Below are 56,171 nucleotides of genomic sequence, written 5' to 3'. Positions count from 1 at the left end.
CTGGAGCGACATCGCCTGCCCGTGGTGCTACATCGGCAAGGCGCGCTTCGAGAAGGGGCTCGCGGACTTCGCCCACCGTGACCAGGTCGAGGTCGTGCACCGGTCCTTCGAGCTCGACCCGGGCCGCGCCAAGGGGGACACCGCGCCCGTCGTCGACATGCTGGCCCTGAAGTACGGGCGCAGCCGCGAGGAGGCGCAGGCCATGGAGGAGCACGTCGCCTCCAACGCCCGCTCCGAGGGCCTCGGCTACCGCACCGAGGGCCGCGACCACGGCAGCACCTTCGACATCCACCGCCTGCTGCACCTCGCCAAGGCCCGCGGCCGCCACGACGCACTGCTCGACCTCGCCTACCGCGCCAACTTCGCCGAGGAGCGCTCGGTCTTCGACGCCGAGGTGCTGGTGGAGCTCGCGGTCGAGGCGGGGCTGGACGCGGACGAGGCCCGTGCGGTGCTCACCGATGAGGACGCGTACGCCGACGACGTACGGACCGACGAGCGCGAGGCCGCGGAGCTCGGCGCGAACGGCGTGCCCTTCTTCGTCCTCGACCGGCGCTACGGGATCTCCGGCGGTCAGCCGGCCGAGCTGTTCACCCAGGCGCTGGAGCAGGCCTGGCAGGGCCGGACGCTCACACCCGTCGCCGTGGACGGCGCGGACGCGCCCACGTGCGACACCGACGGCTCGTGCGAGGTCCCGCAGCACTGATGGTGCGGGGGCGGGTCCGGCGCGCCCGACGATGAAGCACCGCTGACGGGTACCCCTCAACGATTCGCGGTTGACCTGCGGTTGGCCGCACCGCAGGGTGATCTCATGGAGACCCTGGGCGGTGCCGCGTTCGCGCCGGACAAGACGTATCTGAACACCTGTAGCGCCGGGCTGCTGCCCCGCAGCGCGGCCGATGCCATCACGGCACTGGTCGAGGAGCTCGCGGCCGGCCGGCCCGGCGGGGCGGGCGACTGGCCGCGAGTGGGTGCGGTCCGCCGGTCCTTCGCCCGGCTGACCGGTACGGACGAGGCGCGGGTGGCCGTCGGCGGTTCGGTGGCGGTGCACGTCGGGCTCGTCGCGCAGTCCTTCCCGCCCGGCTCCGAGATCCTCTTCCCGGAGGGGGACTACTCCTCGGTGATCACCCCGTTCGCGGTGCGCGGCGACCTCAAGCTCCGCTTCGTGCCGCTGGACGGCCTCGCGGAGGCGGTGCGCCCCGGGACGGCGCTGGTGGCCCTCTCCTCGGTGCAGTCCTCGGACGGCCGGATCGCCGATCTGCCGGCGGTCCGGGCCGCGGCGGCGGCGCACGGCGCCCGCACCCTCCTCGACGCCAGCCAGTCGGCGGGCTGGCTGCCGCTGGACGCGGACGCGTGGGACTTCACGGTCACCGGCGCCTTCAAGTTCCTGATGTGCCCCCGCGGGGTCTCGTTCCTGACCGTGGGCGAGGAGGCGCAGCGGTCGGTGGTGCCGATCCACGCGGGGCCGTTCGCCGCCGAGGACGAGAACGGGTCGATCTACGGCCCGGTCGAGGAGCTCGCCCGCTCGGCCCGCCGCTTCGACGAGCCGCCGGCCTTTCCCTCGTACCACGCGGCGGAGCAGTCGCTCGCGCTGCTGGAGGAGATCGGCATCGACGCCGTGCACGCCCATGACACCGCGCTGGCCCGGCGGTTCCGTGACGGGGTGGCGCGGCTGGGGTACGAGGCCGTGCCGGGCGAGTCGGTCGTCGTCGCCGTGCCGGGGCTCGACGGCCGGGTGGCCGACCTCGCCCGCGCGGGTGTCGTGGTGTCGGCCCGGGCGGGGAACCTCCGGGCCGCGTTCCACCTCTACAACTCGGCCGCCGACGTGGACCGGGCGCTGGACGTGCTCGCGGGCTGAGCGGCGGGGGACTGCTCGGCCGCGCCCTCGGTCCGGGCGGCGGACTCCTCGGCAGCCGCACCGTCCGTCCGGTCGGGACAGTCCCCGGCCTGCACGCAGAGGTTCTCCTCGACCTTCGCCAGCAGCCGGACCAGTTCGGTCCGCTCGTCGGGGCCGAGCCCGTGGAGCGTGTGCTCCTCCAGGTTCGTCCAGGCCTCCGCCACCGCGGAGTGCAGCGCGCAGCTGTCGGCGGTGGCCTCGATGAGGACCGCGCGCCGGTCGGCGGGGTCGGGACAGCGGCGGACGTGCCCGGCCTGCTCCAGCCGCTGGAGCATCTTGGTGACGGTGGACGGGTCGAGCTCCACGGCCTTGATCAGCTCGGACTGACGCACCGGCCCGGCGTCCCACAGGTGCATCATCACGAACTCCTGCCCCGGGTAGAGGCCCGCGCCCTTGAGGAGCTTGCCCGCGGCCATGCGGTGCAGCCGGGCGACCCGGGAGACGGCATGGCTGACGGGACCGCCGAGCGCGGAGCCCGGCAGCGGGGCCGTACAGGCGGGGTCGGCCGCGGTCTCGGACATCATCGGCCCTCCTTCTCGGGCGAGGCGCTGTCGTCGGGGACAGTCTTGCGGACAACTTTACCTTGGTCGGCCAATTAATGAGTTACAGTGGCTCTCGGCACGGATACTTGGCCGACCACATAACTCTCCGGGAGCCTTTCATGACCACCGTTTTCGACCCGATCGACCTGTCCGGTACCCAGCTCGGCAACCGCATCGCCATGGCGCCGATGACCCGCAGCAGGGCGTTCGGCGACGGCCTCACCGTCACCGACTCCACGGTGGAGTACTACAGCCAGCGCGCCGGCGCGGGCCTGATCATCACCGAGGGCATCCAGCCGTCCGTGACCGGACAGGGCTACCCCGACACCCCCGGGCTGCACAGCGACGAGCAGGTCGCCGCCTGGCGCAAGGTCACCGATGCGGTGCACGCCGAGGGCGGCACGATCTTCGCCCAGATCATGCACGCCGGACGCATCGGCCACCCGGTGCTCTTCCCCGACGGCCGGAGCAGCGTGGCCCCGTCCGCCGTGGCGGCCGCCGGTCAGCTCTTCACGCACGAGGGCCCGAAGGACTTCCTCGCCCCGCGCGAGCTGACCGCCGAGGAGATCCGCTCGGTCGTGGACGACTTCGCCGCCGCCGCGCGCAATGCGATCGAGGCCGGCTTCGACGGCGTCGAACTGCACGGTGCCAACGGCTACCTCATCCACCAGTTCCTCGCGCCCAACACCAATCTGCGCACCGACGAGTGGGGCGGTCCGGTGGAGAACCGTATCCGCTTCGCGGTGGAGGTGACCCGGGCCGTCGCCGCGGCCATCGGCGCCGAGCGCACCGGACTGCGGCTCTCGCCCGGCAACGTGTACAACGACATCGCGGAGACCGACACCGAAGCCCTCTACCCGGCGCTGGTCGAGCAGTTGGAGCCGCTGGGTCTCGGATATCTGCACATCACCGAGACCGGCGCGGGCGCCCGGGACGTGACCATCGCCGTGCGCAAGCAGTTCAGTGGCACGCTCATCCTGAACCCCGTGACGGAGGGTCCCACCGATCACCGTGTCCTGCCGCTGGTCGAGGACGGGATCGCCGACATCCTCGCCTTCGGCGCGCTGTTCCTCGCCAACCCGGACCTGCCCGTCCGGCTGCGGAGCGAGGGCCCCTACAACACGCCGGACACCGCGTCCTTCTTCGGCGGCGGCGACCAGGGGTACACCGACTACCCGGCCCTGTAAGTACTCGACTCCGTAAGGCAGTTGTACGGCCCAGGGCCCGGCTCCCCTCCTCGCGAGGAGGGGAGCCGGGCCCTGGGCCGCAGAAGCGTGTCAGCGCACGACGTGTCAGCGCACGGGGGTGAAGTCCCGTGCCCCGATGAAGTCCGGACGCGGCACCGGAGCGGCGAACGGCTCCTCGGCGGCGTTGTCCACGCTGTTGAAGACGATGAAGACGTTGCTGCGGGCGTACGGCGTGATGTTGTCACCGGAGCCGTGCATGCAGTTGCAGTCGAACCAGGTCGCCGACCCGGCCCGGCCGGTGAACAGCCGGATGCCGTGCCGGTCCGCGAACCGGGTCAGCGCGGCGTCCGACGGTGTGCCCGCGTCCTGCATCTGCAGCGACTTCTTGTAGTTGTCCTTCGGCGTCTCGCCCGCACAGCCCAGGAACGACTTGTGCGAACCGGGCATGATCATCAGCCCGCCGTTGGTGTCACGGTTCTCGGTCAGCGCGATCGAGACCGAGACGGTGCGCATGTTCGGCAGTCCGTCCTCGGCGTGCCAGGTCTCGAAGTCGGAGTGCCAGTAGAAGCCCGAGGCGCCGAAGCCCGGCTTCACATTGATCCGTGACTGGTGGACGTACACGTCCGAGCCGAGGATCTGGCGGGCCCGGCCCACCACCCGCTCGTCGCGCACCAGCGACGCGAAGATCTCGCTCAGCTTGTGGACCTCGAAGACCGAGCGCACGTCCTGCGACGTCGGCTCGATGATCGAGCGCTCGTCGGCGCGTACGGCCGGGTCGGCGATCAGCCGGTCCAGCTCCGCACGGTAGAGCGCGACCTCGTCGTCCGAGATCAGCTCCTCGACCGTGAGGAATCCGTCGCGCTCGAAGCCCGTCAGCTCGTTCTGGCCGATCGGCCCCGGAGCACCCGGCGGCGACCAGACGACCGGGTCCTGGCGGGGGGTCACCACTTCGCCAACGCCTCGGGTCGGGTAGAGATCGGTGCGTACAGCGGCGGTGGTCATTCTTCAGCCCTCCTCGGTGAGCAGTGGGTAGACGCCGTTCTCGTCGTGGTCCTCCCGTCCGGTGACGGGCGGGTTGAAGACGCAGACACAGCGGAAATCGGTTTTCGGACGGAGTGTGTGGCGCTCGTGCCCGTCCAGCAGGTACATCGTGCCGGGCTCGATCCAGTGGGTCTCGCCGGTCTCGTCGTCGGTGAGTTCGGCCTCACCCTCCACGCAGAGCACGGCCTCGATGTGGTTCGCGTACCACATCGACGTCTCCGTACCCGCGTACAGCACGGTCTCGTGGAGCGAGAACCCGACCTTCTCCTTGGCGAGCACGATGCGCTTGCTCTCCCAGGTGCCGGATGCGGACCGCACATGGCGATCGGTGTTCTCGATGTCCTTGAACGATCGGACTAGCACGGTGAGTTGATGCCTTTCCTTCAGGTACGGGTGTCAGGCGGTCTCGCGGACCGAGCGGGCCAGGATGCGCAGGCCCTCGTCGAGCTCGTCGGGCGTGACGGTGAGCGCGGGAAGCAGCTTCACCACCTCGCTCTCCGGGCCGGAGGTCTCCAGCAGCAGCCCCAGCTCGAACGCGCGGGCGCAGACGGCCGATGCGCGCGGCTTGTCGGTGAACTCCAGGCCCCAGACCAGTCCGCGGCCGCGGAAGCTGAGCCCGGTGTCGCCGCTCTCGGCGACGATGGCCAGCAGCGCCTGCTCGACCTGCTCGCCGCGGGCGAGGGTCTGCTTCTCCATCTGGCCGTCGGCCCAGTAGGTGTCGAGCGCGGCGGCGGCGGTGACGAACGCGGGGTTGTTGCCGCGGAACGTGCCGTTGTGCTCGCCGGGCTCCCAGATGTCCAGCTCCGGCTTGAACAGGCAGAGCGACATGGGCAGTCCGTAGCCGCTGATCGACTTCGACAGCGTCACGATGTCCGGCGTGATGCCGGCCTCCTCGAAGGAGAAGAAGCCACCGGTACGGCCGCAGCCCATCTGGATGTCGTCGACGATCAGCAGCATGTCCTGGCGGTGGCACAGGTCCTGGAGCGCACGCAGCCACTCGGCGCGGGCGACGTTGATGCCGCCCTCGCCCTGCACGGTCTCGACGATCACGGCGGCGGGCTTGTTGAGCCCGGAGCCCTGGTCCTCCAGCAGTCGCTCGAACCACAGGAAGTCGGGGACCTGGCCGTCGAAGTAGTTGTCGAACGGCATGGGCGTGCCGTGCACCAGCGGTATGCCGGCGCCGGCCCGCTTGAAGGCGTTGCCGGTGACGGCCAGGGAGCCGAGCGACATGCCGTGGAAGGCGTTGGTGAACGAGACGACCGACTCGCGGCCCTTGACCTTGCGGGCCAGTTTCAGGGCCGCTTCGACCGCGTTGGTGCCGGTCGGGCCGGGGAACATGACCTTGTACGGCAGATCGCGCGGCCGCAGGATCACGTTCTGGAACGACTCCAGGAACGCTCGTTTGGCCACGGTCGCCATGTCCAGGCCGTGGGTGATGCCGTCACGCTCGATGTAGTCGATCAGTGCGCGTTTCAGCACCGGGTTGTTGTGTCCGTAGTTGAGCGAGCCTGCTCCGGCGAAGAAGTCCAGGTAGGTGTGGCCGTCTTCGTCGTGGAGGTAGCTGCCCTGCGCACGGTCGAACACTGCGGGCCAACCGCGGCAGTAGCTGCGCACCTCCGACTCCAGGGTCTCGAAGACACTCAGGGCGGGCGGGGTGATGGTCACAGCAGTCTCCAGAAGTGTGGGGGGATCAGGCGGAGATGGGGCCGATGCGGTACAGAACTTCCGGCAGATGGGTTCCCTCGGGGAACAGATCGCCGTCGAAGAGGACTTCGCGTTCGAGCTGAGCGCCGTGGCGCTTGGCGTACGAGGTGAACAACCGGTCGGACGCCGTGTTGTCCGGCGTGATGGTCGTCTCCATCTGCGTCACGCCGCGATCGCCGGTGACCTTGACGGTCAGCGCGTCCAGCAGCACACCGGCGAGTCCCTGCCCCTGGTGCTCCCGGTCGACGGCGACCTGCCAGACGACCAGGGTCTCGGGGCGGTCGGGGCGTGCGTAGCCGGTGACGAAGGCGATCGGCTCGCCGCCTGCGTCACGCGCCACCAGGGATGTGGCCGCGAAGTCGCGACACCACAGCAGGTAGCTGTACGAGGAGTTGAGGTCCAGGACCTCGGAGTCGCGGGCAATGCGCCAGATCGCGGCTCCGTCCTCCACTCGTGGGGTGTCGATCTCCGTGAATTCGCTCGGGGAAGTGGCTCGTACAAGGTCTTCTTGTGCGGCGGTCATGTCGATGCAATTTACCGAGCAAATTCAAAAAATGCATTGTCGGGAGGGGTTGGCTGGAGTCCCCTCATGTGTTATCGCGCGTGCGTGAGTCTTAGGGTGCCGAGGGGGCGATATGGGCGGTTCCGCCCCGCAAATAAGGGGCGAATCGGGCGCCCTGTGGGGTCGGTCACACGTCCGTAACGACTCCGAGATCTACTCGAATCACCCGTCGGATTCTTGATGGATCTCTGACGTTTAGGGTCGCCGAACCGGGGCAGAAGAAGCCGGGAAGCTGCCAGCAGTAAAACAATTCACGGAATTGGTTTATTAACGCGGACTTCGACGCAGCGAGAAATGCCGTTCACTCTCCGGAAGAATTCCCGGAAACGCAGGGCCCGACCCCGGGACGAGATCCCGGCGCCGGGCCCCGGTGGCCTCAGCGCCAGGTCTCGGTGACCGCGCGGCGAGCGGCATCCAGGTCCACCCGCACGCCCGTCTCCGCGAGCGCGGCACCCAGCGCCGCGAGGGAGGACTGCACCACGCCGCGCGTGGCGTCCACGCCGTAGTGGTTGACCCGGATCATCTCCTTGGACAGCGCACCGCCACCGGCGATGAGCGGCAGGGAGGGGTCCGCGGCCAGCGCCCGGGCCACCAGCTCGGAGGCGTCCACGCCGGGCGGGGTGCGCAGCGTCGTCGCCACCGGGGCGGCGTCCCTCGCCTCGTGCACATACGGTTCGAGGCCGCCGCCGAGAGCCGTGACACCCGCGCGCGTGGCCGCCGCGGCCGAGGCGTGGCGCGCTGTCACCACGTCGAGACCCTCCGTCTCGATCCGCTCCACGCAGGCGTCCAGCGCCAGCATCTCCAGCTGTGCCGGAGCGTGCAGCAGTGCGGTGCGGCCGCCGTCGATCCACCGTTCCTTCCAGTCCAGCAGCGAGAGGTAGGAGCGCCGCGGCGCCGCAGGATTGGCCGAAATCCGCTCCCAGGCGCGCTCGCTCACCGACACCGCCGAGACCCCTGCGGGGCCGCCCATGGCCTTCTGGGCGCCGATCACGCACAGATCCACGCCCCAGGCGTCCGGCAGCAGCGGCTCGGCCGCCACCGACGCCACCGCGTCGAGCATGAAGAGCGCACCGTGAGCGCGGACGACCTCACCGATCGGGGCGACCGGGTTGGTGTTGCCCGTGGCCGCCTCCGCGTGCACCAGCGAGACGAAGTCGATCTCCGGGTGCGCGGCCAGCGCCTGCTCCACCTGGTCCGCGGTGACCGCCGTGTGGAAGGGGATCTCGAGGTCGACGACATGGGCGCCGCAGTCGCGCAGCCAGTTCCCGAAGGTCTGTCCGTACGGCCCGGTCACCACGTTCAGCGCGGTGGAGCCCGGCCGCGCGCCGCCGCGGATGCACCCCTCCAGCGGGAGCAGGGCCTCGCCCTGCATGATCACCACATCCTGCTCGGTGCCGAGCAGTGCGGCGACCCTCCGTTCGATGCCGGCGAACTGCGCGGCGGTGAGCGGGGCCAGGTCGAGCAGCGGGTGCGTCACGGTGGTGCCTTCTTCGTCGCGGTGTTCCGGGTCCTCCCGGCCGAGCCTACCCACGCCCTCGTACAGTGCTGGGCATGAGGGATCACGTGACGCTGCATGTGAAGGGGCGGGTGCTCGTCGGCCCGGAGGACGTCCGCGACGAGCTCTGGGTCGTCGACGGACGCGTCAGCTACGACCGGCCGTCCGGGGAGACGACGACCGTTGAGGGATGGGTGCTCCCGGGCCTCGTCGACGCGCACTGCCACGTCGGGCTGGACCACCACGGCGCGGTGGACGAGGCGACCAGTGAGAAGCAGGCGCTCACCGACCGTGAGGCGGGCACGCTGCTCATCCGGGACGCCGGATCGCCCTCCGACACCCGCTGGATCGACGACCGCGACGATCTGCCGAAGATCATCAGGGCGGGCCGGCACATCGCCCGTACCCGCCGCTACATCCGCAACTTCGCCCATGAGATCGAGCCCGAGGACCTCGTGGCGTACGTCGCCGCGGAGGCCCGGCGCAGCGACGGCTGGGTCAAGCTCGTCGGCGACTGGATCGACCGGGAGGCCGGCGATCTGACCGCCTGCTGGCCGCGCGGCGCCGTCGAGGCCGCCATCGCCGAAGCGCACCGGCTGGGCGCGCGGGTGACCGCGCACTGCTTCGCCGAGGACGCGCTGCGTGACCTGGTCGAGGCCGGCATCGACTGCATCGAGCACGCGACCGGACTCACCGAGGACACCATCCCGCTGTTCGCGGAGCGCGGGGTCGCCATCGTGCCGACCCTCGTCAACATCGGCACGTTCCCGGCGCTCGCGGACGGCGGCGAGTCCAGGTTCCCCGTCTGGTCGGCCCATATGCGGCGGCTGTACGAGCGCCGCTACGACACCGTGCGCGCGGCCTACGACGCGGGCGTCCCGGTCTTCGTCGGTACGGACGCGGGCGGTTCGCTGGCCCACGGCCTGGTGGCGGCGGAGGTGGCCGAGCTCGTACGGGCCGGTATCCCGCCCGTGGAGGCCCTGTCGGCGACCGCGTGGGGTGCACGCGAGTGGCTGGGCCGGCCGGCCCTCCAGGAGGGCGCTCCGGCGGACCTCGTCGTGTACGACACCGATCCGCGGGCGGACGTGCGGGCGCTGGCGGCACCGCGGCGGGTGGTCCTGAGCGGGCAGGTCGTCGGCTGACGGCAGCCGCGTCACCCTGTCGGCCGTGGCGTCATCACCGGGCCGACCGCGCCCGCGTCACCGTGTTGACCGAGCGTTACCCGGCGCCCCGGCCGTTCGTTGAAGCACTTCCGTGCGCGACTCGTTCGCGACCCCGGGGCGGACCGGCGCACCTCCCTCACCGGGGTGTCCACGGCGCGTCGGGGGAACGTGCGTGCATCAAGAATCGAATGCAGTCACGGAAACCCCCCTTTGGGGTGAACTGACGGCAGGTGTCTGTCAGTTCACTCTCCGTGCGTAAAGATTCCGGTGTCTCGGTCGCCGCCGCCCACGTGTCCCCGTGGGCGGCGGGCGACGCCGTGTCTTCTGTGGGGGTTCCACCACCGTGAACAGCAACGCCTTCCGCATGCCCGCACGCCGCTGCGCAGCCGCCACCGCCGCCGTCGCCCTGATGGCGGTGCCGGTCGCCCTGGCCGGTCCGGCGCACGCCACCGGCGGCGGCGAGGGACGGGCGAGTGCGGTCGTGCTCCGTACCGGGCTCGACGTGTCCCTGCTCAACAAGACCGTCAACGTCCCGCTCCGCGCCTCGCTCAACGAGGTGCAGGCCCCGGCCGGTGCCGACAAGACCGCGCTCACCGTCGAGTTGGACGGGGTCGACGGCGGCAGGCCCTTCCAGGTGCTGCGCGCGGACGTCGCCACCGCGAAGGCCACCGCCGACCGCGAGAAGGCCGAGGGGTACGCCTCACTCGCGCGGGCCAAGGTGCATGTCCCCGGCCTGCCGCTGCTGTCCCTCATCGAGATCCAGCAGGTCACCTCGAAGGCGGTGTGCGAGGCCGGCCGCAAGCCGGTGGCCGAGTCGAACCTTCTCGGGCATGTGCGCGTGCTCGGCAAGAAGGTCACCCTCACGGCCGGCGGTCCGACGCGGATCGAGGTGCCCGGGGTCGGCGAGGTCACGCTCGACCTCTCCTCGACCCGCATCACGTCCCGTACGGCCGCGGCCACCGCCCTCGAACTCGAGATCGCGGTGAACCCTCTCAAGCTGAACGTCGCCGAGGTGAACGGTTCCGTCACGCTCGCCGAGGCGACCTGTCAAACGCCCACCGTCCGGGAGCCGGAGAAGGAGGAACCGTCGAAGGCGCCGACGGAGGAGCCGACCACCGGCGTCCAGGCGCAGTCCGGCGGTGAGCCCACGCAGGCCCCGAAGGAGAACCTCGCCGAGACCGGCGGCAGCGCCACCACGATCTACCTCGCAGGAGGTTCGGCGGTCCTGCTGGGGCTCGGCGGCGCCGCGGTCGTCGTCGCCCGCAGCCGCGCGCGCGGCTGACCGGAGCAGCCCGCGCCGGGGGGCGGGCGAGGGGGAGCGCGGGCCCGGGGGCGGGCGTGCGGGCCCGGGGGTGGGGGAGCAGGGGTTCGGGGCCCGGGGGGACCCCGGGCCCCTGCCCGGCCGTTCGCCCCTACCCGACCATCGTCAACGCCTGGTCCAGCGCCTGGAGAAAACGGTTGGTCGTCGTCCGGTCCCGCACCGCGAGCCGCAGCCAGCCCGGCCCGAGCCCGGGGAACGTGTCGCCCCGCCGGGCCGCGAAGCCCAGCCTGCGCAGCTGCTCGCGCACCTCGGCGCCGCGCCGCACATGGACGAGGACGAAGGGGGCCTCGGCCGCCTCCACCACCCGTACCTCGTCGAACTCCGCCAGGCCCGCCAGCAGATGGGCACGCTCCACGGCGATCAGCGCGGCCGCCTGCGCCGCCTCCTTCAGCGCCGCCGGATCCATGCACGCCTCCGCCGCGGCCAGGGCCGGCGTCGACACCGGCCACAGCGGCTGTGCCCGCTCCAGCGCCGCGATCGTCCCCGGCTCGGCCAGCACATAGCCGATCCGCAGGCCCGCGAGCCCCCAGGTCTTGGTGAGGCTGCGCAGCACGACCAGCCCGGGGACGTCCGTACGGTCCGCCAGGCTCTCGGACTCGTCCGGCACGGCGTCCATGAACGCCTCGTCCACCACCAGCAGCCGGCCCGGGCGCGCCAGCCGCTCGACGGCGGCGGCCGGGTGGAGGACGGAGGTGGGATTGGTCGGATTGCCGACCATCACCAGATCCGCCGCGTCCGGCACCGCGGCGGGATCGAGCCGGAAGCCGTCCTCCTCCCGCAGCAGCAGCCGCGCCACCCGGTGGCCCGCGTCCCGCAGCGCCGCCTCGGGCTCCGTGAACTGCGGGTGCACCACCAGCGGATGACGCAGCGTCAGGGCACGGGCCAGCAGCACGAACGCCTCGGCCGCGCCCGCCGTCAGCAACACCCGCTCCACCGGAAGACCGTGCCGGGCGGCCACGGCGGCGCGTGCCGCGCGGCCGTCCGGGTAGGCCGCGAGGCCCGTCAGCGAGCCGGCTATGCGCTCGCGCAGCCACGGCGGCGGAGTGCCCGTCCGCACATTGACCGCGAGATCGGTCAGAGCCGACGCCGCGTCCCGCACCTCCGCGTCACCGTGGTGACGCAGGTCGTGTCCGTCAGTGTGCGTGTGCATGGCTGCTGTGGTGATGGCCGTGGTGATGTCCGTCGTCGTCCGGATGGAAGTGCGGCTGCTGCGGCATCCCCACCTTGTCCTCGAACCCCGGCAGCGCGATGCGGTACACGCAGGTGTCGCAGTTCATCCGGATGTCGCCGGCGACCGCCTCGCGGTAGCGCTCCATCACCAGGTCGAGCAACTCCTCGGTGGGGCCCACGACATCGGCCGAGAACACCTCCACCTCCGGGTGCGCCTCCGCCCAGCCCTGCGTCTGCGCGCGCACCCGCTCGGGAAGGATGCCGGTGAACAGGAAGTACGGCAGCACGACGATGCGGCGCGCGCCCAGCAGCACACAGCGGTCGAGCCCGCTCGGCACGTCCGGCGCGGCGAGCGAGACGAAGGCCGTCTCCACGCCGGCGTAACCGCGGCCCTCCCACAGCAGCCGGGCCGCCTTCAGCACCTCGGCGTTGGCGTCCGGGTCGGTCGAACCCCGGCCCACCAGCAGGACGGTGACATCGGCGCGGTCGCCCGGGGTGCGGGAAGCCCCGCCGAGCGCCTCGTCGAGCCGCCGCTCCAGTACCCGCAGCAGCGACGGGTGCGGGCCGAGGGGGCGGCCGTAGGTGTACGAGATGCCGGGGTGCCGCTCCTTCTCGCGGGCCAGCGCGGCCGGGATGTCGCCCTTGGCGTGCCCGGCGGACACCAGCATGAGCGGCACCGCCGCGAAGCGTTTCACGCCCCGCTCCACCAGCTCGGTGACGGCTTCGCCGAGCGGCGGCGGGGACAGCTCGATGAAGCCGCCGGCGACGGGGAGTTCGGGGTGCCGGCGGCCCAGCTCCCGTACGAAGTCCCGGAATGCCTCGGCCCCCGCTTCGTCACGGGTGCCGTGGCCGGCGATCAGCAGTGCGGGCGGGGTGGTCACGCGTTCTCCTCGGTGTGGGGGTGGTACAGCAGGGCGTTCAGCGCCGCCGCGGCGACGGCGCTGCCGCCTTTCTCGGACACATTGCTCACGGCCGGCAGCCCGCTCTCGCGCAGCGCGGCCTTGGATTCGACGGCCCCGACGAAGCCGACGGGCAGACCGATGACGAGCGCCGGCTCGGCGTCGAGCACCAGCAACTCCTCCAGGGCGGTGGGAGCGCACCCGACGACCCAGACGGCGCCCGGTCCGACCTGCTCGTACGCGAGACGTACGGCGTGGGCGGAGCGGGTGAGCCCGGGGCCGGCGGTGGCGTCCCTCAGCCGGCAGACGGTCTCGCGGCGGGTGATCCCGGCGGCGACCATCTCCACATCGGTGACGACGGGGGCGCCCGCGTGCAGGGCGGCGTGCGCCGCCGTCAACGCGGCCTCGTCGCAGACGAGATCGGCCGCGTAGTCCAGATCGGCGGCCGAGTGGACGACGCGCTCCACGACGGCACGGGTCAGCGGCGGGAAGCCGCTCGTGTCCAGACGCGCCCGGAGCCGCCGGAACGACTCCTGCTCGATGGGGTGAACGACGCGGTTCACAGGGCGGCTCCGGGATGCGGCGTGGGACGTGGGGAAGGGGCGGTGCGCGGGGTCATGACTGCCACCGGTAGCCACGGGGGGTCACCATGCGGCCCGCGATGTCCCGGGTGGCCGTGTTGCCGACCGTCACGACCGTCATCATGTCCACCGTCGCCGGATCCACTCCGGCGAGGGTCGTCATGCGGCTGGATTCGTCCGGCCGGGACGCGTTGCGCACCACCCCCACCGGCGTGTCCGGCGCCCGGTGCTCGGCGAGGATGGCCAGTGCCTTCGGCAACTGCCAGTCGCGGCCGCGGCTGCGCGGGTTGTAGAAGGTCACGATGATGTCCGCCTCGGCGGCCGCGCGCACACGCCGCTCGATGACCTCCCACGGCGTGTGCAGGTCCGACAGGCTGATCGACACATGGTCGTGGCCCAGCGGTGCGCCCAGGATCGAGGCCGCGGCCAGCGCCGCCGTCACCCCGGGCACACCGACGACGTCGATGTCGTCCGACGCCTCGGCGAGCGCGGGGGAGGCCATCGCGTACACCCCGGCGTCGCCGCTGCCGATGAGGGCGACCGCATGACCGGCGCAGGCCTCGGCGACGGCGGTGCGCGCCCGTTCCTCCTCCGCGCCCAGACCCGATGCGAGGATGCGGGTGCCGGGCCGGAGCAGGTCGCGGATCTGGTCGACGTACTGGTCGAGACCGACGAGCACGGAGGAGCGCCGCAGTTCGGCGGCCGCCCGCGGGGTGAGCAGATCGCGGGCGCCGGGGCCGAGTCCGACCACGGCGAGGCGGCCGCGCGGTCGCCTGCGGACCACCGCGCAGGTCGCCATCGCGGCCCGCCCCTTCGGGCTCGACTTCCGCTTGGGCACCAGGAGTTGGCCGCCGCCCGCGAGCGCGGAGGCCTCCGCCACCGACGGCGTGCCCACCGCGGCGAGCGGCGCCTCGGACGGGTTCGGCACATCGATGTCGGCGAGGCGTTCGGCCGCGTGGGTCACCAGCGGTACGCCGAAGTGCCCGGCGGCGGCCACGATGCCCGGCTCCGACGCCTTCGCGTCCACCGTCGCCAGTTCGCCGACGCTCAGCGCGGACAGGCCGACATCGCGCAGTGTCTCCTCGATCAGCCCGACGATCTCGTCCGCGGGCGCACCGGAGGACGCGCCGACCCCGACGGTCAGCGACGGCGGCCGCAGCACGGCGTCGCCGGCGCCGATGTCGACGATCCGGTCCGTGACATGCAGTACCGCGCCGCCGTCGGCGGCGGGCCCCACGTGCGCGGGCAGCGGCGGCAGCGGCCACACCACGTCCGCCCGCAGCTCCACCGGGTCGCCGTCCAGCACCGCCCGGGTCACGGACGCCACCGCGCCCTCGACGGGCCAGCCGAGCGTGTCGAGGCCCGGCATCCCCGTCGCGTCCGTCGCGGTCGTCACCACCGGCTCGCAGCCGAGGACGTCCGCCACCTGCTCCGCCAGCAGGTTCGCGCCGCCGCCGTGCCCGCCCAGCAGGGACACCGCGTACCGCTGCCCCTCGTCGACGCACACCACGCCCGGATCCGCCGCCTTGCCCGCGAGCAGCGGGGCCACCAGCCGGACCACCGCGCCCGTCGCGAGGAAGCACACCAGCTGCCCGCACTCCGCGAACGCGCGCTCCACGGCGTCGCGCACCGGGCCTTCGTACACCCGGGTGCGGCCGGGCCAGGCGGCGGCGAGCCGGTCGCGGGCGACGGCGCCCGCCGCCGTCGCGGAGATCAGGCCGATCACTGAACTGCTCCTTCGGTAGGCGCTTGTACGGGGCGGTCGCCCCACAGCAGGAAGACCGGGTTGGCGGCCGCCAGCCGCGTCACGTCACCCGGCAGCGGCGCCAGCCGTGCCGAGTTCAGCAGAACACCGTCCGCGGTGAAACCCGCCGCGGTCAGGGCGCCGCGCACCGCGGGCACCCGGTCCAGCGCCGCCAGCGCGACCACGACGGTGCGCCGGGCCCGCCGGGCCGAGGCCGCGACGACGGCGGGCAGGTCGGTGCCGCCACCGCCGATGAACACCGCGTCCGGGTCCGGAAGCTGGGAGAGGACGGTAGGCGCCGACCCGTGCACGGCGTGGACGTCCACGCCGTGCGAGAGCGCGTTGGCCCGGATCCGTCCGACCCCGTCCGCGGTCTTCTCCACCGCGACCACCGCCGCGCCGAACCGGGCGCACTCCACGGCCACCGAGCCCGAGCCGGCGCCGATGTCCCAGAGAAGATCGCCGGTACGCGGCCCGAGCCGGGCCAGCGCGAGGGCCCGCACCTCGAACTTGGTGATCATCGAGTCGCGGTGCGCGAACGCGCTCTCGTCCAGCGCCCATCGGGACGGCCCGAGGTGCCGCCCGGCGACCGTCCGCTGACCGGCGGCGACCGACCGCGACTCGTCCAGGCACAGCACCACGCTCACCGCGTCCCACTCGCGCTCCGCGGCCTGCGCGGGAGTGAGCCGCTCGACGCGCTCGCGCTCCGGGTCGCCGAGCGCCGACGCCACCACGAGCACACGGTCGGCGGACCGGTACGCCAGCTCGGCGCCCAGCTCCGCCGGCCCGGCTCCCGGCCCGGTCAGCACCGCCGTCTTGGGATACGCACGGCACACGTTGACCGCGGTCCGCAGATCACGGCCGTGCGCGCTGACGACGACCGCGTCGTCCCACGGCAGCCCGATCCTGGCGAACGCGACCGCCACCGACGCGGCCCCGGGCCGCACGTCCAGGGCGTCCGCGCCGAAGCGTTCGGTCAGCACCCGGACGATCCCGAAGAACCCCGGGTCGCCGGAGGCGAGCACCACGACGCGCGCCGCACCGTCCGCCCGGGCCTTCTCGATCGCGTCGAGCGCCGGCCCGAGCGGCCCCATCGCCACCTGCCCGGCCGCGGCCGGCACCCGGGCCGCCGCCAGATGCCGGCGCGCACCGACCACCAGGGTCGCCGCGTCGAGCGCCTCGGCGTCCCGGGTGGAGGGCGGCGCACCGGTCCCGGTGCCGATGACCGTGATCACGGCGTCGCGCCCTGGGCGCGCAGCGCCTTGCGGGCGGCAGGGTCGGCCTTGCGGAAGCCGTGGAAGTGGCCCGGGTGGTACAGATGCGAGCGGGTGCCCGAGGCGGAGAGCGCCGGACCCACCAGGAACAGCGTGTGCTTCCAGAGCTTGTGCTCCTTGACCGTCTCCTCCAGCGTGCCGATCGTGCAGCGCAGGATCAGCTCCTCGGGCCAGGTCGCCTGGTACGCGATCACCACCGGCGTACTCGTCGGGTAGCCGCCTTCGAGGAGCTCCTGCGTCAACTGGCCCGAACGGGCCGCGGACAGGAACAGCGCCATCGTCGTGCCGTGCCGGGCGAACTCCCGTACCTCCTCGCCCTCCGGCATCGGCGTCTTCCCGCCCCCGAGCCGCGTCAGGATCACGGACTGCGCCACCTCCGGGATCGTCAGCTCGCGCTGCGCGATCGCCGCGACCGCCGAGAACGAGGAGACGCCCGGCACGATCTCCACCTCGATGCCCAGCTCCACACAGCGGTCGAGCTGCTCCTGGGTACCGCCCCACAGGGCGGGGTCGCCGGAGTGGATACGGGCGACCCTCAGGTCCTCGTCGTGCGCCCGCCGGTAGACCGCCACGACGTCCTCCAGGGACAGCGCCGCGGAGTCGAGGATCTCGGCGCCCTCGCGTGCGTGGTCGAGCACCTCGGCCTGTACGAGGCTCGCGGCCCAGATCACGATGTCGGCGTCGGCGATGGCGCGCGCGGCGCGGAACGTCAGCAGATCGGCGGCACCGGGGCCGGCGCCGACGAAGGTCACCTTGCCGTGGAGGGCGGCATCGGCCATGAGCGGGGGTCCTCTCGGGTCAATCGGGTGATTGCGACGGATCGCAATCCGGGATGTGCGAAGAAGGCGGTCAATCCGCTAGCAAGGGCGCATGGCGGTGTTCGTCGCGCTCGGCGCGTTCCTGATGACGCTGTTCGGCGGCTGGACGGCGCAACGCGTCACCGACCGCCGCCACCTCGTGCTGGGCCTCGCCGGAGGGCTGATGCTCGGCGTGGTCGGACTGGACCTGCTGCCGGAGGCCCTGGAGGCGGCGGGGCAGGAGGTGTTCGGCGTACCGCAGGCGCTGCTGCTGTTCGTCGGCGGCTTCCTCACGGCCCACCTGGTGGAGCGTCTGCTGGCGAGCCGGCAGGCGGCGCACGGGGCGGACGAGCGGGAGAAGGTGCCGCAGGTCGGGCTGACGGCCGCGGCGGCGCTGGTGGGCCACAGCCTGCTCGACGGTGTCGCGATCGGCGCGGCGTTCCAGGTCGGCGGGGCGATGGGCACCACCGTGGCGCTCGCCGTCATCGCCCACGACTTCGCGGACGGCTTCAACACGTACACGATCACCAGCCTGTACGGGAACACCCGGGCCAAGGCGGTGGCGATGCTCTTCGCCGGCGCGCTCGCGCCCGTCGTCGGCGCGGCGTCGACCTTGCTGTTCACCCTTCCGGTGGAAATCCTCGGCAGCTATCTCGGGTTCTTCGGCGGCGCCCTGCTCTATCTCGCCGCCGCCGAGATCCTCCCCGAGGCACACCACACCCACCCGGCCAGGTCGACCCTGCTGTGCACGGCCGCGGGGGTCGGCTTCATCTGGCTGGTGGTGGGCATCGCCGAGTGAAGAGGCGCGCGTACGCGTCACGGGCGGGGTCACAACTTGCCGCCCCGGGCGCCGTCCCGCGGTGCGGGGGCGATGAGCGTCGACAGGTACGGCAGCGGTCCCTCCGTCAGCTCGGACGCCTGCCGGATCGACTCCTCCGGCAGCCCGAGCGCCGACCCCCACACCGCTCCCTCGGTCCGGCCCGTCTCCCGCAACGCGGTCGCCACCTCCGCGGCGAGCCGCCCGAACTTGTAGGCCACGACCGTCCCCGGCCCGTCCAGCGCGTCCTTGAGCACGGCGGCGCCCGCGGTCACCGGCACCAGCGTCAGCGGCTCCGTGCCCTCGGTCAGCACCGCGCCACTGCGGGCCGCCAGATCCTGCATCGCCGTGATGCCGGGCACCGTCTCCACGGCCGTACCGGGGACGAGTTCGCCGATGGTGTGCGCGAGATAGGTGAACGTCGAGTACACGTTGGGGTCACCGATGGTCGCGAACGCCACGCTGCCGCCGTCCCGCAGCAGTTCGGCGACGCGCGCGCCGGCCGCGTCCCACGCGGCCTCGCGCCGGGCCCGGTCGGTGCGCTCGTTGAGCGCGAAGACGATACGGACGACCTTGGCGGCGTCGACGTAGTGCAACACGGTCGCCTCGGCCCGTCCCCGCTCGCCCGTCTCCATGACGGGCACGACGACGACATCGGCCTCGCGCAGCACGCGCACGCCCTTGACGGTCACCAACTCCGGGTCACCGGGCCCGACTCCGACCCCGATCAGCCTGCTCATCGTGTACACCTCTCGACAAATCGACGGGCGATCCCGGGCTCGGCGGCCCAGTGCGTGTGCAGATAGCTCGCGTGCACGCCCTGTTGGACGAATCCTTCGAGCCGCCGCTCCGGCCGGTGCATCCCCCAGGCGGCGGCCGGCCCGGCGCCCGGTTCGACGACGGTGCGGTGGAACTCGTGCCCGCGCAGCCGTGTCCCTGCGACGGCCAGAGCGCTGTCGCTCACGGCGACGGCGTCGCGGTACCCGAGGGTCAGCGCCGCGCCCATCCGCGCCTCCGCGTCCAGGACACCGCACATCTTCTGTCCGTCAAGGGAGCGCGCGAGATACAACAGCCCGGCGCATTCGGCGGCGACGGGCGCACCGGAGCGCGCCAGTTCGCCGACGGCCTGGCGCAGCGGCTCGTTGGCGCTGAGCTCGGGCGCGTACACCTCGGGGAACCCGCCGCCGATGACGAGCCCGTCGGTCCCGTCGGGGAGCTGTGTGTCCCGCAGCGGGTCGAAGGTGACGACGTCGGCGCCGGCGGCGGTGAGGAGTTCGGCGTGCTCGGCGTACGAGAACGTGAACGCCGGGCCGCCGGCGACGGCGACGACGGGTCGCCTGCGCCGGGGCTCTTCCCCGACCCGCCCCGTCCCGTAACCGAGGGCTCCGCCCCCGGACCCCCGCGCCTCGATCGCCGGCGGGGCTGGAGAATTCAGCCCGTCCGGCGATGGAGGACACGGCCGGAGGCCGTGCGCGGTCCACGGCTCACCCCCCAGGTCCGACGCACCGCGTGCCAGCGCGAGCAGCGCGGCCAGGTCACAGCCGCGCCGTACCAGTTCACCCATCGCCGCCACCGCGGCCACCGCGTCCCCGCGCCGCTCGGCCACCGGCACCAGACCCAGATGCCGGGACGGCGTCTCCACGGGAGCCGCCCGCCGCAGTACGCCGAGCACCGGCACCCCCACGTCGTCGACGGCCTCCCGCAGCAGCGCCTCGTGCCGGTCCGAGCCGACCTTGTTGAGGATCACGCCCCCGATCCGCACCTTCGGGTCCCAGCTCACGAACCCGTGCACCAGCGCGGCCACCGACCGCGACTGCGAGGAGGCGTCGACCACGAGCACCACGGGCGCCCGCAGCAGCTTGGCGATCTGCGCCGTCGAGGCCAGTTCGCCGGCGCCCGCGGCACCGTCGTACAGGCCCATCACGCCCTCGACGACGGCCACGTCCGCCCCCGCCGCGCCGTGCGCGAACAGCGGTGCCATCAGCTCCGGGCCGCACAGGTAGGCGTCCAGATTGCGGCCCGGGCGGCCCGTCGCGAGCGCGTGGTAGCCCGGGTCGATGTAGTCGGGGCCCACCTTGTGTCCGGACACGGCGAGGCCCGTCGCCGCGAGGGCCGCCATCAGGCCCGTCGCGACGGTGGTCTTGCCGCTGCCCGACGAGGGGGCCGCGACGACGAGACGTGCTACCACTCGATGCCCCGCTGCCCCTTCTGACCGGCGTCCATCGGGTGCTTCACCTTCGACATGTCGGTCACCAGATCGGCGAAGTCCACCAGCCCGGCGGGGGCGTTGCGACCGGTGATCACCACATGCTGACCGCCGGGACGGTCCCGCAGCACCGAGATCACCTCGTCGGTGTCCACCCAGCCCCAGTGCATCGGGTACGCGAACTCGTCGAGGACGTACAGCCGGTACGTCTCGGCCGCCAGGTCGCGCTTGACCTGCTCCCAGCCCTCGCGCGCCGCCTCCTCGTTGTTGAGCTGTCTGTCGCGCTGCACCCACGACCAGCCCTCGCCCATCTTGTGCCAGTCCACGCTGCCGCCCTCGCCGGACGCCCCCAGCACCTTCAGCGCGTTCTCCTCGCCGACCTTCCACTTCGCCGACTTGACGAACTGGAACACCCCGATGGGCCACCCCTGGTTCCAGGCGCGCAGCGCGAGCCCGAAGGCGGCCGTCGACTTGCCCTTGCCGATGCCCGTGTGGACGACGACGAGGGGACGGTTGCGGCGCTGGCGGGTGGTGAGCCCGTCGTCCGGTACGACGGACGGTTGTCCCTGCGGCATTACGCGGCCCTCCTGGCGGTCTGGACGTCCTTCACGAGCCCGGCGATGGCGTCGGCCCGCAGCTCGTCGAGCGTGACGGCGGTGCCGCCGAGGTCACCGGCGAGCGAGCGGGCGAGTCCGAGCCGCACGGGACCCGACTCGCAGTCCACGACGATCGCCGCCGTCCCCTCGGCCGCGTGCAGCCGCGCGGCCCGCGCGGCGAGCGCCACCGGCTCCACCCCGCCCGTCGCCCGGCCGTCGGTCACCACGACCAGCAGCGGCCGGCGCGACGGATCGCGCAGCCGCTCCACCCGCAGCACGTGCTGGGCCTTGAGCAGTCCGGCCGCCAGCGGCGTCCGGCCGCCCGTCGGCAGCAGATCGAGCCGGGCTGCGGCCGCGTCCACCGACGAGGTCGGCGGCAGGGCCACCTCCGCGTCCTTGCCGCGGAAGGTCACCAGACCCACCTTGTCCCGCCGCTGGTAGGCGTCCAGCAGCAGCGACAGCACCGCGCCCTTGACCGCGGTCATCCGCTGCCGCGCCGCCATCGACCCCGAGGCGTCGACCACGAACAGGACGAGGTTGCCCTCGCGTCCCTCCCGGGTCGCCTGCCGCAGATCGTCGCGGCGGACCACCAGACCACGGCCGCTGCGCCCGCGTGCCCGCTGGTGCGGGGCCGCGGCCTGCACGGTCGCCGCCAGATGCAGCTTGGTGAGGGCGCCCCGGGGCCGCCGGGCGCCGGTCGTACGGCCTTGCTCGGTCCGGGCGCGCGACCGGCGGCCCGCCGCGCCCTCGCCGATGCCGGGCACGCTCAACGCCTTGGTACGGAACGGCTCCCCGGCGCGAACCGGCTGCTGCTCGCCGCCGCCCGCCGACCGGGGCCGGCCCTCCTCGGACTGCTCCTCGCGGGCGGGTGAGTCCTCCGCCGATGCGTCCCCCGGCGACGGCGCGTCGTCGGGCCCGTCCTGCGGAGGCCGGCCACCGCCCCCTCCGTCCGGGTCGGGGTCGGGGTCGTCGTCCTCGCCCCGCTCGGACTCGCTCCGGTCGTCGTCGCCGCCGAACTCCTGGAGTGTGTCGTCGAGTTTGTCCTCGTCGAGACCGGGCGCGTCGAACGGGTTGCGCCGCCGCCGGTGGGGGAGTGCCAGCAGAGCGGCCTGCCGCACGTCCTCCGCCAGGACGTCGGTGCGCCCGGCCCAGGCGGCCAGCGCGGTCGCCGTACGGGCCATCACGATGTCGGCGCGCATACCGTCCACCTCGAACGCCGCGCAGGTGGCCGCGATCTGCCGCAGCGCCGCGTCACCGAGACGGACCGAGGGCAGGAGCGCCCGCGCGGCCACGATCCGGGCCCGCAGCGAGGTCTCCTCGTCGGCCCACCGCGCCGCGAAGCCGGCCGGATCGTCGTCGTACGCCAGGCGCCGCCGCACCACCTCGACGCGCTGGTCCGGCTCGCGCGACGCGGCGACCTCGACGGTGAGCCCGAAGCGGTCCAGCAACTGCGGGCGCAGCTCGCCCTCTTCGGGGTTCATGGTGCCGACGAGCAGGAAGCGCGCGGCGTGCCGCACCGAGACGCCCTCGCGCTCGACGTACGAGGCACCCATCGCCGCCGCGTCCAGCAGCAGATCGACCAAGTGGTCGTGCAGCAGGTTGACTTCGTCGACGTAGAGAATGCCGCGGTGCGCGTCCGCGAGGAGGCCGGGCTCGAAGGCCTTCACGCCCTCGGCCAGCGCCCGCTCGATGTCGAGGGCGCCGACGAGCCGGTCCTCGGACGCCCCGACGGGCAGTTCGACCATCCTGGCCGGCCGGGATCCGGCGCCGCCCACCTCGTGCGGCCCGTCCGGACAGGCCGGGTCGGGGGCGGCCGGGTCGCAGGAGAACCGGCACCCGGAGACGATGTCCACCTCGGGCATCAGGGCGGACAGGGCGCGTACCGCGGTGGACTTGGCGGTGCCCTTCTCGCCCCGCACCAGCACGCCGCCGACCTGCGGGGACACCGCGTTGAGCAGCAGTGCCAGACGCAGGTCGTCCTGCCCGACCACGGCGGTGAAGGGGAACGGGGTACTCATACGGGCTCCTCGGTGGTCTTCGGCCTCGACGGAGGTGCGGTGTCAGGGGCGGTGGCGCAGCCGTTCACTCGTCGCCCTCCAACTGGCCCTCGAGCTCCAGATACGTCGCGCGCAGCCGCTCCAGCGTCTCCGCGTCCGGCTCCGCCCACAGTCCGCGCTCGGCCGCCTCCAGCAGCCGCTCCGAGATCCCGCGCAGTGCCCAGGGGTTGGACTTCTGCATGAACTCCCGGTTCTCCGGGTCGAAGACGTACTCCGCCGACAACTTCTCGTACATCCAGTCGTCGACGACCCCGGCCGTGGCGTCGTACCCGAACAGGTAGTCCACCGTCGCGGCCATCTCGAACGCGCCCTTGTAGCCGTGGCGCCGCATCGCCGCCATCCAGCGCGGGTTGACCACCCGCGCACGGAACACGCGGTGCGTCTCCTCGCCCAGCGTCCGGGTCTTCACCTGGTCCGGGGTGGCCGAGTCGCCGACGTACGCCTCGGGCGAGGTGCCCGTCAGATGGCGCACCATCGCCACCATGCCGCCGTGGTACTGGAAGTAGTCGTCCGCGTCGACGAGATCGTGCTCGCGGGTGTCGACGTTCTTCGCGGCGACCGCGATCCGGCGGAACGCGGTCTCCATGTCGCCACGCGCCGCACGGCCGTCGAGCTCCCGCCCGTACGCGTAGCCGCCCCACACCGCGTACACCTCGGCCAGGTCGGCGTCGCTGCGCCAGTTGCGCGCGTCGATCAGCGGCAGCAGACCCGCTCCGTACGCGCCCGGCTTCGAGCCGAAGATACGGGCGGTCGCGCGCCGCCGGTCGCCGTGCGCGGCCGTGTCCTCGTCGGCGTGCGCCCGTACGAAGTTGGCCTCGGCCGGCTCGTCGAGCTCGGCCACCGTCCGCACCGCGTCGTCGATGAGCCCCACCACGTGCGGGAACGCGTCCCGGAAGAACCCGGAGATGCGCACGGTCACATCGATGCGCGGCCGCCCCAGCTCCTCGAGCGGCACGACGTCGAAGCCGGTCACCCGGCGCGAGGCGTCGTCCCAGACCGGGCGGCAGCCCAGCAGCGCGAGGATCTCGGCGATGTCGTCGCCCTGGGTGCGCATCGCGGAGGTGCCCCAGACCGTGAGGCCGACGGATCGCGGGTAGCCGCCGGTGTCCGCCAGATAGCGGGCCACCAGCGAGTCGGCGAGGGACTGGCCGACCTCCCAGGAGAGCCGCGAGGGGATGGCCTTGGGGTCGACCGAGTAGAAGTTCCGTCCGGTCGGCAGCACGTTGACCAGGCCGCGCGTCGGGGAGCCCGACGGGCCCGCCGGGACATAGCCGCCGTCCAGGGCCCGCAGGATGTTGCCGATCTCGTCCGTCGTGCGGGCGAGCCGCGGCACGACCTCCGAACAGGCGAACCCCAGTACGGCCACCGCCTCGGGCAGTTCGGTGCCCAGCACCTCGCGCACCAGCCCGGCGGCGTCCGCCGTCGCCCAGCCGCGCGCCTCCATGCCCTCCGCGAGCCGCCGGCACAGCTGCTCCAGCAGGTCGATCGCGTCCGCGCCCGTCCGCGCCGGTCCCTCGACCAGCTCGGTGAGCTCGACGGGCACCTTCACCGGCGCGCCGGGCTCGCCCAGCAGCTCCTTCTCCACCAGCCCGAAGTGCTCGGCGAGGGCGGCCCGCAGCCCCGGCAGCGCGTTGGCGTTGCCGCCCCACACCTGGGAGGCGCGCAGCACGGCCAGGACGAGGTTGACCCGCGCCTCCGCCTCGGGGCCGCCGCCCAGGATGTGCAGTCCGTCGCGGATCTGCACGTCCTTGATCTCGCAGAGATAGCCGTCGATGTGCATGACGAACGAGTCGAAGTCGTCGTCCCCGGGCTGCTCGGCGACATGCAGGTCGTGGTGCAGCTCGGCGGCCTTCACCAGCGTCCAGATCTGCGCCCGTACCGCCGGGGCCTTCGTCGGGTCGAGATCGCTGACGAGCGCGTACTCGTCGAGCAGCTGCTCCAGTTTGGCCAGGTCGCCGTAGGTGTCGGCGCGCGCCATCGGCGGCACCAGATGGTCCACGACGGTCGCGTGGCCGCGGCGCTTGGCCTGGGTGCCCTCGCCGGGGTCGTTGACGATGAAGGGGTAGACGAGCGGCAGTTCACCGAGCACCGCGTCGGGGCCGCAGCCCGCGGAGAGCCCCAGCCCCTTGCCCGGCAGCCACTCCATGGTGCCGTGCTTGCCCATGTGGACGACCGCGTCGGCGCCGAACGACTCCTCCAGCCACCGGTAGGCCGCCACGTAGTGGTGCGAGGGCGGCATGTCCGGGTCGTGGTAGATCGCGATCGGGTTCTCCCCGAAGCCGCGCGGCGGCTGGATCATCACGACGATGTTCCCGAACTGGAGGGACGCCAGCACGATCTCGTCGCCGTCCACGTAGAGCGAGCCCGGCGGCTCGCCCCAGTGCTCCAGCATGCTCTCGCGCAGCGAGGGCTCCAGCTTGTCGAACCAGGCGCGGTAGTCCGCGAGCGGCACCCGCGCCGGGGCGGCGGCCAGCTGCTCCTCGGTCAGCCACTCCACGTCGTGGCCACCGGCGTTGATGAGCCGGTGGATCAGCTCGTCCCCGTTGTCCGGGTGGCCCTCCACCTGGTAGCCCGCGTCCTTGAGGGCGTCCAGGACCCGCACCGCGGAGGCGGGCGTGTCCAGGCCGACGGCGTTGCCGACCCGGGAGTGCTTCGTCGGATAGGCGGTGAAGACGACCGCGAGCTTCTTCTCGGCGTTCGGCTTGTGCTTCAACCGCGCGTGGCGCACGGCGATTCCGGCGACCCGCGCGGCCCGCTCGGGATCGGCGACGTACACCGGTACGTCGTCGGGCCCCTGCTCCTTGAACGAGAACGGCACGGTGATGAGCCGGCCGTCGAACTCGGGGATCGCCACCTGCATCGCGGCGTCCATCGGGGACAGGGCCGCGTCCGACTCCTCCCATGCGGCGCGGGACGAGGTCAGGCACAGTCCCTGGAGCACGGGAACGTCGAGGTCGGCGAGCGCCCCGATGTCCCAGGCCTCGTCGTCCCCGCCCGCACTGGCGTCGCTGGCACGCGTGCCGCCGGCCGCCAGCACGGTCGCGACCAGGGCGTCCGCGCGGCCGAGCAGCTCGTACAGCTCCGCGTCGGCTCCCCGCAGTGAACCGCAGTACACGGGCAGCGCGTTGGCGCCGCGCGCCTCGATCCGGTCGCAGAGCGTGTCGACGAATCCGGTGTTCCCGGACAGTTCGTGGGCGCGGTAGAAGAGCACGCCGACCGTCGGCCTGCCCTCGACGACAGCGCGGTCGCCGTGCAGACCCCACTCGGGCATCTTCTGCGGCTCGGCGCTGTGCCTGCTCGGTGTGTCCGTGGCGCGGCCCTGACCGGCCGGCAGCACGTCCTCCGTCAGGAAGCGGGCCAGCTGGACGAGGTTCGCGGGACCGCCCTCGACGAGATACCGCAGGGCCTCCGCGACCGTCCCGGCGTGCACGGTCGACTCGGCCATCAACTCCGCGTCGGGCACGCTCTCGCCGCCCAGCAGCACGGTCGGCAGGCCGGACGCCTTGAGCGCCGCGAGCCCGTCCTCCCAGGCACGCCGGCCACCCAGCAGCCGTACGACGACGACGGAGACGCCCTCCAGCAGCGCGGGCAGCTCCTCGGCCACGTCGATACGGGTCGGGTTCCCGATCCGGTACGGCGCCCCGGAGGCCCGGGCCGCCAGCAGATCGGTGTCGGCGGTGGACAGCAACAGCACGGTGGTCTCGGTGCTCATGGCGCTCCAGGTGCGATGAAGGGAAGTCCTGAGGGTGCGCCCGACTCGATGAGGCCGAGCAGCGCACCGGTGTCCGTGTGTTCCTCGATCAGATCGCCGAGGCGGTCGAGCTGTTCCTCGCGCAGCGCGGCGAAGCAGGTGTCCGGCGCGGGGACGAAGCGGCGGCCCGCCGTCCGGGCCACCTCACGCAGGAACGCGCGGCGGAAGCCGTCGCTCTCCAGCGAGCCGTGCCAGTGGGTGCCCCAGACCGCGCCGACCCGGCAGCCGTCCAGGAAGGCGTCGCCGCCGATGACGTCCGCGACGCCGTGGTGGATCTCGTACCCCTCGACCGGCTCGCCCAGTGCCTCGCCGACCGGGCGGGCGAGGGTCTTCTCGGCCGCGAACCGCACCCGGACGGGGAGCAGTCCGAGCCCGTCGACGGCTCCGGCCCGCGACTCGACCTCGTCGTCGATGTGCTCGGCGAGCATCTGGAAGCCGCCGCAGATGCCCAGCACCGGCCGGCCCTCGGCGGCCCGCCGTACGAGGGCGTCCGCGAGCCCCCGCTGTCTGAGCCAGTCCAGCGCCCTGACCGTGCCCCGGGTGCCCGGCACGATCACCAGGTCGGCGTCCACCAGTTCCTCCGCGCGGTCCACGAACCGCACGACGACGCCCGGTTCGGCCGCCAGCGCGTCCACGTCGGTGAAGTTGGACATCAGCGGTACGGCGCAGACCGCGACGCGCAGCACGTCCTCCCCGACGGGCGGGGCGAGCACCGACTCCCGCACCGTGCCGCGCAGCGAGACCCGCAGCCCGTCCTCCTCGTCGATGCCGAGCCCGTGCGCGTAGGGCAGAACGCCGTACGTCCGCCGTCCGGTGAGGCCGTGCAGCATGTCGAGGCCGGGCTCCAGCAGGGACACGTCCCCGCGGAACTTGTTGACCAGGTAGCCCGCGATCAGCTCCTGGTCGGCCGCGCTCAGCAGCGCCGTCGTCCCGAAGAAGGAGGCGAACACCCCACCGCGGTCGATGTCTCCGACCACCAGCACGGGAAGCCGTGCGGCCCGCGCGATGCCCATGTTCACGATGTCCGTACGCCGCAGATTGATCTCGGCCGGACTGCCCGCCCCCTCGCAGATCACGGCTTCATACGTGCCCCGCAGCTCCTCCAGGCACTCCACGACGGTGCCGAGGAGGGCCTCCTGCCGGCCGCCGTGGTAGCCGCGGGCGCTGAGCTCCCCGACCGGCTTGCCCATCAGCACGACCTGGCTGGAGCGGTCGCTGCCCGGCTTGAGCAGGACCGGGTTCATCAGGGCGCTCGGCTCCACCCGCGCGGCCTGCGCCTGCATGGCCTGCGCGCGGCCGATCTCCGCGCCCTCACGGGTCACGAACGAATTGAGGGACATGTTCTGCCCCTTGAAGGGGGCGACCTTCACGCCCTGGCGTACGAGCCACCGGCAGATCCCGGCCGTGACGACGCTCTTACCCGCGTCGGACGTGGTGCCCGCGACCAGCAGCCCGCCGCCCTTGCGCCCGCTCATCCCCGCCTCCTTCGTGCGCGCCGGGCGCGCAGTGCGTGACCCGTGACGCGGCCCGCGGCGCAGACCGCCAGCGTCAGAAAGCCGACGCGGCGGGAGAGCCGCACGGCGCGTTCGATGTCGCCGAACTCCACGGCACGCCCTTCGGCGTTGAGGACCGGCCGGTGCTCGACGCGCCCGCCGTACGAGAGCGTTCCGCCGAGCCGGACACCGAGCGCCCCCGCGAAGGAGGCCTCCACGGGCCCGGCGTTGGGGCTGGGGTGCCGGCCGGCGTCGGCGCGCCAGGCGCGGACGGCCCCCCGGCCGTCCGTGCCCGCGAGCGCCGCGAGCCCGGCCGTGAGCCGGGCGCCGGGCCAGCCGGCCACATCGTCCAGCCGTGCCGAGGCCCAGCCGAACTTCCGGTACCGGGGCGAGAGATGCCCGACCATCGCGTCCAGGGTGTTGACCGCCCTAAAGCCCACCAGACCGGGCACGCCCGCCACGGCACCCCACACCAGGGCGCCGACCACGGCGTCGGAGGTGTTCTCGGCGACGGACTCGACGACGGCCCGCGCGATCTGCTGCTCGTCCAGACTCTGCGGATCGCGGCCGCACAGATGCGGCAGCCGCTCCCGGGCGAGCTCCACATCACCGGCGGCGAGCGCCCCGCCGATGGCCCGGGCCTCGCGTCCCAGCGATGTGCCCCCGACGACCGACCAGGTGGCGGCCGCGGTCAGGGCGACGGACGCGGCGGAACTGCCCCGCGCGCCGCGCGCGACAAGGGCCGCGGCGGCGGCCGCACCCCCGGCGCACAGCAGGGAGTGCAGCGCACCCCAGCCGCGGTGGTCACGCCACAACACACGCTCGACGGCCCCCGCGGCCCGCCCGAACGCGGCGACCGGGTGCCCCCGGCGGGGATCACCGAGAAGCAGGTCGCAGGCCAGGCCGGCGATGGAGCCGTACACGAACACTCGGTCGGCACGCACGGGTTCAGGCCGGGCTCTCGCCTCGGTGCAACCGTGAACTCAGGGCCGTACTCACAGCAGGAACGGAACCGCAGCCGGGCATGGCGATATGTCCTCACTCAGGGTGTCCGCGCCCTGGTTCGACGTGAACGGCGGTGAGAGTTCCTGGCTTCCGGGGACTGCTCCCCGGTGACAGTGGCGGGACCGCGCCGGATTTGCACCGGCTTCCTCTGCTGCCGCCGTAGATGGCCCCGGCAGTCCACCACGCCGCTCGAATGGCGTCAACTTGCCTTTGACCTGCGACGGGACAGTGTGCCGAGCCCCACACCCGAAAGCCGGGCCGGTCACCCCAAAGGGTGCCCGGCCCGGCTTTCGATGCGCGTGATGATGCTGTGGCGTCAGCTGACGATGAGGTAGATCCCGTACGTCACCGCTGCCGCACAGAGCGCGAAGCACACATAGGCGCCGGTGCGTGCCAGGGCCGCCGAGCCTCCCTGCGCGGACGCCGATTCCTGCTTGCTCAGTCCCACCACGCCCAGGGTGAACAGACCCACCAGGGCCACGGTGGCGACGAGGCTCACGCCGAAGACGGAGCCGAGAGCTGCCCAGTCGATGCTCATGCTGTTTCTGTCCTTACACCGCGGCCGTGCGGGCCGGCTCGGATTCGGGGGCCGGAGCCGGGATGGTCGTCTGGAAGTCCTGGGCCGGGGTGCCGGCCGGCGGCGGGGTGACGGCCGCGATGGCAGCCGTCACGACACCCGCGGGCTCGCCGTCCGTGCTCGTGTCGTTGACGTTGGTGTGGTCGATCACCTGACGGCGGGAGACCAGCCAGATCGCGGCGCAGGAGCCGATCAGGAAGACCACGACGGCTGCCACGCCCCAGTCGCCCTGGCGGGTGACGAGCTCCGAGCCCGCCGCCACCAGCGCGGCCGCCGGCAGGGTCAGACCCCAGGCGACGAACATCCGGGTGGCGGTGGACCAGCGGACCACGCCGCCCTTGCGGCCGAGGCCCGCGCCCATCACCGCGCCGGAGCAGGAGTGCGTGGTCGACAGCGAGAAGCCGAGGTTGGAGGAGGCGAGGATGACGCTGGCCGCGCTGGTCTGGGCGGCGAAGCCCTGCTGCGGCTGGAGGTCGGTGAGGCCCTTGCCCATGGTGCGGATGATGCGCCAGCCGCCCAGGTAGGTGCCGAGCGCGATGGCGAGACCGGCGGAGAGGATGACCCACATCGGGGGGTTGGACCCGGGGGAGAGGACGCCACCGGCGATCAGGGCCAGCGTGATGATGCCCATCGTCTTCTGGGCGTCGTTGGTGCCGTGGGCCAGTGAGACGAGGCCCGCCGAGGCGATCTGACCGGCGCGGTAGCCCTTGGCGGTGGCCTTCTCGTCGGTGTTGCGGCCGATCCTGTAGGTCAGCCGGGAGGCGAGGTAGGCGGCGATGCCGGCGACCAGGGGTGCCGCGATCGCGGGGATCAGCACCTTGGTGACGACGGTGCCGCCGTTGACGCCGCTGACGCCGACCGAGGCGATCGTGGCGCCGACCAGTCCGCCCATGAGGGCGTGCGAGGAGCTGGAGGGCAGGCCGATCAGCCAGGTGAGCAGATTCCAGAGGATGGCGCCGACGAGCGCCGCGAAGATGACTTCTGGGGTGATGCCTGACTCGGTGACGATGCCGCTGGAGATCGTCTTGGCGACCTCCACGGACAGGAACGCGCCGACGAGGTTGAGCACGGCGGACATGGCCACCGCGGTCTTGGGCTTCAGGGCTCCGGTCGAGATGGTCGTCGCCATCGCATTGGCGGTGTCGTGGAAACCGTTCGTGAAATCGAACACGAGAGCCGTCACGATCACGATCGCGAGCAGCAGCGTGATGTGTTCCATTTACCCAGGCAATCTATGGACGTCAGTGGCCAGTGGAACCTAGGAAACCTGAGTGAACGGAAGATGAACTGACGCGGGCTTTGCGGTGTCTCCAAGTGAGGGTCTGTGACTCCGCTTTCACTCGGTGGTGCAAACAGGCCTCTCCAGGGGTCCGATCTTCGATTCCGTGATCTGCGTCACGCCCGGCCCCTCGGCGCCCGCGGCGGCCTGGCAGGATCGCCGCATGACCGATGCGGAGCGGCAGGAGACCATCGACCGGGCATGGCGCGACCTCGTGGCCACGGCCCGCAGGACGGCGGCGGAAGGCCTGGTCGTCGGCACATCGGGCAATGTCTCGGTACGGGCCGGCGACCTCGTCCTGGTCACCCCGAGCGGAGTGCCCTACGACCGGCTCACCCCCGAGGACACCGTCGCCGTCGACCTCGACGGCCACCAGGTCCTCGGTGACCTGAGGCCCACCAGCGAGCTGCCGCTGCATCTGGAGGTCTACCGCGGCACCTCGGCGAGGGCCGTGGTGCACACCCACGCCGTGCACGCCACGGCCGTCTCCACCCTCGTCCCCACGCTGCCGCCGATCCACTACATGACGGCGGCGCTGGGCGGACCCGTCCGCGTCGCCCCCTACGCCCTCTACGGCTCGGACGAGCTGGCCGCCGCCATGCGGGCGGCCCTGGAGGACCGCACCGCCTGCCTGCTCCGGAACCACGGCACCGTCGCCTACGGCGACACCCTCGACCAGGCGTACGACCGCACCGCCCAGCTGGAGTGGATGTGCCGGCTCTGGCTGACCGCATCCTCGGTGCCCGGTCGCACCCCCACCCTGCTCTCCGACGCCCAGCTGGCCGAGGTCGGGGAGAAACTCCGGGGCTACGGCCAGGGCCGCTGACACCGGTGGCGTCCGTCCACTGGCAGGGCGGCCCGCCGGTACCGACACTGGAGCAGTGCGCCCGGCTACAGCGACGGCAGCGGCCGTCACCACTCTGATAGGTGTCGGCGCGGCCGCGTTCGCGGCCGGCCGCTACGCCAGCGACGCCGCGCTCAAGGCGCCGCCCGGCCGCCCGCTGCCCGGCGAGCCGAAGCTCACCGTGCACGCCGTGGCGGCCGGCCGGGTCACGCTCACGCGCAGCCTGGCGTCCCGGCGCCCCGGCAGATACGGGCTCGTCGGCCCCGGCATCCACGCCATCGTCGGCCCGGTGCTCGACGACGTGCCGCACGCGGCCGACACGCTCGTGCGCCGCCTGGAGCGGGTGGTCCTCGGCACCCTCGGTCCGGGCACCCGCGTCCGGATGACGCCGCAGCTGTACCACGGCAGTCCGCGGGAGGCGCTCGACATCGACTGCTCCGAGGTCAGCATCCCCGGCGAACTCGGCCCGCTGCCCGCCTGGTTCGTGCCGGGCATCCGCGGCACCTGGGTGATCGCCGTGCACGGTCTCGGCACCACCCGCGAACACCCCCTGAACCTGCTGCCGTTCCTGCGGACCCAGCGCTGCCCGGTGCTCGGGCTCGGCTACCGCGGCGACCCCGACGCACCCAGGTCCCCCGACGGCCTCAACCACCTCGGCGACTCGGAATGGCGCGACCTCGACGCCGCCATCCGCTTCGCCGTACGCCAGGGCGCCGAACAGATCGTCGTCCACGGCTGGTCCACCGGCGCCTCCATGGCCCTGTACGCCGCCGCCAACTCCGGTCTGCGCGACCGGATCAGCGGCCTCGTCCTCGACTCCCCGGTCCTCGACTGGGAAGCCACCCTGCGCGGTCTGGCCTCCGCCCGCCGCGCCCCCGCCGTCCTGCTGCCCCTGGCCGTCCGGGCCGCACAGGGCAGGACGGGCCTGTACGGCGACCGGCTGCGGGCCGTCGCCGACCCCAGCGTCCTGACGGCGCCCACCCTGATCTTCCACGGCCCCGACGACACGCTCGCGCCCTGGCAGCGCTCCCGCGACCTCGCGGCCGCCCGCCCCGATCTGGTCAGCCTCCAGACGGTCCGCGAGGCCCCTCACGCGGCCATGTGGAACGCCGGTCCGGCCCACTACGAAGAGGCGCTGCGCCGCTTCCTCACCCCCCTTCTGTAGGCGGCCCACCAGGTTCCGTTTGGGCTTTCGGGCCGACAGCGGGAACACTGCTCCCTGTGACGTCCCGAAAGCCTGATGAGCAATTGGCGCGCAACTCCAGACTCCGTCTTGTCCGCCCGCGGTCACTGGCCGCCGCACGACGGGCCGTGACGACCCGGCGCACCCGGCCGGCACCCAGGCCCCCCGAGGGCACACCCCCGCCCGCGGAGCTCGCCCGTCAGGCGCGGGCGGTCCTCGCGGACGCCGTCCGCATCGCCCGCTGGGCGGCCGTCGAGAGGGACCCCAGCACCGCTTCGCTCGCCGACCGCGCGCAGGAACGGGCCGCCGCCGCACTGGAGTTGACACCGCTCCAGGTCCGCACCGGCTGGGACCGGGCCCGTCTCGCCGGTCTGGTCGAACTGCACGGCGACACCGCACGGCCCGGCTGGCGTCTGCGCGCCTGGGACCGCGACGACATGGCCGTGCTGCGCGGCTGGGTCGCCCTCTTCGACGCCTGGTCGCTGATCCACCCGGCCCCCGCCGACGTCGCCCCCACGGCGGTCGCCGAGGTCGTCGAGGCCGTCCCCCAACTGCTCTCGCTCCTCCAGCTCTCCGCCGGCCCGGTCCTGGTGCCCGCTCTGCTCGACCTGCTGGAGCAGCGCGTCGCCGAACTGCGCGAGGAGCGCTGCGAGGTGCCGTACGGCCTCCAGGAGCAGCCCGTCCCCGGCGCATCGGACGCCCCGCTGCCTCTGCTGCTCGACTGGGCCCTGGAGGGTCTGTCCGCCGTCGGCGCCCTGACGCTCGACGCGGGCAGCTCCGCCACGCTCACCCCGCTCGGCAACTGGGCGGTGTGGGTCAAGCTCGAACAGATCTGTGTCGCCGCCCAGAGCCCCGCCGGCAACATCGAGCAGTCGGCCGAGGACATGCTCCGCGGCTGCGCCCGCCTCACCCCGGGACCGGCCCGTGCCGAGTACCGCGCCTGGCTGGCCGCCCGTACGGTCTCCAGCGCCGTCGCCGAACTTCTCGGCGTCGCCCGCGGCGAGGACGCCCTGCTGCGCGGACTCGCCTTCGAGGCGCTGCGCGTCGTCGGCGCCCCTGCCGAGGGCGAGGTCCGTACCGCCGCGCACGAGCCCTCGCTGCGCCCCTACGCGCTGCTGTGGCTCGCGGAGTACGACGGGGCCGATCCCGAGGACGCCGCCGAGGTCCTCACCCGGGAGGAAGCCACCTGGCTCTGGGTGGACACCGCGGCGGCGGTCGCCGACCACGGGGAGCCCCAACTGCTGCTGCGCCACCTCGACTCGGCGGTCCAGGGCACGGTCCCGGCGCTCCTCGACGAGGTCCGCGCCGGCGGCCACCCCCGCACCGTCCAGGTCCTGGTCGCGCTCGCGGCCGCACATCCGGACCCGGCACTCGCCAAGGCCGTGCGCCGGGCGGCGTTCCAGGTGCACACCGGCGGCGCCTGAGGGCCGTCCCGGAGCGGTGTCCGTAACCGGAGGGGCCGGGACCCGGCCCCTCCGGTTACGCCGTCCCCGGTGCGTACGTGCCGAAGCTCCAGACATTGCCCTCGATGTCGCGCGCCATGTAGTCCCGCGCCCCGTAGTCCTGATCGGTGGGCGGCATCACCACGTCCACCCCGTGCTCCACGGCCTTGCCGTGGTGCGCGTCGACATCGTCGACATGGACGAAGACACCCGCGGGCCCGGCGTCCGTCATCAGCTTGTCGAACTCGCCGCCGGTGCCCTTGCTGCCCAGCATCACCATGCCGTTCCCGTACATCAGCTCGGCATGGACCACCCGGCCGTCCTCGTCCTCGTACACCGCGTGCTCGGTGAAGCCGAAGGCCTCGGTGAGCTGCTTGATCGCGGCCTTGGCGTCCGCATAGACCAGGGTCGGACTGATGCTCGGTGACTGTGCCATTCCGATCACTCCTTCATGCTCGACGGTGGGGATGTGATCTGGGTCTCAGTCTGGCACCGGCCACCGACAGCGCCCGGAGCCCCGCCCGGACCGTCAGGCGAAGGTGTTGCAGCGCGCCATGTCACCGGTGCGGTAGCCCGTGTAGAACCACTGCTGGCGCTGCGCCGCCGAGCCGTGCGTCCAGGACTCGGGGGTGACGCGGCCCTGGAACCTCTCCTGGATCCGGTCGTCGCCGACCGCGGCCGCCGCGTCCAGGCCGTCCCGGATGTCGGCGTCCGTCAGCGTCGTCAGTACCGGCCTGCCGGTGCGCTCGTCGGGGGTGGTCGTGGCGTGGTGCGCCCAGACGCCCGCGTAGCAGTCGGCCTGGAGCTCCACCCGCACCGCGTTGCTGTTCGCGCCCTGCCGGCCGTCCTGGGCGCGCTGGAGGGTGCCCATCAGGTTCTGCACGTGGTGGCCGTACTCATGGGCCACCACGTACGCCTGGGCGAACGGCCCGCCCGTCGACCCGAACTTCGTCCGCAGGTCGTCGAAGAAGCCGAGGTCCAGGTAGACCTGCCGGTCGGCGGGGCAGTAGAACGGCCCCACCGCCGCGGTCGCGGCCCCGCACGCGGTGCCCACCTGTCCGGTGAACATCACGGTGCGGGCGTCTGTGTAGCGCCCCTGCCGCCGCGGGAACTCCGCACGCCAGTAGTCCTGCACGCTGTTGACCACGGCGACGATCCGGCAGTCCTCGCGGGTGTTGGCGTCCGACCCCCGCCGGCACGCCTGGTCGACCTCGGCCTGGGTGGAGGCCGTCGGGGCCGGGGCGGTGTCGCCCGAGGAGAGGCCGAGCTGTTCGGGCCCGACGCCGAAGAACAGGCCGAGGATCAGCGCGATGATTCCCGCGATGCCGCCGCCGATGGTCGCCCTGCCGCCGGGGACGCGGCTGCCGCGCACGTCCCGGACCTCGGACGTGTCCAGATCGGCGTCGTCGTCGAACTGCATGAGCCACCACCCTCGGCTGCGCGGGCGTGGCGCCGGCCCGCCGCCGGCGCCACCTGGCGCCGAGTATTGATCATTCCGTGGCGACTCGCCCCTTTTGCCGCGATCGCGTCCTGATGGGCCCGCCCAGGCCTTCCCGGGGGCCGTGGCCCCCGGCCCCAGCAGCGGCACAACCACTTGCACCGCCCGGTTAGACTGGCCTCCATGGCCATTCTCCTTGCGCATTAGACGGCGTCGAAGCTTCCGCGACCGTCCCTTCCGCCGTCCACCCGCCCTGGAGTCTGTCCGTGATCACCGCTTCCGGCATCGAGTTGCGCGCCGGCGCGCGCGTACTCATCGAGTCCGCTTCCTTCCGTATCGCCAAGGGCGACCGCATCGGCCTGGTCGGCCGCAACGGCGCCGGCAAGACCACGCTCACCAAGTGCCTCGCGGGTGAGGGCATCCCCGCGGCCGGCACCATCACCCGCTCCGGCGAGGTCGGATACCTCCCGCAGGACCCGCGCACCGGCGACCTCGACACTCTCGCCCGCGACCGGATCCTCTCCGCCCGCGACCTCGACTCCGTGCTGAAGAAGATGCGCGAGAACGAGGACCGGATGGCGAACGGCCAGGGAGCCACCCGCGAGAAGGCGATGAAGAAGTACGAGCGCCTGGAGACGGAGTTCCTCACCAAGGGCGGATACGCCGCCGAGGCCGAGGCCGCCACCATCGCCGCCGCGCTCGGGCTCCCCGACCGGGTGCTCGGCCAGCCCCTGCACACGCTCTCCGGTGGTCAGCGCCGCCGGGTCGAGCTCGCCCGCATCCTGTTCTCGGACGCCGACACCCTGCTCCTGGACGAGCCGACGAACCACCTCGACGCCGACTCCATCGTCTGGCTGCGCGACTACCTGAAGACCTACCGCGGCGGCTTCATCGTCATCTCCCACGACGTCGACCTGGTCGAGACGGTCGTGAACAAGGTCTTCTATCTGGACGCCAACCGCTCGAACATCGACGTCTACAACATGGGCTGGAAGCTGTACCAGCAGCAGCGCGAGGCCGACGAGAAGCGCCGTAAGCGCGAACGCCAGAACGCCGAGAAGAAGGCCGCGGCGCTCAACTCCCAGGCCGACAAGATGCGCGCCAAGGCCACCAAGACCGTCGCCGCGCAGAACATGGCCCGGCGCGCCGAGCGCCTGCTCTCGGGTCTGGACGACGTACGCATGGCCGACAAGGTCGCCAAGCTGCGCTTCCCCGACCCCGCCCCCTGCGGCAGGACCCCGCTCACCGCCGAGGGCCTGTCGAAGTCGTACGGATCGCTGGAGATCTTCACCGATGTCGACCTGGCGATCGACAAGGGCTCCCGGGTCGTCATCCTCGGTCTGAACGGTGCGGGCAAGACCACGCTGCTGCGGCTGCTGGCCGGGGTGGAGACGCCCGACACCGGCGAGGTCACCCCGGGCCACGGCCTCAAACTCGGCTACTACGCCCAGGAGCACGAGACGCTCGACCCGGACCGCACGGTCCTGGAGAACATGCGCTCCTCCGCGCCCGACCTCGATCTCGTCCAGGTGCGCAAGACGCTCGGCTCCTTCCTGTTCTCCGGGGACGACGTGGACAAGCCCGCCGGGGTCCTGTCCGGCGGTGAGAAGACCCGTCTCGCGCTGGCCACCCTCGTCGTCTCGTCCGCCAACGTCCTGCTCCTCGACGAGCCCACCAACAACCTCGACCCGGCCAGCCGCGAGGAGATCCTCGGCGCGCTGCGCACCTACAAGGGCGCGGTCATTCTCGTCACGCACGACGAGGGAGCGGTCGAGGCACTGGAGCCGGAGCGGATCATCCTGCTGCCGGACGGCGTCGAGGACCTGTGGGGCAAGGACTACGCGGACCTGGTCGCCCTCGCCTGACCGCCGCCGGGAGTCGCGCGGCCCCCGGTCCGGGGGCCTGCGGTGCACTGATCCACTCCGTATGGATCATTCGGCCGACACGTGATCCATCATCTGAGTGAGTGCGTCTCGTACTGCGGCGTGGCGCCGAGCGGATTGCCGCCGTCCGTGTCCCTGCCGGCGCGGGCTCCTGTCCACCCGTTCTGACCTGGCCGTTCTTCGGAAAGATCGGCCTGACGTGCGACTACGGGCACTCGGAATCATGGGCTCCGGTCGTGGCGACGGCCCCGCGCACCGCAAAGCTCGTCGTACGGACCTTGCCGAATGGGTGGCCAGGAAGCCCGCAAGGGGTGATCATGAGAAGTCCAGAGCGCACTTCCCATGAGGAGGCACGGGTGGCCGAGACTCTGAAGAAGGGCAGCCGGGTTACCGGCGCCGCGCGCGACAAGCTCGCGGCAGACCTGAAGAAGAAGTACGACTCCGGTGCGAGCATCCGGGCGCTGGCCGAAGAGACCGGCCGTTCCTATGGATTCGTCCACCGGATGCTCAGCGAGTCCGGAGTCACGCTGCGGGGACGCGGCGGAGCAACACGAGGCAAGAAGGCTTCGGCCTGACGACCTGGCTCCTTCGGTCCACCGGTTCCAGGCGGTGGCCACCCGGTCGGTCGGTTCTCCGACCGGGTGGTTACTGTGCAGTCGCTTAGCTAATCTGCACCTGACTGCACCTGAACCGGAGGCGCCCCCATGACTTCGCTCGACTCTGTGCTCGACAAGGATGGCGTACGGCTCACCGTCGAGGACGCTGTTGCCACGGTGACCCTGACCAACCCGGACAAGCGCAACGCCCAATCTCCCGCTCTGTGGCGGGCGTTGGCGCAGGCGGGTCGGTCACTGCCGGGCACTGCACGGATCGTGGTGCTGCGCGGCGAGGGCAAGTCCTTCTCCGCCGGACTCGACCGGCAGGCGTTCACGCCCGAGGGCTTCGAGGGTGAGCCGTCCTTCCTCGATCTGGCACGGGGCTCCGACGCGGAGCTCGATGCTGTCATCGCCGAGTACCAGGAGGCGTTCACCTGGTGGCGTCGCAGTGATGTCATCACGATCGCGGCCGTTCAGGGCCATGCGATCGGAGCGGGCTTCCAGCTCGCCCTCGCCTGCGATCTGCGGGTCGTGGCGCAGGACGTGCAGTTCGCCATGCGCGAGACCAGCCTCGGACTCGTCCCCGACCTCACCGGCACGCACCCTCTGGTGTCGCTCGTCGGGTACGCCCGCGCGCTCGAAATCTGCGCGACGGGCCGCTTCGTGCACGCCGAGGAGGCCGAGCGCACAGGGCTGGCCAACCTCGTCGTCCCGGGCGACGAACTCGACGGCGCCGTACGCGACCTGGCCTCCGCGCTGCTCGCCGCTCCGCGCGACGCCGTGATCGAGACGAAGGCGCTGCTCCAGGGCGTCCACGGCCGTTCCTACGAGGAGCAGCGCACCGCCGAGCGCGCGGCGCAGGCGCGCCGGCTGCGGGATCTCGCGGGTATCGGGGACTGACACCGGGCGGCCGGCCGTCCCCCGGGTGGGCGAGTCGGCCGCCGTGGGATTCCCGTACAGGTGCCGGCCTCGCCGCCTCCTCGGTCCGGCCCGTCAATCCCGGCCTGTACGGCCGTATCCCAGCCGTGGCGCACCGGCGCCGGTCGCTGTCGTGAGCTGGTGCATCTCCGGAGCAAAAGCGGGCATCCCGTCCTAATGTGGACATCGAAGCCCGCAATCGCCCGGAAAGGACACACGGCGATGACTGAAACCGCGCCGAGGAACCGGCCCGACACCCCCGGCAGAGATCTGTCCGGCTCGGGCGAAGAGCCGAGGAAGCCGTCGACGACCAAGCGTGGTTCCGGGGACCCCGCGTCCCGCGGACGCACCACGATCGCCGACGGAGTCGTCGAGAAGATCGCCGGACTCGCGGCCCGTGATGTCATCGGCGTCCACGCGATGGGCAGCGGGGCGTCCCGTACCTTCGGCGCCGTCCGCGACCGCGTACCGGGCAGCAGCCGCTCCAGCGCCAGCCGCGGGGTCAAGGCCGAGGTCGGCGAGGTGCAGACCGCGCTCGACCTGGACATCGTCGTGGACTACGGCGTCTCCATCGCCGACGTGGCCCGCGACGTCCGCGAGAACGTGGTCGCTGCCGTCGAGCGCATGACAGGTCTTGAGGTCGTCGAGGTCAACATCGCGGTCGGCGACGTGAAGCTGCCCGATGAAGAGGACGACGAGCCCGAGCCACGTATCCAGTAGAGGAGCTCACGATGAGCATGGCTGTGGTCGGCCTGATCGCCGGCATGGCGCTCGCCTTCGCCGGGTACTTCGGCGGATTCGGCGCGTTCCTGCTGGTCGCTGCCTTGGGGGCGGTCGGCTTTGTGGTGGGCCGGTTCCTCGAGGGTGACCTCGAACCCGGAGAGTTCTTCCGCAGTCGCGAGCGCGGCGACCGGCCCCGGTGACCGCCGTGGCCGCCGGTCCCGCCCCCGGAGACAGGGGAAGCGTCGCAGCCGGCGAGCGCGGGGCGACCGTCATCGCCGACCGGGTCGTGGCGAAGATCGCCGCGCGCGCGGCACGCGAGGCGCTCCACGCCGTCCCGGAAGGCGGCAGTCCGCCGCATGCCTCGGTCACGGTGCACCGTGACATCGCGCGCGTGCGGGTGACCCTGGAGCTCGACTACCCCTCCGACATCGGAGCGCAGTGCGGCGCCGTGCGTCGCCGGGTCGCGGAGCGGGTAGAGGCGTTGGCGGGGATGGACGTGCCCGAGGTCGCCGTGCTCGTCGAACGGCTGCACTCGGTGCACTCACGCTCGGCCGGGCAGGGGAGGATCAGATGAGTGAGCCGGTACCGCCTGCGGCACCCGTGCTCGACCTCGACCAGTCCGCCTCGGCCGCGGCCTACGACCGGTCCGGGGCACCAAAGGAGGGCGACGGCGGCAGGGCAGGGCGCTTCTGGTCCGTGCGCAGGGTGCCGGCGGCACTGCTGGCGCTCGCCGTGCTCGGCGGGGCGGGCGTCCTGCTGTACGACGTCGCCGCCGTCCGCGCGGGCCGTCCGGGTATGCAGTGGCGCCGCGTCACGGCGGAGCGCCTCGCTTCCTGGCAGGCCGACAACACCTGGGTGATGGTGGCCGCGTCCGTCGCGATGCTCCTCGGCCTCGTTCTCCTCGCCCTCGCCCTGAGCCCGGGCCTGCGGTGGCTGCTGCCGATGCGGCGGGAGGCTCCCTCCGTCCGTGCGGGCCTCGACCGGGAGGCGGCGGCCCTGGTGCTGCGCGACCGGGCCATGGAGGTGTCCGGGGTGCAGTCCGTACGGGTGCGGATGCGGCGCGGCAAGGTGTCCGTGCGGGCCCGCTCCCACTTCCGCGAACTCGACGACGTACGCCGGGACCTGGACGCCGCGGTGGGCTTCGGCATCACCGAACTCGGGCTCGCCAAGCCGCCGTCCCTGGCCGTGCACGTCGGCCGGCCGCCGGCGAAGAAGGGGTGAGACACCGTGCTCCGGATCGTCAACCGGGTCCTGATCGGCCTCGCCGGGCTGGTGCTGGTGTGCCTGGGCGGAGGGGTGCTCGCGGCAGCGGCGGGCCTCGCGGTGCCGTCCTGGTGGCCCTGGGACGGACCGCACGACGTACTGCTCAGCGACGCGGACCGGGAGCGGTGGCGGGGCGAGGGCTGGTGGTGGCCGGTGGTCATCGCCGTTCTCGCACTGCTGGTGCTTCTGGCGCTGTGGCACTTCATCGCCCAACTGCGCCGCAAGCGCCTGGCGGAGGTCCTCGTCGAGAGCGGTGACGGCGAGGGCGCGCTGCTGCGGGGCCGGGCGCTGGAGGGCGTCCTGGAGCGCGAGGCGGAGTCCCTGGACGGGGTGGCCCGCGCCCACATCATGCTCCGGGGCAGCCGTACGGCCCCGGCGACGCGGGTGGGCCTCCTCCTGGAGCCTCATGCGTCCCCCCGCGAGACGCTGGCGCGCCTCACGGACGAGGCGGTCACCCACGCACGCGAGTCGGCGGGACTGGAGTCGCTGCCGACGGAGGCTCACCTGCGCGCGGCGAAGCACAACCCGCGCAGGGTGTCCTGACGGCGGATCGGTCAGCGCGGGCGGTCAGAAGCCGTGGCGTGCGCCGCCGTCCACCGGGAGCATGACGCCCGTGAGATAGGACGCCGCGGGGGAGAGCAGGAACGCCGCCGTGCGGCCGAACTCCTCCGGGGTGCCGTAGCGCCGCAGCGGAATACGGGACTCGTTCGACGCGCGGGCCGCGTCCGCGTCCCCCGAGAGCGCGTCCAGCTCCCGCACCCGGTCCGTGTCGATACGCGCCGGGAGCAGGCCCACCACACGGATGCCCTGCGGGCCGAGCTCGTCGGCGAGGGACTTCGCGAAGCCGGCGAGCCCCGGGCGCAGCCCGTTCGAGATGGTCAGGCCGGGGATCGGCTCGTGGACCGAGCCGGACAGCACGAAGCCGATGACGCCGCCTTCGCCGAGTGCCGCCGCGGCGGTGCGCGCCATCCGCACCGCTCCGAGGAACACCGAATCGAACGCCGACTGCCACTGCTCGTCGGAGTTGTCCGCGGCGAACCCGGGCGGCGGCCCGCCGACGCTGATCAGCACCCCGTCGAAGCGTCCGAAGTGCGCCCGCGCGGCGGCGATCAGGCGCTCCGCGCCCGACGGTTCGGCGTTGTCCACCGAAACCCCGACGGCGTTCGCGCCGAGCTCGGCCGCGGCGTCCGCGACCGTCTTCTCGTCGCGCCCGGTGATGACGACCTTCGCCCCGTCGGCGACCAGCGCACGCGCGGACGCGTTCCCCAGCCCTCGCGAGGCACCCGTGACGATGTAGACGCGGTCCTTCAGTCCAAGATCCATGGGCCTATCCTGCATCCTCGTCCGCGCTCAGCGCGAGAGCCGTGTGCACCAGAGCGATATGGCTGAACGCCTGCGGGAAGTTCCCCAGCTGCCGCCCCGCGACCGGGTCGTACTCCTCGGCCAGCAGCCCCACGTCGTTGCGCAGCGAGAGGAGCCGCTCGAACAGCTCCCGCGCCTCCTTCCCCCGCCCCGTCATCCGCAGCGCGTTCGCCAGCCAGAACGAGCACGCCAGGAACGCCCCCTCGTCGCCCGGCAGCCCGTCGACGGTGCGGCCCTCCGTGCTGTAGCGCCGGACCAGACCGCCCTGCGTGCCGAGTTCGGCGCGGACCGCGTCCACCGTCCCGATCACCCGCGGGTCCTCGGGCGGCAGGAATCCCACCTGGGGGATGAGCAGCGTCGCGGCGTCGAGCTCCTTGGACCCGTAGTACTGCGTGAAGGTGTTCCGCTTCGGGTCGTACCCCTTCTCGCACACCTCCCGGTGCACCTCGTCCCGCATGGCGCGCCAGCGCGACACGTCACCACGCAGCGCCGGGTCCTGCTCCAGGGTCCGCACCGCGCGGTCCGCCGCCACCCACGCCATCACCTTGGAGTGCACGAAGTGGCGGCGCGGACCCCGTACTTCCCACAGGCCCTCGTCCGGCTCACGCCACTTCGACTCCAGGAAGCCGAGCAGGCTCAGCTGGAGGTACCACGCGTGATCCTCCGGCGCGAGGCCCGCCTCCCGTGCCAGGTACAGGGAGTCGATGACCTCGCCGTAGACATCCAGCTGGAGCTGGTCCACGGCGGCGTTGCCGATGCGCACCGGACGGGAGCCCGCGTATCCGGCCAGCCACGGCAGCTCCGTCTCGGGCAGCCGCCGCTCCCCGGACAGGCCGTACATGATCTGCAGGTCGGCCGGGTCACCCGCGACCGCCCGCAGCAGCCAGTCCCGCCAGGCTTCCGCCTCGTCCTGGTAGCCGGCCGCGATCATCGCGCCCAGGGTCAGGGTCGAGTCACGCAGCCAGCAGAAGCGGTAGTCCCAGTTGCGTACGCCGCCCAGTTCCTCCGGCAGCGAGGTGGTCGGGGCGGCGGCGATCCCCCCGGTCGGCGCGTACGTCAGCCCCTTCAGGGTGATGATGGAGCGGATGACGGCCTCGCGGTAGGGCCCCTTCACGTCGCACCGGTGGGCCCACTCCTCCCAGTCCGAGATGCAGGACTCCAGCGCCTCGTACGGGTCGACGAGGTCGGGCCGCGGCTGGTGCGAGGGATGCCAGGTGAGCACGAACGCCACCTTCTCGCCCTCGCGGACCGTGAAGGAGGAGACCGTGCTGTACTGCTGGCCCCACGTCTTGACCTCGGGTTCGCTCCGCAGCCACACCGAGTCCGGCCCCGCGATCGCGACCCGGTGGCCGTCCTCCCGCCGCATCCAGGGCACGATCGAGCCGTAGTCGAAGCGCAGCCGCAGCGTCGAGGTCATCTCGACCCGGCCGCTGACGCACTCCACGATGCGCATCACATCGGGGGTGGCGTCGCGCTGGGGCATGAAATCGATGATCTTGACCGTGCCGGTGCGCGTCTCCCACACCGACTCCAGGACGAGCGAGTCCCCGACATAGCCGCGCCGGGTGCAGGTGCCCGCGCCCTCGGGAGCCATCCGCCAATGGCCGTTGTCCTTGTCGCCGAGGATGGCGGCGAAGCATGCCGCGGAGTCGAAGCGGGGCAGACAGAGCCAGTCGATGGATCCGTCCGTGCCGACCAGGGCCGCGGTCTGCAGATCGCCGATGAGCGCGTAGTCCTCGATGCGTAGGGTCACGCAGTGGCGTGTTCCCTGCGCACGCGGCCGTTAAGCAGGCGCTATGGCCCTCCCCGAGGGACCGTCAGACGTTCGCGGGCGCCGGCTCCGGCGTGCTCCGTGCCGCCGCGGTCTGCCGGTCCCGCTTCTCCCTGCGGACGAGAATCACCCAGCCGACGGGTACCCCCGCGGCGAACAGCCACCACTGGACGGCGTACGCCATGTGCGTGCCGATCGACTCGTGGTCGGGTTCGGCGATCGGTTCGGGGCTGCTCCCGGCCGGCTCGGGCGCCGACTGCTCCAGATAGCCGCCGAGCACCGGCCTGCCCAGCGCCTTCGCCTGCTGCGCGCTGTTGATCAGCATGATCTGGCGCGGCGGCAGACCGGCGAGGTCCTTGATGCCGCTGTCCTTCGTCGTCTCGTCCGCCTTGAGCCGGCCGGTGATCGTCACCGTGCCCCTGGCGGCCGGCGGGACGGTCGGGAAGGCCTGCTGGTCGGCCGCGGTGGGGATCCAGCCGCGGTTGACGAGGACGGCCCGGCCGTCGGCGAGCACCAGAGGGGTGAGGACGTGGAAGCCGACCCGCTCGTCGGCATTCGTGCGGCGGCGGACGACGACCTCGTGCGCGGTGTCGTACGTGCCGGTGGCGGTGACGCGGCGCCAGTAGTCCGCGCGCGGAACGGTGTGCCCGGGGGAGGTGAGCGCGGTCACCGGGACCGGCTTCGCCTCCAGGTTCCGGGCGATCAGCGCGTTCTGCTCGACCCGCCGTTCATGGCGGTGCAACTGCCAGAAACCCAGCTCGACCATCGTGGGGATGAGAACGAGGCCGATGAGGGTGAGGATCACCCACTGCCGGGACAACAGGAAGCGGTACACGGCTTCGACCGTACCCGCTGCGGCGCGGCGCCCGGACGGTGGGTCCCCGTCCGGGCCGGCTCCGCCGGACCTCACACCTTGTCGACGATGCCCACCTGTCCCTCCGCCCGGGCGCAGTGCCCGCCGCAGTACCAGTGGCCCTCGACCTCGACGCCCTGGCCGATGATCTGGACCCGGCAGTGCTCACAGATGGGCGCCATGCGGTGAATGGCGCAGGAGAAGCAGTCGAAGACGTGCACCGCGCCCTGCGCGTGCACCTCGAAGGACATGCCGTAGTCGTTTCCGCAAACCTCGCAACGTGCCATGCGCCACAGGGTGCGGGGCACGGTCGCCGAAGCGTGGGCGGCACGCCCGGTCATCACCCGTCTGCCGGGTCCACATCCCGCAGCAACTGGGTGAACGCTGCCTCGTCGATCACCGGGGTGCCGTACGCCTTCGCCTTGACGGTCTTGGAGGTGGCCGAGTCCGGGTCGTTGCTCACCAGCAGACTGGTGAGCCGGGAGACGCTGGTGGCGATGTGGAGTCCCGCCTCGATCGCCCGGTCCTCCAGCAGTTCGCGCTCCACGGAGGTGTCGCCCGAGAACGCCACCCGCATACCCTGCTTGAGCGGCTTGTCCGCTTCGTACCGCCCGGGGTTGGGGTAGGGGCAGGCCGGGCGCCGCCGCGCGGGACGCCATGTGCCCCGCCCGTAGGGCGACTGTCCGTACGACGGCTGATGGCCGACGCGCGGGGTGACGGGGGAGTCCGACCACTCGGTCAGCGGACGGCATTCGAGCAGCGGCAGCCGCACCCCGTCCCGCGCCGCGGTGTGCAGACTCGGCCGGAACGCCTCGGCCAGCACCCGCGCGTCGTCGAGCGCATGGTGCGCCCGCTGCTGCACGACCCCGAAGTGCGCGGCGAGCGATGCCAGCTTGTGGTTGGGCAGCGGCAGCCGGAGCTCCTTGGCCAGGGCGATGGTGCACAGCCGCTGGCGGGTGGGCGCCGTCTCCCGCGCGCGGGCGTACTCCCGCGCGATCATCGACCAGTCGAAGATGGCGTTGTGCGCGACGAGCACCCGGCCGTCGAGCCGTTCGGAGAAGTCGGCGGCGATGTCCCCGAACAGCGGGGCGCCTTCGAGGACATCGCTCGTCAGTCCGTGGATCCACACCGGTCCCGGGTCACGCTCGGGGTTGACCAGGGTGTACCAGTGGTCCTCGACTTCGCCCCGGGCGTCGAGGCGGTACACGGCAGCGGAGATTATCCGGTCGTCGCGGGCGAGTCCGGTGGTCTCCACGTCGACGACCGCGTATCCCCGGGGATACGCGGCCGGCCACGGTGCCGCTGTCGAGATGTCGTCGAGCATGGTCACAGAGAATACGGGCCGGGACTGACAACACCTGCCCGGGCGTCACCTGACCGTGTACCAGCGGACGGCGCACCGGCCGGCGCCGGTCGCCCGGACGGGAGGCCCTAGTTCGGGTCCGCCTCGCGGGTCCGCGCCGGCGGCTCGAGGAGCGCGCTCACCAACGCCCGTACCGACGTCTCGAACAGCTTCTCCGGGTCCGCCGGCCGCGAGAGCGCCCTCGCCAGCGCCGGGTCGTGCTCCGCGGTCCGGGTGTCCCACAGCTCCCCGCGGGCGGGGGACTGCACGGGCGCGCGGTCGCGGTTGCGCTCGACGAGGACGAAGCCGACGACCTGGTACTGCACGGAGCGCACCACCTCCGCGGCCCGGGCACCGCGCAGCCCGGCCGCGTGCACCTCGTGGACGAGGGCCTGCTGCGCGGGCAGGAACATCCGGTCCGTGAGGCCGCGTTCATGCACCATCGCGATCAGATGGGGCCGCTCGCGCAGTTCGCGGTGAAGGCGGCGGGCGACGGAGACGATGCGCTGCGCGGGGGTGCGGCCGGCGGGCCGGATCGCTCCCATCTCGTGCACCGTCCGCTCGACCAGCGCGTCCAGAAGGGACTCGCGATTGCCCACGTGCCAGTAGATCGAGGTGACGGCGGTGCCGAGCTCGGCGGCGAGCTTGCGCATGGTGAGGGCCTGCGGGCCGAGCTGCCGGACGAGGGCGGCCGCCGCGTCGAGAACGTCGTCACGGGTTAGGGCGGTACGGGTCATGGTGCCCTCAATTCTCGTGCCTGCACGGCTCTTTACCCTTCATCGGCTCCGGTGTAACTGTGTTACAGCCCGCTCTGCGGCGGACCCCCGGAAAGGCACTCCCAGGAAGGGCGGTACGACATGACACGCGTACGGTACGGCGCGCGCTCGGCAGCGGAGATCTCCGCTGCCCGCGCGGCAGGAACCAAGCTCCCCGACATCTGGTCGACGGGTGTCGTCGCGGTGTGGGAGAGCGATCCGGACGCGGTGGCCGCCGTACTGCCGCCACCGCTGATGCCGGCCGAACGGCCGCTCGTACGAGCCGCCGTCAGCCGTGTGCAACTGCCCGGCTATCCGCTCGGCGCCGGTTCGGTCGCGGTCTCGGCCCTGCACGACGGACGGGAGGGCTGGTACCCGCTGGTCATGCCGATGACCCACGAACGCGCGCTGATCGGCGGCCGCGAGGTGTTCGGAGAGCCGAAGAAGCTGGGCGACGTCACCCTGGAGCGGGACGGACTCGTCGTCCGGGCCGCGCTCGCCCGGCACGGCATCGCCTTCGTGGAGGTGCGCGGCGCCGTCGCCGGACCGCTCCCGCTGCCGGAGCCGGCCGAGAAGCTCGACTTCTACTTCAAGTTCCTGCCCGCCGTGGACGGTTCGGGTTTCGACGCCGACCCCGTCCTCGTGCACTGCGTCCGCCACGAGAAGGTCCGCCGACTGGAGCGGCTCACCGGCGACGTGGTGCTCCGCGAGTCCATGTACGACCCCGTCGCCGACCTCCCCGTACGCCGCGTCGTCGAGCTGACCATCGGCGAGAAGACCAGCGACCAGAAGGGCACCGTCGCCGGGCGGGTGAGCGCGCGGGAGTTCCTGCCCTACCTCCACCAGCGCTACGACGACCCGCAGCAGATCCTGGACGGCCCGCCCGCAGGGAGCGTCCAGTGAAGCTCACCGAGGGACAGGTCGCCGTGGTCACCGGGGCCGCCAGTGGCATCGGACGCGCGATGGCACGGCGGTTCGCCGCCGAGGGCCTCGCGGTGGTCCTCGCCGACGTCGAGGAGAGCGCCCTGCGCGAGGCCGCCGACGAACTCACCGGCGACGGCGCGAAGGTGCTTGCCCGGGTCGTCGACGTCGCCGACCGCGACGCGGTGTTCGCGCTCGCCGACGCCGCCTACGAAGCCTTCGGCGCCGTGCATGTGCTCTGCAACAACGCCGGGGTCGGATCGGGCGCCGAGGGACGGATGTGGGAGCACGAGCCCAACGACTGGAAGTGGGCCTTCGCCGTCAACGTCTGGGGTGTCTTCCACGGCATCCAGGCCTTCGTGCCGCGGATGATCGCGAGCGGCCAGCCCGGCCACGTCGTCAACACCTCCTCCGGCGACGGGGGCATCGCCCCGCTGCCGACCGCTTCCGTCTACGCCGTCACCAAGGCGGCCGTCGTCACCATGACCGAGTCGCTGTACGCCCATCTGAAGGCGGAGAACGCCCGCGTCGGCGCCTCCGTCCTCTTCCCGGGCCCCCACATGCTCCGTACCGGACTGTGGGAGTCGCACCGCAACAGGCCCTCGCGCTATGCGAAGGAACGGCCCCGCAGGACCCCGTACCGCACCCTCGGCCAGTGGGAGGCGGCGATGAAGGAGGCCGGGCAGGACGTGGCCTTCACCCCGGTCGAGGACGTCGCCGCGTTCGTCGTCGAGGGCATCCGTGCCGGCCGTTTCTGGATGCTGCCGCCGGGCGAGCACAGCGACCGGCAGATCCGCGCCCGGTCGGCGTCGATGCTCGACCGGACCGACCCCTCCTACCTCGAGCGCTTCATCCTGGATTGAGGACGTGTCATGACGGACCGGAACGACCCGTACCTGATCATCTCCTCCGACTGCCACGCCGGACTGCCGACGGAGCGGTACCGGCCCTATCTGGACGCCCGGTTCCACCGCGCGTTCGACGAGTTCCTCGCGGGCCGGGACGCCCGGCGTGAGGAGATGACACGCCTCGGCGTGCGCAACGAGGACTTCGCCGCCCGGTGGTTCAGCGACAACGAGGAGGGCCTGAAGGGGGGTTGGGACTCGGATCAGCGCATCAAGGAACTCGACGGCGACGGAATCGCCGCCGAAGTGGTCTTCCCCGACGCGGACGCTGTCGACAGCGGCACCGCCGCGCCCTTCGGTGTCGGGCTCGGTCTCCGCGGCGACCAGGACCCGGACCTCGGGATGGCCGGGGCCCAGGCCCACAACCGGTGGCTCGCCGAGTTCGTCGGCGAACACCCCGAACGGCACTGCGGGGTGGCGCTGCTGCCCGTCACGGGCGAGGTCGGGCGCGTCGTCGCCGAGATCCACCGGGCCAGGGAGTCGGGCCTCGGCGCCCTGATGATCCCCTCGATGTGGATGGACAAGGCCCCCTACCACGACCGGCGGTACGACCCGGTCTGGGCGGCCGCCGAGGAGACGGGCATGCCCCTGGTCACCCACTCCGGCGCGGCACCGCGCCACGAGTACGGCGACCACCTCGGCATCTATGTCTCCGAGGTCACCTGGTGGCCGGCCCGCCCGCTGTGGTTCCTGCTCTGGTCCGGAGTCTTCGAACGCCACCCGGGGCTGCGGTTCGGCGTCGCCGAGTCCGGCTGCTGGTGGCTGCCGAACCTGCTGTGGTTCATGGACCGGCTCTACCTCGGGGCGCACGGCGGCAAGAAGCTCTCCCCGTTCGCCGAACTGCGGCGCCCGCCCAGCGAGTACCTCGACCGGCAGGTCTTCGTCTGCGCCACCAACACCAAGCGCCGCGAACTCGCGCAGCGGTACGAGATCGGCGTCGACAACATCCTGTGGGGCAGCGACTTCCCGCACCCCGAGGGCACCTGGCCGAAGACCCGCGAGTGGCTGAGGAACACCTTCCACGACATCCCCGTCGCGGAGACCCGCCGGATGCTGGGTCTGGCCGCCGCCGAGGTCTTCGGCTTCGACACCGCGAAACTGGAGCCTGTTGCCCGGCGTATCGGCCCCACCCCGGCAGAGCTCGGCCAGTTGGCCGACCAGCAGGCCGTGGAGGCCTCCTGGGCCGCGTCGCGCGAGGCCGGCCGGCACTGGCTGACCGGCCAGGACTTCCCCGTCCTGGGGGTGCGGGGATGAGCGCCCGCCGCTACACCGTCATCTCCGCCGACTGCCACGCGGGCGCCGATCTCCTGGACTACCGGCCGTACTTGGAGAAGCGCCACCACGACGACTTCGACGCCTGGGCCGCCACCTACGTCAATCCGTACGAGGACCTGCTCGCCGACACGGCCGACCGCAACTGGAACTCGGCGCGCAGGCTCACGGAACTGGAGGCGGACGGCATCGTCGCCGAGGTCGTCTACCCGAACACCATCCCGCCGTTCTTCCCCAGCGCCTCGCTGATGGCCCCGGCGCCCACCCGCGAGGAGTACGAACGACGCTGGGCCGGACTGCGCGCCCACAACCGCTGGCTCGCCGACTTCTGCGCCGAGGCCCCCGGACGCCGCGCCGGGGTCGCGCAGATCCTGCTGAACGACCCCGACGAGGCGGTGCGGGAGATCCGCCGCACCCGGCAGGCCGGTCTCACCGGCGGGATCCTGCTGCCCGGCACCCCGCCGGGCTCCGGACTGCCGGAGCTGTACTCGCAGACGTACGACCCGATCTGGGCGGTCTGCGACGAACTCGGCGTACCCGTCAACCATCACGGTGGATCGGCGTCCCCGCCGCTGGGCGAGGAACCGGCGGCCCGGGCGGTCTTCATGGTGGAGACGACCTGGTTCTCGCACCGGGCGCTGTGGCATCTGATCTTCGGCGGTGCCTTCCGCCGTCACCCGGGCCTCACCCTGGTGCTGACCGAGCAGGGCTCCGGCTGGATCCCGGGCGTGCTCGACATGCTCGACTACTACCACGGGAGGCTGGTCGCGGCGGCGGCCCGGACGGCGACGGCCGAGTCCAAGTTCGGCGCCGGGCTCGCCGCCGCGATGGGCCGGGGGCCGAGCGAGGTCTGGCGGGACAACTGCTTCGTCGGAGCCAGCTTCATGCGTCCCCACGAGGTGCCGCTGCGTGACCGGATCGGCCTCGACAAGATCATGTGGGGCTGCGACTACCCGCACGACGAAGGCACCACCCCCTACTCCCGCGAAGGCCTCCGCATCGCCTACGCGGGTCTGCCGCCCGAGGAGATCGCCGCGATGGCCGGGGGGAACGCCGCCCGGGTCTACGGCTTCGACCTCGGCCTGCTCGACCCGATCGCGGCGGGCGTCGGTCCGACGGTGGAGGAGATCGCCCGGCCGCTGGACGACGTCCCGCAGGGCGCCACCAGCCCCGCGTTCGCCCGGGGCGGGTCGGTGCGTGTGTGGTGACACCCGCGGTGGGAACCTCCCGGCATGAGTGGAGCGCCTCCCCGAACGCCGCATGACGAGCCCCACGGCCGAGCACTCGGCGCGCGGCTGAACTGGCTGCGGGCCGCGGTGCTCGGCGCCAACGACGGCATCGTCTCCACCGCCGGTCTCGTGGTGGGCGTCGCGGGTGCCACGTCCGACCGCGACGCCCTGCTGACCGCGGGCCTCGCCGGCCTGCTCGCCGGTTCGATGTCCATGGCCACCGGCGAGTACGTCTCCGTGTCCACCCAGCGGGACTCGGAGAAGGCGGCACTGACCCTGGAGAAGCGGGAACTGCGCGAGCAGCCGGACGCCGAACTCGAGGAACTGACCGGCCTGCTGACGGACCGGGGGCTGTCACGGGAGGTGGCCCGCGAGGCGGCCGTCCAGCTCACCGAGCGCGACGCGCTGCGCGCCCACGCGAGTGTGGAGCTCGGCATCGACCCGGACGATCTGGCCGACCCCTGGCGCGCGGCCCTCGCGAGCCTGCTCGCCTTCACGACCGGCGCGCTGCTGCCCCTGCTGGCGATCGTGCTGCCTCCGGATCAGCTCCGGCTGCCGGTGACCGTCGTCTCGGTCCTCCTGGCCCTCACGTTCACCGGCTGGTGGAGCGCCCGCCTCGGAGACGCCCCCGCCGGCCGGGCGGTGGTGCGCAACGTCGGCGGGGGAGCGGTGGCGATGGCGGTGACGTACGGAGCCGGATCACTGCTGGGCGCGGTGGGGGCCTGACGGGCGGTCCGCCGACGGGCCCGTCTGCCGGGATGCCCCGGGTATGCACACAGTCTGCTGACATCCCGTCTCGCATACTTGTCGGTAACACCATCTAGCCGTGCCCCTCACCGTGCCTCTACCGTGCACGCATGCCGCACCTGCCCGATGTCGTGCTGTGGTCGATACCCGCCTTCGTGCTGCTCACCGTCCTGGAGATGGTCAGCTACCGACTCCACCCCGACGACGACGCCGCCGGATACGAGTCCAAGGACGCCGCGACCAGTCTGGGGATGGGGCTCGGCAGCCTCGCCTTCGACTTCTTCTGGAAGATCCCGATCCTGGCGATCTACACGCTGGTGTACGAACTGACCCCGGCCCGTGTGCCCGTCCTGTGGTGGACCGTGCCGCTGATGCTGCTCGCCCAGGACTTCTTCTACTACTTCAACCACCGCGGGCACCACGTGGTCCGCATCCTGTGGGCCTGCCACGTGGTCCACCACTCCAGCCGGAAGTTCAACCTCAGCACGGCCCTGCGCCAGCCCTGGACGAGCCTGACCGTCTGGCCGTTCTATCTGCCGCTCGTCGCCTGCGGAGTGCATCCGGCCGCGCTCGCCTTCTGCTCGTCCGCCAGCCTGGTCTACCAGTTCTGGATCCACACGGAGCGGATCGACAAGCTGCCGCGGCCCTTCGAGTACGTCCTGAACACGCCCTCGCACCACCGGGTGCACCACGCCTCGCAGGGCGGCTACCTGGACCGCAACTTCGGCGGCATCCTCATCGTGTGGGACCGGCTCTTCGGCTCCTTCGCGCCGGAGACCGAGCGGCCCGTCTTCGGGCTCACCAAGAACATCGACACCTACAACCCGCTGCGGGTGGCCACCCATGAGTACGCGGCCATCGCCCGCGACGTACGGGCGGCGGCCACCTGGCGGGAGCGGGCCGGGCGGGTGTTCCGCGGACCCGGCTGGCAGCCGGCCGGCAGGGGAACCACCGCGTCGGAGACACCGGCACCGGCCCCGGAGAAGGTCGCCTGACGCGCACACCCCGGCCGGCGTCTCGGGGCCGTTCCCGCGGGCGTACCGTGAAGTCGGACGATCGTCCGATCCGACTGATCAGCAAGGACCCGCAGCATGCGCGCCACCGTCATCCACGCCCCGCACGACATCCGCGTGGAGGAGGTGCCCGATCCCGTGGTCCAGCAGCCCACCGACGTGGTCCTGCGAGTGCTGCGGGCCTGTATCTGCGGCAGCGACCTGTGGGCCTACCGCGGTGAGAGCGCCCGGCAGCCGGGGCAGCGCATCGGGCACGAGTTCCTCGGCGTCGTCGAGGAAGCGGGCGCCGAGGTCACCGGATTGAGGCCCGGCGATCTGGTCGTCGCGCCCTTCGTCTGGTCCGACGGCATCTGCGAGTACTGCGCAGCCGGCCTCCAGACCTCCTGCCCCCGAGGCGGCTTCTGGGGCTCCGTCGGCTCCGACGGCGGCCAGGGCGAGGCGGTCCGGGTGCCGTTCGCCGACGGGACCCTCGTCAAGCTTCCCCCCGAGGCCGCGTCCGACGACCGGCTGCTGACGGCGCTGCTCGCGCTGTCCGACGTCCTCGGCACCGGCCACCACGCCGCTGTCGGCGCCGGCGTGACCCGGGGCACCACGGTCGCCGTCGTGGGCGACGGCGCGGTCGGGCTCTGCGGTGTGCTGGCCGCCAAGCGGCTCGGTGCCGAGCGGATCATCGCGCTGGGCCGTCACGAAGCCCGCACCGACATCGCCCGTACCTTCGGCGCCACCGATGTCGTCGCCGAGCGCGGTGACGCGGCCGTCGAGGCCGTCCGCGAGCTGACCGGCGGCGGTGCCCACGCCGTGATCGAGGCCGTCGGTACCGAGCAGTCGATGCGTACGGCCGTCGGGATCACCCGCGACGGCGGCGCGATCGGCTATGTCGGCGTGCCGCACGGCAGCGGCACCGGCCTGGACCTGAGCGTGATGTTCGACCGCAACATCTCGCTGCGCGGTGGGGTCGCACCCGTGCGCGCCTACATCCCCGAGCTGCTGCCGGACGTCCTGGACGGCTCCGTCGACCCGTCGCCGGTCTTCGACCTGTCGGTCGGGCTCGACGGCGTTCCGGCCGGCTACCGGGCGATGGACGAGCGCACGGCGCTGAAGGTCCTCGTCAAGCCCTGACCCAGGGCCTGTCGTTGGGATCCTGCCGGAGAGACGACGAGACATACGGAGGGGCCGGACGCGGTGATCGCGTCCGGCCCCTCCTGCGGTGCGATTACCGGCGAACCGCGTCCAGGGCGTCGGCGACGCCCGTTCCGTAGAAGCCGTTGTCCCGCTTGCTGCCGACGCAGACCGCGTCGACGGTGCCGTTGCCGTCGATGTCGTACGGGTTCGTGCAGGCCGTGTCGTCGGCCTGCCCGTACAGCATCGCCTTCACGGCGGCCGCCGAAGCGTTCAGGTGCTTCGACTTGATGAGCGCGACGACGCCCGCGACGTGCGGCGAGGCCATCGACGTACCGGCCTTGTAGCCGTAGCCGCCGTTCGGCAGCGTCGACAGGATGCGGCCGTCGACGGCCGGAGCCTCGGGCTTCTGGTAGATCGTCGAGTCGCCGCCGGGGGCGGAGATGTCGATCACGCCGTTGCCGTAGTTGGAGTACGAGGCCTTCAGGTTCTTCGCACCGAGCGCGGAGACCGTGACGACCCCCGGGATCTGCGTGGGAATGTCCAGGCACTCACTCGGGTCGATGACGCGCGTGCCCGGGGTCGTGTCGTTCGGGCTCGTGGTGTCCGTGAGCTCGTCCGCCGCCAGGTCCATCCGCGAGTTGCCGGCCGCGGCGACGTTCACCGCGCCCTTGCGCTCGGCGTACTTGATGGCGCGCGCGTGGGCGTCGATCAGCGCCTTCTGGTCCGCGTCATTCTTGCAGTTGAACAGCCACGGGTCGGTGTAGTAGCTGTTGTTGGTCACGTCGACGCCGTGCTCGGCCGCCCACACGAAGCCGCAGACGACGGCCTCCGTGTAGAAGAAGCCCTCGGTGGTCGACACCTTGATGCCGGAGACCTTGACGCCCGGCGCGACACCGGTGACGCCGACGCCGTTCTTGGCCGCGGCTATCGTGCCCGCGACGTGTGTGCCGTGGTCGCTCTCGTTCGCGGCGGGCCGCCACGAACCGGGAGTCGTGTCGGGCTTGCCGGTGACACAGTTCGCCGAGGCGCGCGTGTCGAAGTTGGGCGCGAGGTCGGGGTGGGTGTCGTCCACGCCCGTGTCGATGACCGCGACCGTGACCTTCTTGCTGCCGAGCGACTTCTTGTGGGCCTGGTCGGCCTTGATGGCGGGCAGGTCCCACTGGAGCGGCTCGAGCGGGTCCTGGTCCGCGCCGGCCTTCGTGGCGGCGGCCTTGGCCTCGGCCGCGGTGAGCGGACGCTCCGACTCGATGGCCGTGTCGGTCGCGGCGGCGAGCGGCGCGGTACGCGTGGCACCGGCCGAGTCGACACCCCTGACCTTGCGGATCGTCTTGGCGAAGTCCGGGTTCTGCGAGTGGACGACAATGACGCCTATCTGGTCGTAGGCGATCACCACCGAGCCGCCGGCCTTGGCTATGGCCTTCTTCACCGACTTGG

54 protein-coding genes and 1 riboswitch (2 of these 55 only partly in view) are annotated in these 56,171 nt (G+C 72.3%); of the genes, 24 read left to right on the top strand and 30 right to left on the bottom strand.

Annotated elements, in window-relative coordinates:
• Together ACQPWZ_RS08280 and ACQPWZ_RS08275 are read left to right on the top strand one after the other, a co-directional pair.
• Nucleotides 1-703, top strand: the 3' portion of a protein-coding gene (locus ACQPWZ_RS08280; protein ID WP_433570997.1) for a DsbA family oxidoreductase. Its footprint begins 14 nt before the window's first position; 703 of the gene's 717 nt are visible here — the last part of the coding sequence; its start codon lies beyond the left edge, outside the window; it ends in the stop codon at nt 701-703.
• Between the two features lie 105 nt (nt 704-808).
• A complete protein-coding gene (locus ACQPWZ_RS08275; RefSeq protein ID WP_433570996.1) occupies nt 809-1,855 on the top strand; it encodes an aminotransferase class V-fold PLP-dependent enzyme in 1,047 nt (348 codons plus the stop codon).
• On the opposite strand, the gene ACQPWZ_RS08270 is transcribed toward ACQPWZ_RS08275, so the two are convergent.
• A complete protein-coding gene (locus tag ACQPWZ_RS08270) occupies nt 1,804-2,418 on the bottom strand; it encodes a MarR family winged helix-turn-helix transcriptional regulator (protein ID WP_433570995.1) in 615 nt (204 codons plus the stop codon). The genes ACQPWZ_RS08275 and ACQPWZ_RS08270 overlap by 52 nt on opposite strands.
• Nucleotides 2,419-2,555: 137 nt before the next feature.
• On the opposite strand from ACQPWZ_RS08270, the gene ACQPWZ_RS08265 reads away from it, so the two are divergent.
• Nucleotides 2,556-3,623: an alkene reductase gene (locus ACQPWZ_RS08265; protein WP_433570994.1), complete on the top strand. Its 1,068-nt coding sequence runs from the start codon at nt 2,556-2,558 to the stop codon at nt 3,621-3,623.
• Nucleotides 3,624-3,728: 105 nt separating this feature from the next.
• Here the strand turns inward: ACQPWZ_RS08265 and thpD are convergent, their stop codons facing one another.
• The 5 genes from thpD to ACQPWZ_RS08240 form a co-directional block, all read right to left on the bottom strand.
• Nucleotides 3,729-4,625, bottom strand: coding sequence for an ectoine hydroxylase (gene thpD, locus ACQPWZ_RS08260; protein WP_356699501.1), 897 nt, complete (start codon nt 4,623-4,625; stop codon nt 3,729-3,731).
• A gap of 3 nt (nt 4,626-4,628) precedes the next feature.
• Nucleotides 4,629-5,027: an ectoine synthase gene (locus ACQPWZ_RS08255; RefSeq protein ID WP_313947081.1), complete on the bottom strand. Its 399-nt coding sequence runs from the start codon at nt 5,025-5,027 to the stop codon at nt 4,629-4,631.
• A gap of 33 nt (nt 5,028-5,060) precedes the next feature.
• On the bottom strand, nt 5,061-6,329 hold the full coding sequence (gene ectB / locus ACQPWZ_RS08250; RefSeq protein WP_383243259.1) for a diaminobutyrate--2-oxoglutarate transaminase: 1,269 nt from the start codon (nt 6,327-6,329) through the stop codon (nt 5,061-5,063).
• A gap of 25 nt (nt 6,330-6,354) precedes the next feature.
• Nucleotides 6,355-6,891, bottom strand: a complete 537-nt coding sequence (gene ectA, locus ACQPWZ_RS08245; protein WP_313947083.1) for a diaminobutyrate acetyltransferase — start codon at nt 6,889-6,891, stop codon at nt 6,355-6,357.
• A gap of 415 nt (nt 6,892-7,306) precedes the next feature.
• Nucleotides 7,307-8,407: a pyridoxal-phosphate-dependent aminotransferase family protein gene (locus ACQPWZ_RS08240; protein ID WP_433573783.1), complete on the bottom strand. Its 1,101-nt coding sequence runs from the start codon at nt 8,405-8,407 to the stop codon at nt 7,307-7,309.
• Nucleotides 8,408-8,481: 74 nt separating this feature from the next.
• Between ACQPWZ_RS08240 and ACQPWZ_RS08235 the strand changes: the two genes are divergently transcribed.
• Both ACQPWZ_RS08235 and ACQPWZ_RS08230 read left to right on the top strand, forming a co-directional pair.
• Nucleotides 8,482-9,567: an amidohydrolase family protein gene (locus tag ACQPWZ_RS08235; RefSeq protein ID WP_433570993.1), complete on the top strand. Its 1,086-nt coding sequence runs from the start codon at nt 8,482-8,484 to the stop codon at nt 9,565-9,567.
• Nucleotides 9,568-9,931: 364 nt separating this feature from the next.
• Nucleotides 9,932-10,870, top strand: coding sequence for an SCO1860 family LAETG-anchored protein (locus tag ACQPWZ_RS08230; protein ID WP_433570992.1), 939 nt, complete (start codon nt 9,932-9,934; stop codon nt 10,868-10,870).
• 130 nt (nt 10,871-11,000) lie between these two features.
• On the opposite strand, the gene cobC is transcribed toward ACQPWZ_RS08230, so the two are convergent.
• The 6 genes from cobC to cobM are packed head-to-tail and all read right to left on the bottom strand — an operon-like array spanning nt 11,001 to nt 17,356.
• Nucleotides 11,001-12,059 (bottom strand): Rv2231c family pyridoxal phosphate-dependent protein CobC, encoded by a 1,059-nt coding sequence (cobC, locus tag ACQPWZ_RS08225; protein WP_356699507.1) that lies wholly within the window; start codon nt 12,057-12,059, stop codon nt 11,001-11,003.
• Complete coding sequence (locus ACQPWZ_RS08220; protein ID WP_383242391.1) at nt 12,043-12,960, bottom strand: sirohydrochlorin chelatase; 918 nt, start codon at nt 12,958-12,960, stop codon at nt 12,043-12,045. Before ACQPWZ_RS08220 ends, cobC begins: the two co-directional genes overlap by 17 nt.
• A complete protein-coding gene (locus ACQPWZ_RS08215; RefSeq protein WP_340472414.1) occupies nt 12,957-13,541 on the bottom strand; it encodes a precorrin-8X methylmutase in 585 nt (194 codons plus the stop codon). The genes ACQPWZ_RS08220 and ACQPWZ_RS08215 overlap by 4 nt, the downstream gene beginning before the upstream one ends.
• 52 nt (nt 13,542-13,593) lie before the next feature.
• Entirely contained in the window at nt 13,594-15,285 is a 1,692-nt protein-coding gene (gene cobJ / locus ACQPWZ_RS08210; protein WP_433570991.1) for a precorrin-3B C(17)-methyltransferase, read from the bottom strand.
• Entirely contained in the window at nt 15,282-16,538 is a 1,257-nt protein-coding gene (gene cbiE / locus ACQPWZ_RS08205) for a precorrin-6y C5,15-methyltransferase (decarboxylating) subunit CbiE (RefSeq protein ID WP_433570990.1), read from the bottom strand. The genes cobJ and cbiE overlap by 4 nt, the downstream gene beginning before the upstream one ends.
• A complete protein-coding gene (gene cobM, locus ACQPWZ_RS08200; RefSeq protein ID WP_433570989.1) occupies nt 16,535-17,356 on the bottom strand; it encodes a precorrin-4 C(11)-methyltransferase in 822 nt (273 codons plus the stop codon). Before cobM ends, cbiE begins: the two co-directional genes overlap by 4 nt.
• Before the next feature lie 91 nt (nt 17,357-17,447).
• Between cobM and ACQPWZ_RS08195 the strand changes: the two genes are divergently transcribed.
• A complete protein-coding gene (locus ACQPWZ_RS08195; protein ID WP_340472410.1) occupies nt 17,448-18,173 on the top strand; it encodes a ZIP family metal transporter in 726 nt (241 codons plus the stop codon).
• A gap of 29 nt (nt 18,174-18,202) precedes the next feature.
• Here ACQPWZ_RS08195 and cobI read toward each other — a convergent pair whose 3' ends face one another.
• From cobI to ACQPWZ_RS08150, 9 genes are all read right to left on the bottom strand, one after another.
• Entirely contained in the window at nt 18,203-18,931 is a 729-nt protein-coding gene (gene cobI / locus ACQPWZ_RS08190) for a precorrin-2 C(20)-methyltransferase (protein WP_340472409.1), read from the bottom strand.
• Nucleotides 18,928-20,379, bottom strand: a complete 1,452-nt coding sequence (locus ACQPWZ_RS08185) for a cobyrinate a,c-diamide synthase (protein WP_433570988.1) — start codon at nt 20,377-20,379, stop codon at nt 18,928-18,930. The genes cobI and ACQPWZ_RS08185 overlap by 4 nt, the downstream gene beginning before the upstream one ends.
• On the bottom strand, nt 20,373-20,972 hold the full coding sequence (gene cobO, locus ACQPWZ_RS08180) for a cob(I)yrinic acid a,c-diamide adenosyltransferase (protein ID WP_433570987.1): 600 nt from the start codon (nt 20,970-20,972) through the stop codon (nt 20,373-20,375). The genes ACQPWZ_RS08185 and cobO overlap by 7 nt, the downstream gene beginning before the upstream one ends.
• Nucleotides 20,972-23,011: a putative cobaltochelatase gene (locus tag ACQPWZ_RS08175; RefSeq protein ID WP_433570986.1), complete on the bottom strand. Its 2,040-nt coding sequence runs from the start codon at nt 23,009-23,011 to the stop codon at nt 20,972-20,974. The genes cobO and ACQPWZ_RS08175 overlap by 1 nt, the downstream gene beginning before the upstream one ends.
• A gap of 64 nt (nt 23,012-23,075) precedes the next feature.
• A complete protein-coding gene (gene cobN / locus ACQPWZ_RS08170; protein ID WP_433570985.1) occupies nt 23,076-26,762 on the bottom strand; it encodes a cobaltochelatase subunit CobN in 3,687 nt (1,228 codons plus the stop codon).
• A complete protein-coding gene (locus ACQPWZ_RS08165; RefSeq protein WP_340472404.1) occupies nt 26,759-28,276 on the bottom strand; it encodes a cobyric acid synthase in 1,518 nt (505 codons plus the stop codon). Before ACQPWZ_RS08165 ends, cobN begins: the two co-directional genes overlap by 4 nt.
• Entirely contained in the window at nt 28,273-29,238 is a 966-nt protein-coding gene (locus tag ACQPWZ_RS08160) for a cobalamin biosynthesis protein (protein ID WP_433570984.1), read from the bottom strand. Before ACQPWZ_RS08160 ends, ACQPWZ_RS08165 begins: the two co-directional genes overlap by 4 nt.
• Nucleotides 29,239-29,357: 119 nt before the next feature.
• A riboswitch (cobalamin riboswitch) is annotated at nt 29,358-29,496 on the bottom strand.
• Nucleotides 29,497-29,615: 119 nt separating this feature from the next.
• Nucleotides 29,616-29,837, bottom strand: a complete 222-nt coding sequence (locus ACQPWZ_RS08155; protein WP_340472402.1) for a hypothetical protein — start codon at nt 29,835-29,837, stop codon at nt 29,616-29,618.
• Nucleotides 29,838-29,850: 13 nt separating this feature from the next.
• Nucleotides 29,851-31,095, bottom strand: a complete 1,245-nt coding sequence (locus tag ACQPWZ_RS08150; RefSeq protein WP_340472401.1) for an inorganic phosphate transporter — start codon at nt 31,093-31,095, stop codon at nt 29,851-29,853.
• Nucleotides 31,096-31,318: 223 nt separating this feature from the next.
• Here ACQPWZ_RS08150 and ACQPWZ_RS08145 point away from each other — a divergent pair, with 223 nt between their 5' ends.
• The 3 genes from ACQPWZ_RS08145 to ACQPWZ_RS08135 all read left to right on the top strand — a co-directional run bounded on the left by ACQPWZ_RS08145 (nt 31,319) and on the right by ACQPWZ_RS08135 (nt 34,606).
• Nucleotides 31,319-31,981 carry a class II aldolase/adducin family protein gene (locus ACQPWZ_RS08145; RefSeq protein ID WP_433570983.1) on the top strand — a complete coding sequence of 221 codons (663 nt, stop codon included), beginning with the start codon at nt 31,319-31,321 and terminating at the stop codon, nt 31,979-31,981.
• Nucleotides 31,982-32,036: 55 nt separating this feature from the next.
• The gene (locus ACQPWZ_RS08140) at nt 32,037-33,164 is read left to right on the top strand and encodes an alpha/beta hydrolase (protein WP_433570982.1); all 1,128 of its coding nucleotides are present in this window, start codon (nt 32,037-32,039) and stop codon (nt 33,162-33,164) included.
• Between the two features lie 146 nt (nt 33,165-33,310).
• A complete protein-coding gene (locus ACQPWZ_RS08135) occupies nt 33,311-34,606 on the top strand; it encodes a hypothetical protein (RefSeq protein WP_433570981.1) in 1,296 nt (431 codons plus the stop codon).
• Between the two features lie 55 nt (nt 34,607-34,661).
• Here the strand turns inward: ACQPWZ_RS08135 and ACQPWZ_RS08130 are convergent, their stop codons facing one another.
• Entirely contained in the window at nt 34,662-35,060 is a 399-nt protein-coding gene (locus ACQPWZ_RS08130; RefSeq protein WP_356699532.1) for a VOC family protein, read from the bottom strand.
• 93 nt (nt 35,061-35,153) lie between these two features.
• Entirely contained in the window at nt 35,154-36,044 is an 891-nt protein-coding gene (gene ypfJ / locus ACQPWZ_RS08125; protein WP_356699534.1) for a KPN_02809 family neutral zinc metallopeptidase, read from the bottom strand.
• A gap of 284 nt (nt 36,045-36,328) precedes the next feature.
• On the opposite strand from ypfJ, the gene ACQPWZ_RS08120 reads away from it, so the two are divergent.
• The 8 genes from ACQPWZ_RS08120 to amaP all read left to right on the top strand — a co-directional run bounded on the left by ACQPWZ_RS08120 (nt 36,329) and on the right by amaP (nt 41,988).
• On the top strand, nt 36,329-37,927 hold the full coding sequence (locus tag ACQPWZ_RS08120; protein ID WP_340472395.1) for an ABC-F family ATP-binding cassette domain-containing protein: 1,599 nt from the start codon (nt 36,329-36,331) through the stop codon (nt 37,925-37,927).
• Nucleotides 37,928-38,301: 374 nt separating this feature from the next.
• Nucleotides 38,302-38,520 carry a helix-turn-helix domain-containing protein gene (locus ACQPWZ_RS08115; RefSeq protein WP_019060653.1) on the top strand — a complete coding sequence of 73 codons (219 nt, stop codon included), beginning with the start codon at nt 38,302-38,304 and terminating at the stop codon, nt 38,518-38,520.
• Nucleotides 38,521-38,649: 129 nt separating this feature from the next.
• Complete coding sequence (locus ACQPWZ_RS08110; RefSeq protein ID WP_313947109.1) at nt 38,650-39,441, top strand: enoyl-CoA hydratase/isomerase family protein; 792 nt, start codon at nt 38,650-38,652, stop codon at nt 39,439-39,441.
• A 240-nt stretch (nt 39,442-39,681) separates the two neighbouring features.
• Nucleotides 39,682-40,179: an Asp23/Gls24 family envelope stress response protein gene (locus ACQPWZ_RS08105; protein WP_340472393.1), complete on the top strand. Its 498-nt coding sequence runs from the start codon at nt 39,682-39,684 to the stop codon at nt 40,177-40,179.
• Nucleotides 40,180-40,190: 11 nt separating this feature from the next.
• Complete coding sequence (locus tag ACQPWZ_RS08100; RefSeq protein ID WP_313947111.1) at nt 40,191-40,382, top strand: hypothetical protein; 192 nt, start codon at nt 40,191-40,193, stop codon at nt 40,380-40,382.
• A gap of 5 nt (nt 40,383-40,387) precedes the next feature.
• Nucleotides 40,388-40,756 carry a hypothetical protein gene (locus tag ACQPWZ_RS08095; RefSeq protein WP_340472392.1) on the top strand — a complete coding sequence of 123 codons (369 nt, stop codon included), beginning with the start codon at nt 40,388-40,390 and terminating at the stop codon, nt 40,754-40,756.
• On the top strand, nt 40,753-41,403 hold the full coding sequence (locus ACQPWZ_RS08090) for a DUF6286 domain-containing protein (RefSeq protein WP_405568670.1): 651 nt from the start codon (nt 40,753-40,755) through the stop codon (nt 41,401-41,403). Before ACQPWZ_RS08095 ends, ACQPWZ_RS08090 begins: the two co-directional genes overlap by 4 nt.
• Before the next feature lie 6 nt (nt 41,404-41,409).
• A complete protein-coding gene (amaP, locus tag ACQPWZ_RS08085) occupies nt 41,410-41,988 on the top strand; it encodes an alkaline shock response membrane anchor protein AmaP (RefSeq protein ID WP_340472390.1) in 579 nt (192 codons plus the stop codon).
• 24 nt (nt 41,989-42,012) lie between these two features.
• Here the strand turns inward: amaP and ACQPWZ_RS08080 are convergent, their stop codons facing one another.
• The 6 genes from ACQPWZ_RS08080 to ACQPWZ_RS08055 form a co-directional block, all read right to left on the bottom strand.
• Nucleotides 42,013-42,768, bottom strand: coding sequence for an SDR family oxidoreductase (locus tag ACQPWZ_RS08080; protein ID WP_340472389.1), 756 nt, complete (start codon nt 42,766-42,768; stop codon nt 42,013-42,015).
• A gap of 4 nt (nt 42,769-42,772) precedes the next feature.
• The gene (locus ACQPWZ_RS08075) at nt 42,773-44,560 is read right to left on the bottom strand and encodes a glycoside hydrolase family 15 protein (protein WP_433570980.1); all 1,788 of its coding nucleotides are present in this window, start codon (nt 44,558-44,560) and stop codon (nt 42,773-42,775) included.
• A 64-nt stretch (nt 44,561-44,624) separates the two neighbouring features.
• On the bottom strand, nt 44,625-45,413 hold the full coding sequence (locus tag ACQPWZ_RS08070; RefSeq protein WP_340472387.1) for an SURF1 family cytochrome oxidase biogenesis protein: 789 nt from the start codon (nt 45,411-45,413) through the stop codon (nt 44,625-44,627).
• Between the two features lie 71 nt (nt 45,414-45,484).
• A complete protein-coding gene (locus tag ACQPWZ_RS08065; RefSeq protein ID WP_266991763.1) occupies nt 45,485-45,718 on the bottom strand; it encodes a hypothetical protein in 234 nt (77 codons plus the stop codon).
• Between the two features lie 53 nt (nt 45,719-45,771).
• Nucleotides 45,772-46,761, bottom strand: a complete 990-nt coding sequence (locus ACQPWZ_RS08060; RefSeq protein ID WP_340472386.1) for a DEDDh family exonuclease — start codon at nt 46,759-46,761, stop codon at nt 45,772-45,774.
• 101 nt (nt 46,762-46,862) lie between these two features.
• Complete coding sequence (locus tag ACQPWZ_RS08055; protein WP_356699548.1) at nt 46,863-47,510, bottom strand: TetR/AcrR family transcriptional regulator; 648 nt, start codon at nt 47,508-47,510, stop codon at nt 46,863-46,865.
• 120 nt (nt 47,511-47,630) lie between these two features.
• Here ACQPWZ_RS08055 and ACQPWZ_RS08050 point away from each other — a divergent pair, with 120 nt between their 5' ends.
• From ACQPWZ_RS08050 to ACQPWZ_RS08020, 7 genes are all read left to right on the top strand, one after another.
• On the top strand, nt 47,631-48,431 hold the full coding sequence (locus ACQPWZ_RS08050; RefSeq protein WP_433570979.1) for an acetoacetate decarboxylase family protein: 801 nt from the start codon (nt 47,631-47,633) through the stop codon (nt 48,429-48,431).
• A complete protein-coding gene (locus ACQPWZ_RS08045) occupies nt 48,428-49,312 on the top strand; it encodes an SDR family NAD(P)-dependent oxidoreductase (RefSeq protein ID WP_433570978.1) in 885 nt (294 codons plus the stop codon). The genes ACQPWZ_RS08050 and ACQPWZ_RS08045 overlap by 4 nt, the downstream gene beginning before the upstream one ends.
• A 9-nt stretch (nt 49,313-49,321) precedes the next feature.
• Nucleotides 49,322-50,608 carry an amidohydrolase family protein gene (locus tag ACQPWZ_RS08040; RefSeq protein WP_433570977.1) on the top strand — a complete coding sequence of 429 codons (1,287 nt, stop codon included), beginning with the start codon at nt 49,322-49,324 and terminating at the stop codon, nt 50,606-50,608.
• Complete coding sequence (locus ACQPWZ_RS08035; protein WP_433570976.1) at nt 50,605-51,834, top strand: amidohydrolase family protein; 1,230 nt, start codon at nt 50,605-50,607, stop codon at nt 51,832-51,834. The genes ACQPWZ_RS08040 and ACQPWZ_RS08035 overlap by 4 nt, the downstream gene beginning before the upstream one ends.
• A gap of 24 nt (nt 51,835-51,858) precedes the next feature.
• Nucleotides 51,859-52,581, top strand: a complete 723-nt coding sequence (locus ACQPWZ_RS08030; RefSeq protein WP_356699553.1) for a VIT1/CCC1 transporter family protein — start codon at nt 51,859-51,861, stop codon at nt 52,579-52,581.
• Nucleotides 52,582-52,712: 131 nt separating this feature from the next.
• Complete coding sequence (locus ACQPWZ_RS08025) at nt 52,713-53,597, top strand: sterol desaturase family protein (RefSeq protein WP_340472379.1); 885 nt, start codon at nt 52,713-52,715, stop codon at nt 53,595-53,597.
• Between the two features lie 96 nt (nt 53,598-53,693).
• Nucleotides 53,694-54,734, top strand: a complete 1,041-nt coding sequence (locus ACQPWZ_RS08020) for a zinc-dependent alcohol dehydrogenase family protein (protein ID WP_433570975.1) — start codon at nt 53,694-53,696, stop codon at nt 54,732-54,734.
• A gap of 94 nt (nt 54,735-54,828) precedes the next feature.
• Here ACQPWZ_RS08020 and ACQPWZ_RS08015 read toward each other — a convergent pair whose 3' ends face one another.
• Nucleotides 54,829-56,171, bottom strand: partial view of a S8 family peptidase gene (locus ACQPWZ_RS08015; protein ID WP_340472377.1) — the 3' portion only. The gene runs 190 nt beyond the window's last position; the window shows 1,343 of its 1,533 coding nt (coding positions 191-1,533); its start codon lies beyond the right edge, outside the window — the gene reads right to left on this strand; the stop codon is at nt 54,829-54,831.

The sequence above is a fragment of the Streptomyces sp. CA-251247 genome (assembly GCF_050952975.1).
GTDB lineage: Bacteria > Actinomycetota > Actinomycetes > Streptomycetales > Streptomycetaceae > Streptomyces > Streptomyces achmelvichensis.
The sequence above is the reverse complement of the archived record's forward strand: the minus strand, read 5'-3'. Positions and strand labels throughout refer to the sequence as shown.

Coding starts and splice junctions, on each gene's coding strand:
- ACQPWZ_RS08275 (WP_433570996.1), top strand. CDS start 809: ATGGAGACCCTGGGCGGTGCCGCGTTCGCGCCGGACAAGACGTATCTG.
- ACQPWZ_RS08270 (WP_433570995.1), bottom strand. CDS start 2,418: ATGATGTCCGAGACCGCGGCCGACCCCGCCTGTACGGCCCCGCTGCCG.
- ACQPWZ_RS08265 (WP_433570994.1), top strand. CDS start 2,556: ATGACCACCGTTTTCGACCCGATCGACCTGTCCGGTACCCAGCTCGGC.
- thpD (WP_356699501.1), bottom strand. CDS start 4,625: ATGACCACCGCCGCTGTACGCACCGATCTCTACCCGACCCGAGGCGTT.
- ectA (WP_313947083.1), bottom strand. CDS start 6,891: ATGACCGCCGCACAAGAAGACCTTGTACGAGCCACTTCCCCGAGCGAA.
- ACQPWZ_RS08235 (WP_433570993.1), top strand. CDS start 8,482: ATGAGGGATCACGTGACGCTGCATGTGAAGGGGCGGGTGCTCGTCGGC.
- cobC (WP_356699507.1), bottom strand. CDS start 12,059: ATGCACACGCACACTGACGGACACGACCTGCGTCACCACGGTGACGCG.
- cobM (WP_433570989.1), bottom strand. CDS start 17,356: ATGGCCGATGCCGCCCTCCACGGCAAGGTGACCTTCGTCGGCGCCGGC.
- ACQPWZ_RS08195 (WP_340472410.1), top strand. CDS start 17,448: ATGGCGGTGTTCGTCGCGCTCGGCGCGTTCCTGATGACGCTGTTCGGC.
- cobI (WP_340472409.1), bottom strand. CDS start 18,931: ATGAGCAGGCTGATCGGGGTCGGAGTCGGGCCCGGTGACCCGGAGTTG.
- cobO (WP_433570987.1), bottom strand. CDS start 20,972: ATGCCGCAGGGACAACCGTCCGTCGTACCGGACGACGGGCTCACCACC.
- ACQPWZ_RS08175 (WP_433570986.1), bottom strand. CDS start 23,011: ATGAGTACCCCGTTCCCCTTCACCGCCGTGGTCGGGCAGGACGACCTG.
- cobN (WP_433570985.1), bottom strand. CDS start 26,762: ATGAGCACCGAGACCACCGTGCTGTTGCTGTCCACCGCCGACACCGAT.
- ACQPWZ_RS08165 (WP_340472404.1), bottom strand. CDS start 28,276: ATGAGCGGGCGCAAGGGCGGCGGGCTGCTGGTCGCGGGCACCACGTCC.
- ACQPWZ_RS08155 (WP_340472402.1), bottom strand. CDS start 29,837: ATGAGCATCGACTGGGCAGCTCTCGGCTCCGTCTTCGGCGTGAGCCTC.
- ACQPWZ_RS08150 (WP_340472401.1), bottom strand. CDS start 31,095: ATGGAACACATCACGCTGCTGCTCGCGATCGTGATCGTGACGGCTCTC.
- ACQPWZ_RS08145 (WP_433570983.1), top strand. CDS start 31,319: ATGACCGATGCGGAGCGGCAGGAGACCATCGACCGGGCATGGCGCGAC.
- ACQPWZ_RS08130 (WP_356699532.1), bottom strand. CDS start 35,060: ATGGCACAGTCACCGAGCATCAGTCCGACCCTGGTCTATGCGGACGCC.
- ypfJ (WP_356699534.1), bottom strand. CDS start 36,044: ATGCAGTTCGACGACGACGCCGATCTGGACACGTCCGAGGTCCGGGAC.
- ACQPWZ_RS08110 (WP_313947109.1), top strand. CDS start 38,650: ATGACTTCGCTCGACTCTGTGCTCGACAAGGATGGCGTACGGCTCACC.
- ACQPWZ_RS08105 (WP_340472393.1), top strand. CDS start 39,682: ATGACTGAAACCGCGCCGAGGAACCGGCCCGACACCCCCGGCAGAGAT.
- ACQPWZ_RS08100 (WP_313947111.1), top strand. CDS start 40,191: ATGAGCATGGCTGTGGTCGGCCTGATCGCCGGCATGGCGCTCGCCTTC.
- ACQPWZ_RS08090 (WP_405568670.1), top strand. CDS start 40,753: ATGAGTGAGCCGGTACCGCCTGCGGCACCCGTGCTCGACCTCGACCAG.
- ACQPWZ_RS08080 (WP_340472389.1), bottom strand. CDS start 42,768: ATGGATCTTGGACTGAAGGACCGCGTCTACATCGTCACGGGTGCCTCG.
- ACQPWZ_RS08065 (WP_266991763.1), bottom strand. CDS start 45,718: ATGGCACGTTGCGAGGTTTGCGGAAACGACTACGGCATGTCCTTCGAG.
- ACQPWZ_RS08055 (WP_356699548.1), bottom strand. CDS start 47,510: ATGACCCGTACCGCCCTAACCCGTGACGACGTTCTCGACGCGGCGGCC.
- ACQPWZ_RS08050 (WP_433570979.1), top strand. CDS start 47,631: ATGACACGCGTACGGTACGGCGCGCGCTCGGCAGCGGAGATCTCCGCT.
- ACQPWZ_RS08040 (WP_433570977.1), top strand. CDS start 49,322: ATGACGGACCGGAACGACCCGTACCTGATCATCTCCTCCGACTGCCAC.
- ACQPWZ_RS08035 (WP_433570976.1), top strand. CDS start 50,605: ATGAGCGCCCGCCGCTACACCGTCATCTCCGCCGACTGCCACGCGGGC.
- ACQPWZ_RS08030 (WP_356699553.1), top strand. CDS start 51,859: ATGAGTGGAGCGCCTCCCCGAACGCCGCATGACGAGCCCCACGGCCGA.
- ACQPWZ_RS08025 (WP_340472379.1), top strand. CDS start 52,713: ATGCCGCACCTGCCCGATGTCGTGCTGTGGTCGATACCCGCCTTCGTG.
- ACQPWZ_RS08020 (WP_433570975.1), top strand. CDS start 53,694: ATGCGCGCCACCGTCATCCACGCCCCGCACGACATCCGCGTGGAGGAG.